This window comes from Salipiger marinus (assembly GCF_900100085.1).
Taxonomy (GTDB): Bacteria; Pseudomonadota; Alphaproteobacteria; order Rhodobacterales; family Rhodobacteraceae; genus Salipiger; species Salipiger marinus.
Map to the genome: position 1 here is coordinate 1 of NZ_FNEJ01000008.1, position 56,897 is coordinate 56,897.

Here is a 56,897-nt window from a genome sequence, read left to right on the forward strand (position 1 = left end):
GGCCCAGCGGGCGGCCATCAGCGCCATGAGCTGGTCGCCATCGGCCACGGCGCCGGTCTCGTCGATGAGGATCACCCGGTCGGCATCGCCGTCAAGGCAGATGCCCACATCCGCGCCATGGGCCAGCACCGCCTCGGCGGCGGCCTGCGGGCGGGTGGAGCCGCAATTGTCGTTGATGTTGAGCCCGTTGGGCGTGGTGCCCACCGGCACCACCTCGGCGCCCAGTTCCCACAGCACCTCGGGGGCGGCGCGATAGGCGGCGCCATTGGCGCAGTCGATCACCACCTTCATGCCGTCCAGCCGCATGCCTTGCGGAAAGCTGGATTTCACCCGTTCCTGATAGCGGAAGCGGCCGTCGTCGATGCGGCGGGCGCGGCCGATATTGCCAGCCTGCGCGGGCTGCACCCCGGCCTCGATCAGCGCCTCGATCTCGGTTTCGGCCTCGTCGGACAGCTTGAACCCGTCGGGGCCGAAGAACTTGATGCCGTTGTCATGGGCAGGATTGTGCGAGGCGGAGATCATGATCCCCACATCGGCCCGCATCGACGGGGTCAGCAGCCCCACCGCCGGGGTGGGCACCGGACCTAGCAGCAGCACGCTCATGCCGGTGGAGGTCAGGCCCGCCGTCAGCGCGGTTTCGAACATGTAGCCCGACAGGCGGGTGTCCTTGCCGATCACCACCCGGTGCGTGCCGCCGGATTCGCGGCGGAAATAGCGGCCCGCCGCGGCGCCGATGGCCAGCGCCATCTGGGCGGTCATGGGATGGGCATTGGCGGTGCCGCGCACCCCGTCTGTCCCGAAGAGCTTGCGAGTCACGGCTTTTCTCCTTCATGTTCGACAGCCTGCCACAGCGCGAGCGCCTGACGGGTCTCTGCAACGTCATGTACGCGGATCACCTGCGCCCCCTGCGCCACGGCGGCCAGCGCCAGCGCAAGGGACCCGGGCGCGCGGTCGGCGGGGCGGGGCGCGCCGCCGATGCGCCCCACGAAGCCCTTGCGCGACACCCCCACCAGCAGCCCGCAGCCCAGCCCGTGGAAGATCGACAGCCCCCGCAGCAGCGCGAGGTTCTGCGCCTCGGTCTTGGCAAAGCCGATGCCGGGATCGACCAGCACCTGACCGCGCGGCAGGCCGAGGTTTTCCAGCATGGCAAGCTGGGTCTCCAGAAACTCATAGACCTCCAGCAGCACGTCCTCGTAGCCGGTCAGCTCGCGCATGGTCTCGGGCGTGCCCCGGCTGTGCATGATGCAGACGGGCAGGCCCAGTTCCGCCACGCTGCGCGCCATGTCGGGATCGAAGCACAGGCCCGAGACATCGTTGATCAGCGCGGCGCCCGCGCGGGCGGCGGCGCGGGCCACAGCGGCCTTGCGGGTGTCGACCGAGACGGGCGCGCCGGGCAGCGCCTCCAGCACCGGCAGCAGGCGGGCCAGTTCTTCGGCCTGCGGCACTTCGGCGGCGCCGGGGCGGGTGCTTTCGGCGCCGATATCCAGCAGATCGGCGCCCGCGGCCAGAAGCGCGCGGCCCCGGGCCGCGGCCTCGGTGGCGGAGGCATCAAGCCCGCCATCGGAAAAGCTGTCGGGGGTGACGTTGAGGATGCCCATGATCCGCGGCACATCAAGGCTGAGCCCCGCCAGCGCCGGGCGCGGCGCGGTGAGCCGGGCCAGCACCTCGGGCGGCAGGTCGCGGGCGGGCACGCGCTGCGGCGGCTGGCCGGGCTGGTGCAGGGCGCAATGGGTGAACCAGCGCGGCCCTGCGGCCAGAGGCTGGGCGTCCTCGGGGCGGGGGGCGTCGCTGCGGACAAGCGGGCGGTAGCGTTTGGTCATGGCCGTGCTGTGCCGCAGCGCGCGCCGCTTGGCAAGCGGGGGCCGGGGGCGCCTAGCGCGCGGTGTTTCCGACTGTTACAGCGCGGGCGGGCACCGGCGCGTCGGCGGGCAGGGTTTCGCCGATCACCACCAGTTCGCGTGCCTCCATCAGGCCCGCGAACCATGCCGCCAGATCCAGCGGCGCCTCGGGATGGGCGCGGCTGCCCTGCGGCGTGTCGAGCACGATCTTGGACGGCGCCCAGAGGCTGATCTGGCCGTTGCGCATCGCCCAGTCCAGTTCGGTGCGGGTGGCCACCACCTTGGCGCGGGGATCGCGCGCCGCGAGCCGCCAGCCGTTCTGTTCGATGGCCAGCAGGTCGACGCGGCGCTGCGCCAGCGGGTGCCCGGCCTGCGGGCGCGGCCCGTCGGGCAGGTCGACGCAGAGCACCAGCGGCGCGCCATCGGCCTTGGCCTCGTCGATCCAGCGCGGGAGGGCGGCATCGTCGATCGCGGCATTGGACAGGTAGACCACGCGCGGATGCGGGCGGGCGCGGGCGGCATCCGCCGCCTCGCCCGCGCGGCGCGCTTCGGGGGCGGCGCGCACGATCTCCACCCCCAGCGCGCCGGGGCCCCGGTCCAGCTTTTCGATCCGCACGAAGGCGCGCATGGCCTGCGGTTCCAGCAGGATGCGTTCGGCGATGCGTTCGGCCAGCGTTTCCAGCAGGTTGACCCGTTCGGCGGCCAGTTCCAGCGCGATGGCCTCGGTCACCTTGTCATAGGACAGGATGCGGTCGACATCGTCTTCCAGCGGGCCGGTGCCAGACCGCACCTCCACCACGATGTTGAAGCGCACGCGCTGGGTGTGGCCACGTTCGGCCTGAAACGCGCCGATCTCGACCTCGACCACATGGTCGCGCAGCGAGATGCGGTCGCGGGGCGCCTCGTCCGCGGTGGCGATGGCGCGTTCCGCAGGATGGGCAAAGGCAAGGCGGATTTCATCGGCCATGGGCGGCTCCGGGGCTGGGCTTTGCGGCCTTCTAGCAGCCCGCAGAGGCCGGGGCGAGACCGCCCGCGGCACCTTTGCCCGCAAAAGCGGCGCCTAGTTGCTGCTGACGCGCACGGCGGCGCGGTAGAACAGATGCTCGCCGATTTCGGCGGTCCGGGTGAAGGCGCGCGACCAGCTCGGCCGGACGGCGGTGGTGTGGTAGAAGGTGGCGCCTTTGGTCAGGGCGCGCGGCGCGCCGGACAGCACCGCCTGCGCCACCTTGGAGACCCGGTCCCACGCGGCGGGTTCGTGGATCTGCTCAGGTTGGCCGTCGCAGGTATAGCTGAACTGGCATGCATGTTTGCGCCCTGTGCCCTGCTTGACCACGGCGCAGACGGTGGAGGGAAAGCGCGGGCTGTCGACGCGGTTCATGATGACCTCGGCCACCGCGAACTGGCCCTTCAGCGTCTCGCCGCGCGCTTCGAAATACAGCGCCTCTGCCAGACAGTGCAGCTGCGCGCCGCCGCTGGCGCGAGGCTGGCTGGCCAGCCAGCCGGCATCATAGGACAGGCCATGGGCGCCCGTGGCGGAGGCCTTGGTGACAAGGTGCTGCATCCGGTCGGAGCGGGCAGCGAGGCTGCGCTGTTCCAGCTCCAGCAGGCGGCCCATGCTGGCCTGAGGGCGTTCGGCAAAAGCCGGGGGGGTGGCGGCACAAAACACCGCCAAGGCTGCGGCAATAGCTCGTAGCATTCTCGGGTCTCTCGCATGTGGGGGTTGGCAGCCGTGAACTGCCAAAATCTCGGGCGCTTTTACAAAACTGTCGTCATCCCGTCCACCCGAAGGCAAACGGTGCATGGGCGCACAACAGGCCAAATACAGCCAGAATCGGCGGATTCACGCCGCTACTCAGCGTCAGGTTGTGCCGAGCTTGTCCCGGATTGCCAGCTGCGCCGCAGCCAGCCGGGCGACCGGCACCCGGAACGGCGAGCAGCTGACATAGTCGATTCCCGCCTCGCGGCAGAAGGCGATCGATTCGGGATCGCCGCCATGCTCGCCGCAGATGGACAGCATGATGCCGCCATTGCCGCGCCGCCCGCGTTCGACCCCGATGCGGATCAGCTCTCCGACACCATCGGCATCCAGCCGGTGGAACGGATCTTCGGGGAAGACGCCCTGCTGGACGTAATGCGACATGAACCGCCCGGCATCGTCGCGCGACAGGCCATAGGTCATCTGCGTCAGGTCATTGGTGCCGAAGGACATGAAATGCGCGTGCTGCGCGATCTCGTCGGCGCGCAGGCAGGCGCGGGGCGTTTCCACCATCACCCCCAGCGAATATTCGAATTCGCGCCCGCGCTCGTTGCGCACCGCTGCCGCCACGGCGTCGATGCGGGTGCGCACCAGTTCCACCTCGCGCATGGCCGAGACGAGCGGCAGCATGATCTCCGGCACCACGGGCGCGCCGTCCTTGGAGGCATCCAGCGTCGCCTCGAAGATGGCGCGGGCCTGCATGTCGTAAATCTCGGGGATGGCGATGCCCAGCCGGACGCCGCGCATGCCCAGCATGGGGTTGTATTCGCCCATGCTTTCCACCCGCCGCGTCACGTCGGAGACGGGCAGATCCAGCGCTTCGGCCAGATCGCGCAGCCCGGCGCGGTCGGTGGGCAGGAATTCATGCAGCGGCGGATCGAACAGCCGGATGCAGACCGGCATGCCTTCCATGATGCGGAACAGTTCGGTGAAATCGGCGCGCTGCATCGGCAGCAGCCGGGCCAGCGCGGTTTTCCGGTCTTCGGGGCTGTCGGCGAAGATCATCTCGCGCATGGGGGTGATGCGCTCCGCCTCGAAGAACATGTGTTCGGTGCGGCAGAGCCCGATGCCCTGCGCCGCAAAATTCCGGGCGGTGGCGGCATCGGCGGGGGTGTCGGCATTGGCGCGGATGCCGATGTCGCGCTCGGCATCGGCCCAGGACATCAGCGTCTGGAAGGCGTCGTCCAGCGCCGCCTCCACCATCTGCGGCGCACCTGCCAGCACCTGCCCAGAGGTGCCGTCGACGGTCAGGATGTCGCCCTCGCGAAAGCGCCGCCCGTCCTCGGACAGCAGCACCCGGTCCGACAGGCGAAAGCCCATGCGCGCCGCCCCCACCACGCAGGGCAGGCCCAGCCCGCGCCCGATCACCGCCGCGTGGCTGGTGACGCCGCCGCGTTCGGTCAGCACGGCGGCGGCGGCATGCATGCCGCGCACATCCTCGGGCGAGGTTTCGCGGCGCACCAGAATGCACGGCTCGCCCCGCGCCGCCGCCGCCTGCGCCTCGGAGGAGGAGAACACGATCCTGCCAGTGGCAGCCCCGGGGGAGGCGGCGACGCCGCGCCCGATCACGTCGCGCTGCGCGTCGGGCGCGATCTGGCGGTGCAGCAGTTCGGACAGGCCACGCGGTTCGACCCGCATCACCGCCTCCTGCCGCGAGATCACGCCATCCTCGGCCAATTGCACCGCGATGCGCAGCGCCGCGCGCGAGGTGCGTTTCACCCGCACCCCGTCCAGAATGTGCAGGCGCCCGTTTTCCAGCGTGAATTCGATCTGCATTTCGGCGCGCAGCCGCTGCCGCGTCAGCCGGGCATGGGCTTTCAGCTGCTCGAACGCCTCGGGCGCCAGTTCTTCCATCGAGGGGCCGCGCGGATCCCGCTCCAGATACAGCGACTGGCCGTGTTTCAGCGCCTCGCGCCCCTGACTCTGGCTCAGATAGCGCCCGGTGATCTGCGGCAGGCCGGTTTCGGAATCCACCAGCTGCAGCACGCCAGAGCCGCATTCGCCCTGACCCAGACCCAGCGCCATTTCCTGCACCACCAGCCCCAGCCCCGCATCGACCGGCGCGCCCTTGGCCTGACGCAGCAGCCGCGCGGTGGTGCCTTCCCACGCGCGGGCCATGGTGCGCAGCACCTCGGCCAGCTGCCGGGCGGGATCCTGCGGAAACGGCTCCTCGGCCTCTTCCTCATAGGCGCGCAGCGCGTCGGACAGGCCCTGCTGCCCGGTGGTGGCGATGTCGTCGAACACGTCCGGATCAAGCCGCGCCACATGGATCGCATAACCCATGACGAAGCGCATATAGAGCGCGGAGGCGGCATCGGCGCCGATCCGGTCGGAAAATTCGACAAAGGCCGCGTCATTCATGCCGATGTTCAGCACCGAACCCGGCCCGCCCCAGTCCGGATCCTCCGACGAGGGCCGGACGCAGAGCAGCGCGCCCGGGCGGAACTGGTGCAGGATCGCGGCCACGTCGGGCATCTGGCCCTTGGCGATGCGGTGCACCGTCTGAAAGCTGAGCGCGACAGTGCGCGGCACCGGCAGGTCAAGCCGCACCAGCCGCTGCAGGCATTTTGCCCGCCCGCCATGGGTCGGCGTCGAGATCGGCGCCGAGGGGGTGATGAGCGTCACATGCGGGTCATCCGCCAGCATGTCGGGTCGGTGCGTATCGGGCATGGGTGCCCCCTGTTCTTCCGCAGTGCAGCATAACCCGGAAAAGGGTCCGCGCAATATCACCTTTGCGCGGTCAAGGTGGCGTTAACGCTCACAAAGGCAAGGGGCCCTGCGGCCTCAGCCTTCCAGCCGGGTCAGATCGGCCACCTGCAGGCAGATCTTGCGGATCCGGGCCAGCAGGTTCAGCCGGTTGCGCCGCACGATCTGGTTGTCGGCATTGACCTGCACCGCCGTGAAAAACGCATCGATCGGCGCGCGCAGGCTGGCCATGGCGGACATGGCGGCGGCAAAATCCTCGGCGGCCATGGCAGGGGCGATCCGCGCCTCTGCGGCGTCGAGGGCGGCGAACAGCGCGCGCTCTTCCTCGGTCTCGGTGAACTTGAGATCGGCGCCGAAGCTGTATTCGACCCCGTCCTTCTCCTCGGCCTGAGTGAGGATGTTGTTGGCCCGCTTGAAGCCCTGCACGAGGTTGGTGCCATCCTCGGATCCCATGAACCCCTGCAGCGCCCGCGCCCGCGCCACCACCAGCGCCAGATCATCGCTGCCCGGCATGGCAAGGCAGGCGTCGATCACGTCATGGCGGATGCCCTCGTCCTTCAGATGGACCTTGAGCCGGTCGTGGAAGAAGGCGAGGAGGTCGGCCGCGCAAGTTTCTGGAACAGAAAGAGTTCCTAAGACATTTTCTTGGGCAGTCTTTTCCGTAATATCGCCTTCGCTCCAAGGCTCTTTTAACATGGACAGCTGAAAGTTTCCTTGAACGTAGCTTTGATCCCAGTTCAAACCACCCGAATTACCTTGGTCAGAATCGGTCTCAATATACTTCGCCCAAAAACGTTTTTGTTCGGCGAGGTTCCTATAGAGGACTATGATAGACGATTCCACTTTCGAGCTCAGCGGCAGCCGCAGCCCATTCGCCAGCACCAGCCGGATCACGCCAAGGGCGGCGCGGCGGAGGGCGTAGGGGTCTTTGGAGCCGGTAGGTTTTTCGTCGATGGCCCAGAAGCCGGTGAGCGTGTCGAGCTTGTCGGCCAGCGCCACGGCGACGGAAACCGGGGCGGTGGGCACGCTGTCGGAGGGGCCAAGCGGCGAGTAATGCTCCTGTGCGGCGGCGGCGACCTCGGTCGGCAGGCCTGCGGCCTCGGCATAGTATCGGCCCATCAGCCCCTGCAGTTCGGGGAATTCATAGACCATCTCGGAGGAGAGATCCGCCTTGGCGACCCGTGCCGCCGTCTCTGCCAGATCGGCATCGGCGCCGACCATGGGGGCGATCTCGCGCGCCAGCGCCGCGATGCGGTCGATCCGCGCCTTCTGGCTGCCAAGCTTGTTGTGGAAGGTCACGTTGTCCAGCCGGTCGGTCCATGCGGCCAGCCCCGGCCCGCGCGCCACGCGCAGGTCGTTGTCCCAGAAGAACCGCGCATCCGACAGCCGCGCCGCCAGCACCTTGCGGTTGCCGGCAAGGATGGTGGCGCCGTGATCGGCGGTTTCGATATTGGCCACGGTGACGAAGCGTTCGATCCGCCCGGTGGCGGGGTTTTTCACCGAAAAGAACTTCTGATGCTCTTTCATCGAAGTCTGCAGCACCTCGGGCGGCAGGTGCAGGAAATCGGCGCCAATCTCTCCCATCAGCACCACGGGCCATTCCACCAGCCCTGCCACCTCGGCCAGCAGGCCGCGATCCTCGACCACCTCCAGCCCGGAGGCGAAGGCGCGGTTGGTGGCGTCATGCCAGATCGCCTCGGCGCGTTCCTCGGGGTTCAGGATCACGAAGGCGCGTTTCAGCTTGGCCTCGTAATCCTCGAAGCTGCTGACAGTGAAGGGCGCGCCGCCCATGAAGCGGTGGCCTTCGGTGACATTGCCCGCCTCGATGCCGTCCACGGTCAGCGGCACCACCTCGGCGCCCGCTTCGGTGGTCAGCACGCAGAGGATGCGGTGCAGCGGACGGACCCAGCGCAGCGATCCCGCGCCCCAGCGCATGGATTTGGGCCAAGGGAAGCTGCGGATCACCCGCTCCAGCACCTCGGCCACGATCTCGGGCGCGGGGCGGCCGGGCTTTTCGATCAGCGCGAACAGCACGGCGCCCTTCTTGTCCTCGCGGATCTCGCATTGCTCGCGCGTGACACCGGCGCCGCGCAGGAAGCCCTCGATGGCCTTTTCCGGCGCGTCGGCCTTGGGTCCGCGGCGTTCCTCGCGCGTGGCGGGGGAGGCGGCCAGCAGCCCCTCGATGGCCAGCGTCAGGCGGCGCGGCGTGGAAAAGGCGGCGGCCCCGGCATAGGTCAGACCGGCCTCTACCAGACCGTCCGTCACCAGCGCCTTCAGATCCTCGGCGGCGCGCCGCTGCATGCGGGCGGGGATTTCCTCGGAGAAGAGTTCGATCAGCAGGTCGGGCATGGGGTCACCAGATCAGAGGTCGTTGGCCGGGATACCGCCGCAGAGGGCGGAGGTCCAGCGTTTGCAGGGTCAGTCGCGCGGGGGGCAGTCCTCGCCCAGCGGGGTGCCGTCATAGGCCTTGTCGCCGCAGTCGTTGACTTCTTCCCAGACATAGCCGCGGCCATCTTCGGTGATGGCCACCACGCGGTCGATGCCGAATTCGATGTTGCGCTGCCCGGTGAAGACGCGGGCGCGCCCGTCGGCGATCTGTTCGCCGATGCTGTCGCTGTCGAAACAGGTGAACCAGAACGGCGCGTTGCGGGGGGCGGCGCCCTCGTAACCCTCATAGCGCGCGTCAAGCTCGGAGAGCGTCAGGTCGGTGTCGAAACAGGCGCGGTAGCGGATCGGCGAGGAGGAGGCGTCGATGCCGTCAAACCCGGTGGTGGCGATGGGTTCGGGCGCGCCCCCGTCCAGCGGTGTCAGCGCCACCTGCGCCTCTTCGGCGGGGATGTCGACGTAATAGTAATAGACCTGCGCATACCAGACCACGGCGCCAAAGATCAGCGCCGCGCCAAGGATGCCAAGCCCGAGGATCTTGCCGGTCATGCGGGCATGTCCGCGGCATCGGCGGTCCAGCCGCCCGCTTCGGTGGTGACGAAGGCATCGGCGCAGCGTTTGGCCAGCGCCCGCACCCGCCCGATATAGGCCTGCCGTTCGGTGACGGAGATCACGCCGCGCGCGTCAAGCAGGTTGAACAGGTGGCTGGCCTTGATGCACTGGTCATAGGCGGGATGCGCCATGACGATGCGGCGCCCGGTCTTGGGATCGGTGGCGGGCGCGTCAAGGATGCGGGCGCATTCGGCCTCGGCATCCTCGAAATGCGCCAGCAGCATCGCGGTGTCGGCCTGATCGAAATTCCAGCGCGAATATTCCTGTTCGGTCTGGCGGAACACGTCGCCATAGCGCAGCGCGATGGGCGACTGCGGGTCGTTGAAGGGCATGTCCATGACGTGATCCACGCCCAGCACATACATGGCCAGCCGTTCCAGACCATAGGTCAGCTCGCCCGACACGGGCGTGCAGTCATGCCCGCCGACCTGCTGGAAATAGGTGAACTGCGACACTTCCATGCCGTCGCACCAGACCTCCCAGCCCAGCCCCCATGCGCCCAGCGTCGGGCTTTCCCAGTCATCCTCGACAAAGCGCACGTCATGCAGGGCAAGGTCGATGCCGATGGCCTCGAGCGAGCCCAGATAGAGCGCCTGCAGATCCGGCGGGCTCGGTTTGATCAGCACCTGAAACTGGTAGTAATGCTGCAGGCGGTTGGGGTTTTCGCCATAGCGCCCGTCGGTGGGGCGGCGTGAGGGCTGCACATAGGCGGCAGCCCATGCGCGCGATCCCAGCGCCCGCAGCGTGGTGGCGGGGTGAAAGGTGCCCGCGCCCACCTCCATGTCATAGGGCTGCAGCACGGCGCAGCCTTTGCCCGCCCAATAGGTCTGAAGTCGCAGGAGGATTTCCTGAAAACTGCGCGGCTTGGCGGTCTGGGTCATGTCCGGGGCTCCCGTCTTGCGGTCGGCTGTCTGCTTAAGCGGCTGCGCGTCAAGGGTCAATGCGCCCGTCTGACCCTTTTTTGAGGTGACGCCCCGGGTCGGTCTGGTAAACAGATCGGTGAACAAAACAAAGAAATTCGAGGCCTGAGGGGCAAGTCCTGGTATGTTACGATCCATTCTGAAGGCAGGTGTGCTGGCATTGGTGCTGGCGCAGGGGGCTGCCGCGCAGGAGCGCGCGCGCGTCTATATCCAGATCGAGGCGCAGCCGAGCCTGAGCGAAGCCGAAACCAGCCTGCGGGGCTATGCCTCGGCGCTGCCGGATGTGAACGGGTTTGTCCTTGGCGGCGGCTGGTATGGCATAGCACTTGGCCCCTATGAGCCGTCCGAGGCGGCGGATCTGCTGCGTGGCCTGCGCCAGCAGGGCCGGGTGCCGGGCGATTCCTACCTTGCCGGAGAGAGCGAATACGGGCGGCAGTTCTGGCCGGTGGGGGCGGGCCTCGGGTCGTCCTCCGGCACCTCTGGCACCGAGCCGCCGGTGGCGCAGAGCGTGACGCAGGTGCCGGTCACCTCCGCCCCGCTGGGCGAGACCGCGGCGCTGCCCGAGGCACCTCAGGCGGCAGAGGCGCCCGAGGCGGCAGAGGTGGATCCGCTGTTTGATCCCGAAACCCCCGCCGAGGCCCGCCGCAGCGAGGCGGGCCTGACCGGCGAAGACCGCCGGATGCTGCAGGTGGCGCTAGAATGGTCGGGGCATTACGCGGCGGCCATCGACGGTGCCTTCGGGCAGGGCACCCGCGGCGCCATGGCCGACTGGCAGCGCGCAAACGGGCTGGAGGTGACGGGCGTGCTGACAACGCGCCAGCGTGAGCGGCTGCTGGGCCAGTATAACGCCGTGCTGGAGGGCATGGACATGACGCCGGTGCGCGACGACCGCGCGGGCATCGCCATCGACCTGCCCATGGGCGCCGTGGCGCGCGACCGGGTCGAGTCGCCCTTCGTGATCTTTGGGTCAGGCGGCGTCGAGGGTGCGCAGGTGCTGCTGATCAGCGAGCCGGGCGACCGCGACACGCTGTGGGGCCTTTACGAGATCATGCAGACGCTGGAGATCGTGCCGCTGACCGGCGAGCGGTCGCGGCGCAATGACGGCTTCGTGCTGACCGGCGCCAACAGCCGCATCACCAGCCATACCGAGGTTGGCCTGCAGGACGGCCAGATCAAGGGCTGGACGCTGGTCTGGCCCGCAGGCGACGAGGAGCGCCGCGCCCGGATCCTTGGCCGGATGCAGGCAAGCTTCGAGCGGCTGTCCGGCGTGCTTGATCCGGCGCAGGTCAGCGATGACGGGCAGGCGCTGGATCTGGTCTCGGGCCTGCCGGTGCGGCGCCCGCGCGACGTGGCGGCGGGGTTCTTCGTGGACGGGCAGGGCGCGGTGCTGACCTCTGCCGCGGCGGTGTCGGGCTGCGGGCGCGTCACGCTGGATGGCGGCCATGTGGCGCGGGTGGTCCAGCAGGACGACGCACTGGGCGTGGCGCTGCTGCGCCCCGACGCGGCGCTGGCCCCGCGCGGCGTGGCGCGGCTGCGCGCCAGCCTGCCGCGGCTGCGCTCCGAAGTGGCGGTGGCGGGTTATCCTTTCGGCGGGGTGCTGAGCGCGCCCACGCTGACCTTCGGCGCGCTGGCGGAAACGCAGGGGCTTGGCGGCGAGGAGCGGCTGGCGCGGCTTGATCTGTCCGCCTCTGCCGGGGATGCGGGCGGGCCGGTGCTGGATGCGGGCGGCGCCGTGCTGGGCCTGCTGATGCCGCGCGGCGATGCGGCGCGGCAGCTGCCCGAAGAGGTGGCCTTTGCCACCGATGCCGAGGCGCTGCTGGCCTTCCTGCGCAGCGCCGGGATCCGGGGCAGCGAAAGCGCGGGCGAGGGCGTGATCGCCCCCGAAGACCTGACCGACGTGGCCCGCGCCATGACGGTGATGGTCGGCTGCTGGGACTGAGCCCGGGGGTTTTGCCCCCGGATCATAGTCTGAGGGGGCTTTGCCCCCTCGGGCCGCGGGCGGCCCTCACCCCCAGGATATTTTCGCCAAGAAGAAGCCGGAGATGTGATAGGCTCGCGCGCGTGCTGCCGCTTGCCCCAGACCCGCAATTGCGGCAGGGGAGAGCGCAGGTTCGGGCGCGAAGGAGCGACAGATGGATTATGGAAAGACCGGGGCGGGCAAGCCCGCCAAGAATGCGCCGCGCTTCAAGCCGGGGGCGGACAAGCCCGAGGGCAAGGATGCGCGCGGCGGCAAGGCCAGCAAGGAAGAGCTGCTGGCGCGGATGAAGGCGGCAGCCGAGGCCCGCAAATCCGAGTGAGGCGCAGGGCCTGCGGCCCATGAAAAAGGCGCGGGGGATTCCCGCGCCTTTGGTCTGTCCGCAGCAGGCGGATCAGTTCTTCGACTTGTCGACCATCTTGCCGGCAGAGATCCACGGCATCATGCCGCGCAGCTTTTCGCCGGTCGCTTCGATCTGATGCTCGTCGTTGATGCGGCGGGTCGCCTTGAACGACGGCTGGCCCACGGCGTTTTCCAGCATGAAGTCGCGCACGAACTTGCCCGACTGGATGTCGGTCAGAACGGCTTTCATCCGGGCCTTGGTTTCGTCATAGGGCAGGATGCGCGGGCCGGAGACGTATTCGCCGTATTCCGCGGTGTTCGAGATCGAGTAGTTCATGTTGGCGATGCCGCCTTCGTAGATCAGGTCCACGATCAGCTTCACTTCGTGCAGGCACTCGAAATAGGCCATTTCGGGCGCGTAGCCAGCTTCGACCAGCGTCTCGAAGCCCATGCGGATCAGCTCCACCAGACCGCCGCAGAGCACGGCCTGTTCGCCGAAGAGATCGGTTTCGCATTCTTCGCGGAAGTTGGTCTCGATGATGCCGGAGCGGCCGCCGCCGATGGCGGAGCAGTAGGACAGGCCGATTTCCAGCGCGCGGCCCGAGGCGTCGTTGTTCACGGCCACAAGGCAGGGCACGCCGCCGCCTTTGGTGTATTCGCCGCGCACGGTGTGGCCGGGGCCCTTGGGCGCCATCATGATGACGTCGACGCCGGGCTTCGGCTCGATCAGGCCGAAATGCACGTTCAGGCCATGGGCGAACGCGATGGCCGCGCCTTCGCGCAGGTTGTCATGCACGTATTTCTTGTAGGTCTCGGCCTGAAGTTCGTCGGGCATGGTGAACATGATCAGGTCGCACCAAGCGGCGGCTTCGGCGATGCCCATGACCTGCAGGCCTTCGGCTTCTGCCTTCTTGGCGGAGGCGGAGCCTTCGCGCAGCGCGACCACGAGGTTGCGGGCGCCCGAATCGCGCAGGTTCAGCGCATGGGCGTGGCCCTGGCTGCCATAGCCAAGGATCGCCACTTTCTTGTCCTTGATCAGGTTGATGTCGCAATCGCGGTCATAATAAACGCGCATGTGTCTCTCCTTCCGGTGTTGTGGCGGGCACCATAGCCAGCGCGGCGCGAGATCGATTGCGTTCTTCTTGCGGATTTCCCTGATTGCTGCGATTTCATTCGCCATTGTGATGAAAGACGGAAAAATCATGCTGGATGACACGGACCGGCGCATCCTGCGCCAGTATCAGGCGGCCCCGGATCTGCCCGGCGCGGATCTGGCCGACCGGGCCGGGGTCACGCCCTCGACCCTTGCCCGGCGGCTGGGGCTGATGCGCGAGGCGGGGGTGCTGCGCGGCACGCGCGGCGTGATCCACTGGCCCGCTCTGGGCTATGAGGTGGAGGTGTCGCTGCGGGTGACGCTGGACAAGACCGCGCCGCGCGCCTTCGATGACTTCATCGCGGCGGCGCGCGAGGTGCCGGAGGTGATCGAGATCCAGACCTTTCTGGGATCCATCGACGTGCGGCTGGCGGTGATCGCCCGCGATCTGGGCCATTACCAGACCGTCTACCGCTCCCGGCTGCTGACCCTGCCGCATATCGCCGATATCGAGGCGCTGATGCATGTGGCGCTGGTGAAATCCGACGAGACGGTGCCGCTGTGAGCGTGGCGCTGGACGAGACCGACCGCGCGCTGATCCGGGCATTGGCCGAGGATGCGGGGGCGAGCGCTGGCGCGCTGGGGCGCCGCTTTGGCCTGTCGCAGCCCGCCTGCTGGCGGCGGATCCAGCGGCTGCGCGCGGCGGGGGTGTTCCGGCGGGCGCGGCTTGATCTGGATCTGGAACGGCTGGGCTTCGGCGTGACGGTGTTTCTGGGCATCCGGCTCGCCACCAAGGGCCGCGTCAGCCTTGAGGATTTTGAACGCGCGGTCAGCGCCATCCCCGAGGTGCAGATCGTCGAGCATGTGCTGGGCGCCTTCGATTACCGGCTGCGGGTGGTGGCGCGCGACCTGCCGGATTTCGAACGGGTGCTGCGGCGCCGGATCATGACCCTGCCCGGGGTCGGCCATGTGGAGGCGAACGTGATGCTGAGCGAGGAACGCCGCCCCGGCCCGCTGGGCTGAGACAATCGGGCTGAGACAATCGGAGGCTTTGCACCCGCCCGCCGGAGCGGATACCCCTGTGCCATCAGGATCGGGGCTGGCAGGAACCGGCCCTCAGCACAAGGAGAACGCCATGGCGCTGCGCAAGGATGTCGACCCCGAGGGGCTGGACGAATTTTCCGTGGTCTTCACCGACCGCTCGCTGAACCACATGTCGGCAGCCTTTCAGGAGGTGATGCGCGACATCTCCGCCGGGCTGCGCGAGGTCTATGGCGCAGAGGCGGTGGCGCTGGTGCCGGGGGGTGGCAGCGTCGGCATGGAGGCGGTGGCCCGGCAGTTCTCGCGCGGCGCCAAGGTGCTGGTGGTGCGCAACGGCTGGTTCTCCTTCCGCTGGAGCCAGATTCTCGAGGCCGGGGATCTCGCTGCCGAGGTGACGGTGATGAAGGCGCGCCCCAGCGGCAACGGGCTGCAGGCGCCCTTCGCCCCCGCACCCATCGAGGAAGTGGTGGCGCGCATCCGCGCCGAGGCGCCGCAGGTGGTGTTCGCGCCGCATGTGGAAACCTCTGCCGGGGTGATCCTGCCCGATGACTATATCGCCGCACTGGCCGAGGCCGCGCACGAGGTCGGCGCGCTGATGGTGCTGGACTGCATCGCCTCGGGCTGCGTCTGGGTCGACATGGCGCAGACCGGGGTGGATGTGCTGATCTCCGCCCCGCAGAAAGGCTGGAGCGCCACGCCCTGCGCCGGGCTGGTGATGCTGTCGGACCGGGCGCTGGCGCGGCTGGAAACGACGCAGTCCGACAGCTTCGCGCTGGATCTGAAGAAATGGCGGCAGATCATGGCCGCCTACGAGATGGGCGGCCATGCCTATCACGCGACCCTGCCCACCGACGGGCTGCGGATGTTCCGCGACGCCATGGCGGAAACCCGCGCCTTCGGCTTTCCAGAGGCCAAGGAAGCGCAATGGGAATTGGGGCGCCGGGTGCGCGCGCTGCTGGCCGCGCGCGGCGTGACCTCGGTCGCTGCCGAAGGCTTCGGCGCGCCGGGGGTGGTGGTGAGCTACACCACCGACCCCGAAATCCAGTCCGGCCGCGCTTTTGTCTCCGGTGGTGCGCAGATCGCGGCAGGCGTGCCGCTGCAATGCGACGAGGGCCCGGAGTTCTGCACCTTCCGGCTCGGCCTCTTCGGGCTCGACAAGCTGCGCGACGTGGACGGCACGGTGGCGCGGCTGGAGCGGGTGCTGGCGGAGGTTCTGCCGTCCTGAGCCAAGGCCGGGGGCGCTGCCCCCGGACCCCCGGGATATTTACAGTCAGAAGAAGAACAGAAGAGGTATTTTCGCCTCTTCTGACTAAAAATATCCCCGCCGGAGGCAGGCCTGACGCTGCGGCCGGGAACGAAGGCGGGGGCTCTGTGCGCGGCTAGCTGCTGGCGCCCAGCCCCAGCTGCATGAGGGTGCGGCGCACGGGGGGAGCGCCGTAGAGCAGGTTCAGCGCCGCGGCGCGGGCGTCGCGCAGTGCGGGAGCCGAGAGCATGGAGGCGCGGTTCAGCGCGGTGATCCCGGCGAGGCGGGCGCGGATGTCCGGCAGGCGGGCGCGTGAATAGGCGTCGAGCATTTCGGGCGCGCCCAGCCGGTCTGGGCTGGTGCTGGCCAGATCATGCAGCACCCGCATGTCGGCCAGCGACATGTTCAGCCCCTGGGCCCCGATCGGCGGCACCACATGCGCGGCCTCGGCGACCAGCGCGAGGCGCTGTGCGGTCAGCCGCGTCGCCTCCTGCGCGATGATCGGCCAGATCGTGCGGCGCGAGGCCAGTGTAAGCGGGCCGAAAAGGTGACAGGAGCGCTGCGACATCTCCTGCTCGAACGCCTCGGGGGGCAGGGTCATCAGCGCTTCGGCCTTCGGGCCTTCTTCCATCCAGACCACGGCAGAGGAGGGGCGGCCCTCGTGATCGGGCAGCGGCACCAGCGTGAAGGGGCCGCCGCTGCGGTGGATCTCGGTGGAGACATTGTCATGCGGCAGCGGGTGGGTGACGGCGAAGGCCAGCGCCTTCTGGCCGAAGCGGGTGGTGCGGACGGGGATGCCCGCCGCCTGCCGCATCGGCGAGCCGCGCCCGTCCGCGGCGATGACCAGCCGGACCTCGACCCTCCTGCCATCGGACAGTCCGACCCGTGCCGAGGCATCGCGGGTGAAGAGGCTGGTGGTGGCGGTGCCCGGGCGGAAGGTCACGCCGGGCAGGTCGGCCAGATGCGCCGCGATCTCGCGGCGCAGCAGCCAGTTGGGCAGGTTCCAGCCGAAGGGCTGGTCCGAAATGTCGGCAGCGTTGAAATCGCGGCTGAGGCGGGGTTCGGGAAACTCGCCGCCCGCATCCACGATGCGCATCACCTGCAGCGGCGTGGCATGGGGGGCAAGCCGGTCCCAGAGCCCGGCCTGCGCCAGAAAGGCCTGCGCGGGCTGCAGGAAGGCGGTGCTGCGCAGATCCGACCCCTCGGACTCCCGCGTGGTGACGGGGGGGGCGGGATCGACGCAGAGCACGCGGAAGCCCGCAGCCCCGAAGGCTGCCGTGGCGATGAGCCCGGCAATGCCGCCGCCGGAGATGAGAATGTCGTGGTCCATGGCCTGCTCCCTTGGCATCTGCGCGGCGCCGCGCTGGCACTCCTGCCCCCTTATCTAGGGCGCGGCGGGCGGGTTGGACATGCGGCGTTCTTGCCCATCGGCCTTTGCGGCAGGTCTGGTCGCTGCCGGGCTCGCCGCTCTATCCCAGACGGCGCAGGAAATCCGGCAGGTCGTCGGTATGGTGGTGGATGTGATCGCCCGGCGCGCGGGCCGGGGCCACATGCACTGTGCGCATCCCCAGCGCATGCGGGGCGGCGAGGTTGCGGGGGTCATCCTCAAACATGGCGGCGGTGGCGGCATCGGTGCCGTCGCGGGCGAAGATCCGGGCAAAAGCCTCGGGCTGCGGCTTGGGCAGGAAGCCCGCATCCTCCACGCCATAGATCGCGTCGAAGGCGGCTTCGAGGCCGCGCGCCTCCAGCACCCGGGCGGCATAGGGGGCGCTGCCATTGGTATAGACGATCTTGCGTCCGGGCAGGGCGGTGATCAGCCGGGCCAGATGCGGATCCGGGGTCAGCGCGTCAAAGGAGATATCGTGCACCTCCACCAGATAGGCGTCGGGATCCACCTCGTGATGTGCCATCAGCCCGGCCAGCGTGGTGCCGTGATCCTGCCAGTAGCGCAGGCGCAGCGCGCTGGCCTCGGCTTCGGCATGGCCGGTGACCCGCATGACAAAATCGGTCATCCGCCGCTCGATCTGGTCGAAGAGCCGCACGGCGGGAGAATAGAGCGTGTTGTCCAGATCGAAGACCCAATGCCGGACATGAGAGAAATGCTGCTTTACCATGGGATCATCTTATGGCCTGACGCGCGGCGCGGCAATATGGATGGATTGATCCCGGGCGCCCCGGGCCGCTATCCTGCCGGGATATCTGAAGGAGACCGCAGCGCATGACCCATCCCCGGACGCCCGCCAAGGACGCCTACACGCTGATCCTCGAGGCGATCGACCAAGGGGTCTACCGTCCGGGCGACCGGCTGGTGGAAAGCGAGCTGGCCGACCGGTTCGGCGTGTCGCGCACCCCGATCCGCGAGGCGCTGCAGCGGCTGGAGACGCAGTCGCTGCTGGCGCGGGACGGGCGGTCGCTGATCGTGGCCTCGCTGGATCACAACCAGATGGCGGAGCTTTACGTGGTGCGCACCGAACTGGAGGGGCTGGCGGCGCGGCTGGCCGCGCGCCATGCCACCGACGAGGAAGTGCAGGTGCTGCGCGACATGGTGACGGAGGACCGTGCGCTGCTGGGGGATCCGGGCGCGCTGGCACGGGCCAACCGGCGGTTCCACCGGATGATCCATCTCGCCTCGCACAACCGCTATCTGGTGCAGCAGCTCGATCTGGTGCACCGGTCGATGGCGCTGATGGCCACCACCTCGCTGGCGGCGGAGGGGCGCGGCGAGGTGGCGCTGGCCGAGCATCAGGCAATTGTCGATGCGGTGGGGCGGCGCGATGGCGCCGCGGCGGACAAGGCGCTGCGCGAGCATATTTCGGTGGCCTTTGTCACCCGGCTGAAGCTGGACAGCCGCCAGCCGGGCTGAGCCCGGGTCAGGGCGCGGATTCGGGGAGGTCGGCGCCGTCATGGTCGGGGGCGGAATGGCCATGCATGGTCTTGTCCCAGTAGAAGGGCCGGTGCAGCAGTTCCCACAGCGCCTTGTAGGCGGCGAGCGTTCCCAGCGGATAGTAAAGGAACAGCGTCGGCACCACCGGCAGCAGCCCGCCATGCGGGCTGCGCGCCACGGCGGCGAGCGAGCAGAGCAGCGACACCGCCTCGGCGGTCAGAAACGTGGCGACCAGCGCCCGCATCTGGCCTGCGGAGAGGCTGGCCGCCAGCGGATGCGGCAGCCCCGCCAGTACCAGCCAGAACGACCACAGCACCGGCGCCAGCAGCGCCTGCAGCAGGCCGGGCACAAAGATCAGCTGGAAGCCCGCAAAGCCCCATGGCCCCAGATCGCGCCAGAGCTGGCGCGGGCGGCGCATGTGCACGGCCCATGTCATCATGTAGCCCTTGAGCCAGCGCGAGCGCTGCCGCACCCATGGCCAAGGGCGGTTGTTGGCCTCTTCGCGGGTGGGGGTGGCCAGCAGGTCGGTGACATAGCCGAACCGGGCCAGCCGCACGCCCAGATCGGCATCTTCGGTGACGTTATGGGCATCCCAGCCGCCGACATGGTCCAGCGCTTCGCGGCGGAAGAACACCGTGGTGCCGCCCAGCGGGACCGGAAAGCCGAGGCGGGCCAGACCGGGCAGCAGGATCCGGAACCATGTGGCGTATTCGATGGTGAAACACCGCGCCAGCCAGTTGGCGCGCGGGTTATAGAAATCGAGGATCCCCTGCACGCAGGCGACCTGAGGCGGGGCCCGTTCGAAATGATGCGCGACGCGGCGGATTTGGTCGGGGCTGGGTGAATCCTCGGCGTCATAGATGCCGATGATCTGGCCCCGGGCGAAGCGCAGCGCATAGTTCAGCGCGCGCGGCTTGGTGGTGACTGGGCCTTCGGGCACGGTCACGGTGCGGATCCATGGCGGCAGCGGCGTGCGGGCCAGCGTGCGCCGGGTCAGATCATCCCCCGCCTCCAGCACCAGCAGCACCTCGAGCAGGGCACGCGGATAGTCGAGGCGGCTGAGGCGGCGCACCAGCGTGTCGGCGATGTGTTCCTCGCGGAAAAGCGGCACCAGCAGCGACACCTCGGGCAGCGGTCCCGAAGCCGGGGCGGCGGGCGCGCTGCGGCGCCAGCCCGCGAGCAGCGCCGCGCCCTTGGTGATCTGGGCGAGCAAGAGCGACAGCAGCGCCAGCGCCAGCGCCGCGCCGAAAAAGGCAACGGGCCAGACCACCAGCAGCGCCAGGCAGGTCAGGGCCAGCCCGCCCGCCAGCGCAAGCTGCCGTGGCGTCGCGCCGGAAATGTCGCGGCAGCTGAGTTCGGCAGGCACCTGCGCTTCGGCGGCCCGCGCCATGGCGTCGCCATGACGCAGCGCGATTTCGGCGTGAATGTCGGATTCCAGCGCCAGCGCCATGGCGACGGGGCCGCAATCGGGGGCAAGCGCCTGCAGCACGGCGGCAAAACCCTGGGGCTGGGCGGTGGCGATCACCAGCGTCGCCCCCGCGCGCATCCATGGCAGGGCGGCAAGGCGCAGGCAGGTTTCGGGCGGCAGCAGATCCGCCAGCGCCGGATCGGGGGGGCAGCTGGCACGGTCCAGCGTCAGTACGCCGCAGTGCCGGGCCATCGCGTCGCGCAGATCTGCGGGGGATACAGTGTCTTCTGCCAGCAGGACGCGGGTGATGTCGGTGCCGCTGCGGCGGCTTTCGCCAAGCGCGCGCAGCGCTGCGGACGGCGCAAGGCGGCCCTGTTCCATCAGCAGCGCGGCCACGGGCCGTCCCCTGCCGGGGGATCCGGTCGGCGCGGCGGGGGCAGAGCGCGGCTGACGCACGAGGTGATCCTTTCCTTTGCGGAGAGGATCACCTCAGATTGGTAAAAAAAGCTTTAATCTGAGCAGGTTGTTAACCATTTTCCGCATGGCGGCGCGGAAATCCGGCACGCTCCCGCTCAGGCGCCCATGCTGTTCACGAACCGTTCGAAGAGATAGAAGCTGTCCTGCGGTCCGGGGCTGGCTTCGGGGTGGTGCTGCACGCTGAACACCGGGCGCTCGCTCATGCGAATCCCGCAGTTCGACCCGTCAAACAGGCTGACATGGGTTTCCAGCACGCCTTTGGGCAGGGTCTGGCTGTCCACCGCGAAGCCGTGGTTCATCGAGGTGATCTCGACCTTGCCGGTCTCCACATCCTTGACCGGGTGGTTCGCGCCGTGATGGCCGTGGTTCATCTTGATGGTCTTGCCGCCAAGCGCCAGCGCCAGCATCTGGTGGCCAAGGCAGATGCCGAACATCGGCAGGTCGGTGTCATCCAGCAGGCCGCGGATCATCGGCACGGCATAGGCGCCGGTGGCGGCGGGATCGCCGGGGCCGTTCGACAGGAAGATGCCGTCGGGGGAATGCGCCAGCACCTCCTCCTTGGTGGCGGAGGCGGGCAGCACGGTCACGTCGCAGCCCGCCGAGGCGAGGCAGCGCAGGATGTTGCGCTTGGCGCCATAGTCGATGGCGACCACTTTCTTGCGCGGCGCGGTCTGCCGGGCATAGCCTTCGGGCCAGGCCCACCGCATTTCGTCCCAGCGGTAGCTCTGCGCGCAGGTCACGTCCTTGGCCAGATCAAGACCGGTCAGGCCCGGAAAGGCGCGCGCGGCGGCGACCAGCGCCTCCACGTCGAAATTGCCCTCGGGGTCATGGGCCAGTGCCACATGCGGGGCGCCCTGCTGCCGGATGGCGCGGGTCAGCCGCCGGGTGTCGATGCCGCCGATGGCGATGCGGCCCCGCGCCGCCAGCCATTCGGACAGCTGCTGCACGGCCCGCCAGTTGGAGGACTGCGTGGGCATCCATTTCACCACCATGCCCGCCGCCACCGGATCGCCGGTTTCGTCATCCTCGGGGGTGACGCCGGTATTGCCGATATGCGGGAAGGTGAAGGTCACGATCTGGCCCGCATAAGACGGGTCCGTCATGATTTCCTGATAGCCGGACATGGCGGTGTTGAAACACAGCTCGGCCTGGGCCTGGCCGGTGGCGCCGAACCCCTGGCCGTAAAACAGCGTGCCATCGGCGAGGGCGAGGCAGGCGGTGGGCTTCTGCGGGGTGGCGAGCGACATGGCGCGACTCCTCTGCTTTTGGGGGCTGTTGGCAAATCGGGCCATACCTAAGGGCAGGGCGGAGCCGGGTCAAGGGCTCATTTGTGACGCGAAGTCAAGCAAAATCAAAGACTTGGTTCCATATCGCGCAGAGTTGCGCGCCCTTGAGCCTTTCGGTAGGCTCAGGTCTTGAACAGCTTCCGGGGACTCCTTTCGATGGAATTGCGCGAACGCATCATGGCCGCGACCAAGCAGGCCATGCGAGACAAGGCGGCAGATCGGCTGTCGACATTGCGGCTGATCTCTGCCGCGTTCAAGGATCGGGACATTGCCGCCCGCGCCGAAGGACAGGAAGGCGGGGTCGAAGACAGCGAATTGCTGGCGATCCTTGCCAAGATGGTCAAGCAGCGCCGCGAAAGCGCGCGCACCTATGAAGAAGGCGGGCGGCTGGATCTGGCCGAACGCGAACTGGCCGAGATCGTGGTGATCGAGGAATTCCTGCCCAAGCCGCTGAGCGAGGAGGAGGTGACCAAGGCCGTGGATGCCGCCGTTGCCGAACTGGGCGCGAATTCCATCCGCGACATGGGCCGGGTGATGGGCGTGCTGAAGGCGCGCTATCAGGGCCGCATGGATTTTGGCGCGGTGGGGCCGCTGGTCAAGGACCGTCTGGCGGGCTGAGGCGCCTAGGGCGCGGGGAAGTCCCGCGCCACCGCCGCGCGTTCGGCGGCATCGCGCAGCGCGAAGCGGCGCACGAACCGGGTCTTGAACCCTACCCTGCCGCGGCGGGCGCCAAAATTCTCGCCGTGGTTCAGCACATACAGCACCGCAGGCCGGGGCAGCGCCACCGGCGCGAGCCCCGCCAGCCGCGCCAGATACGGAAACATCCGGTGTTCATGCGCGGTCATCGCCCTGAGGAAAGGCGCGCTTTGCGGCAGATCCGGGTCATGGCGCAGCGCCATGCAGGATCCGCACAGTTTCCAGAACGGTTTGCGCAGCGGCTGGCGCAGCGATGGCGGGCCGGCCAGCGCCACCTCGCCGCTGGCATGGTCCATGACATAGCCCTGCGCCACCAGATAGCCGCGCGCCTGCTGGTCCAGCATTTCCGCCACGGTGCCGTCGCGCAGCAGGTCATCGGCATCAAAGCTCATGACATAGGCGGGCCTGCGGGTGAGCGCGGGCAGATGGTCGCAGAGCGCCGCGAGCTTGCGCCATTTGTCATTGCCCGGCGTGGGATCGGTAAAGGGCAGCCATGTGATGCGCGGATCATCGGGCAGGGGCGGGCGCTCCTGACAGCAGATCACCGCCTGCCAGTCGCCGCGCTGGCGCTGGAAACTTTCCAGCGTGCGGGCAAGCCGTGCGGTCACCGCGTGCCAGTCGCCGACGTGATGCGGCCCCACCAGCGGGATCAGAAAGATCACCTGCTCTGCCGGGGCGGCGGAGGGCGGAGCCTGCCGCCGCGACAGCGCCGCCGCCTCTGACGGGGCGGGATCAAGGGTCAGGGCCAGCGCCGGGCTGACCGCTGCGGCGAGCCGCAGCACGCGCCGTTTCCATTTCGGGGTGGCCTGTGCCTGCGCCATCTTCGCTCCGTCTCGGGGTCAGGGCCGGGCGATCTGCCGCACCCTGTCGGAAAGTTCGGCATAAAGCGCCTTGCGTTCGTCTTCGCTGAGAAACGCACCGATCTCAACCTCGCGCCCGCTGCCTTTCAGCGTGACATAATAGGGCACGGGGCCGCCTTTTTCATGCAGGCTGACGCTGACCCAGTAGGGATTGCCCTCCCAGTCCTGCGCCGGGCCGCGCGGGTTGTGGCGGGTCAGCCGCAGGTGATCGGGGCTGAGTTCCAGCACTTCGAGGATCTGGCGGTCGCGTTCATTGCGGCGCAGCGCATACCAGATCGCCCAGAGGGCCGCGAGCATGAAGGGCAGCAGCCCCCAGAGCAGCACGGTGCCCAGCACGGCATAGATCGGAAACAGCGCCAGAAAGAAGAAGATGCCGATGAAGGTGACAAAGCCCTTGGCGGACAGCGACTGATGCGGCCAGAGCCGCAGCTCTGCCGCCGGTGCCGTCCGATCCGTGGTGGTCCAAGCATATGGCATGGCCGGAATGTATCATTGGCGCCGGGCGTGTCTAACGCAAAGATGCCGCAGGGGGCCAAACGAAACCGGCCCCGGAGATGCTCTCCGGGGCCGGTCCAGCAGGTCAGGTCAGCGCGTCAGTGCGCGTGGCCCTTGTCCCAGTCCTCGCGCTTCGGCAGCTGCTCGAACGTGTGTTCGGGCGGGGGCGAAGGCAGGGTCCATTCCAGCGTGTCCGCGTATTCGTTCCACGGGTTCGGTGCGGTGCAGGCCACGCCCTTGCGCAGCGAGTGCCACATCACCCAGAAGAAGAACAGGAAGGAGGCGAAGCTGATGATCGCACCCCAGCTCGACACGTGGTTCCAGAGCGCGAAGGCTTCGGGATAGTCGATATAGCGGCGCGGCATGCCCTGACGGCCAAGGAAGTGCTGCGGGAAGAACGTCAGGTTCGTACCGATGAACATGGCGTAGAAATGCAGCTTGCCAGCCCATTCGGGGTACATCTTGCCGGTCATCTTGGGGAAGTAGAAATAGACCCCCGCGAAGATGGCAAACACCGCACCAAGGCTCATCACGTAGTGGAAATGCGCCACCACGTAATAGGTGTCGTGATAGGCACGGTCGACGCCCGCCTGGCTGAGCACCACGCCGGTCACGCCGCCCATGGTGAACAGGATCAGGAAGCCGATCGCCCAGAGCATCGGTGTCTTGAACTCGATGGAGCCGCCCCACATCGTGGCGATCCAGCTGAACACCTTGACCCCGGTCGGCACCGCGATGACCATCGTGGCCAGCATGAAGTAGCTCTGCTGGGTCAGCGACATGCCCACGGTGTACATGTGGTGCGCCCACACGACGAACCCGAGCGCGCCGATCGCGATGATCGCCCAGACCATCGGCAGGTAGCCGAAGACCGGCTTGCGCGAGAAGGTGGCAATGACGTGGGAGATGATGCCGAAGCCCGGCAGGATCACGATATACACTTCCGGGTGGCCGAAGAACCACAGGATGTGCTGGTAGAGCACGGGGTCGCCGCCGCCTGCGGGATCAAAGAAGGTGGTCCCGAAGTTCCGGTCGGTCAGCAGCATGGTGATGGCGCCAGCCAGCACCGGCAGGGCCAGCAGGATCAGCCACGCGGTCACGAAGACCGACCATGCAAACAGCGGCACCTTGAACAGGGTCATGCCGGGGGCGCGCATGTTCAGGAAGGTGGTGATGATGTTGATGGCCCCAAGGATCGACGAGGCGCCCGAGACGTGCACCGCAAAGATCGCGAGATCGGTGGAGAAACCGCCTTCGGTGGTCGAGAGCGGCGGATAGAGCACCCAGCCGATCCCCGAGCCAAGCTGGCCATTGCCGCCGGGGCTGAAGACCGAGACCACGGCCAGCAGCGAGCCTGCGACGAACAGCCAGTAGCTGAGGTTGTTCAGCCGCGGGAACGCCATGTCCGGCGCGCCGATCTGCAGCGGCATGAAATAGTTGCCAAAGCCGCCGAACAGCGCCGGGATCACCACGAAGAACATCATCAGGATCCCGTGTCCGGTGATCATGACGTTCCAGAGATGGCCGTTGGGGGTGCAGTTTTCGGTGGCGGTCGGGAAAAGCCGCGCCCCTTCCATGCACATGAACTGCACGCCGGGCTCCATGAGCTCCAGTCGCATGTAGACGGTGAAGGCCACGGAGATCAGGCCCACGATCGCCGAGGTGATCAGGTAAAGAATCCCGATATCCTTGTGATTCGTGGACATGAACCAGCGGGTGAAGAACCCGCGGTCGTCCTCGTGCTCGTGGCCGTGAATGGCGGCGTCTGCCATTGTGTGCCTCCTGTTGGTCTCGTCCAAAGCGTCGCAAGGGGGCACGCAAACTGACCGCGGCGCCCTCGGTTCCGATTTTCCTTTTAGAATGTGACCGTCGCAGCGGCAACGGACTCAATTGATCCAGATCAAACTTTATTGTCGCACCCGGCGCAGGGCTTGCGGGCTGCGGCGGGCCTGCGCGAAGGGCGGGTTTTCCTGACCTGCGCGCGGCGGGCAGGGCGCGTATGGTCGTCCCATGTCCCACCCCGGAGAGTTCGCCATGCGCCGCCTCAGCCTGCCTTACGTGTCCCGCCTGACCCGGCTCTTCCGGTCGCTCGAGACGCCGTTCGCCCGGCGGCAGCGCCGTCTGGCGGGACGGGTGGCGGCGCTGCGCGCGCTGGATGATGCGGCGCTGGCCGGGCTGGGGCTGCGGCGCGACCAGATCATCGCGCATGTGTTTCTGGGTCAGGCCACGCTGCGCTGATCCCCTCATCCTGCCGCGGGACTGTCCCCCTTGCGGCGGGTGCTCTGGCCGGAGCGGCCTGTTCTCCCCAAACCCCGACCGCCGCTCCGGTCAGACCTTTATTCCGCGGCGGCGGTCCGGCAGGCGGGGCGGGCTTCTGCGGCAAAGACCTGATCGAAGCCGCGCCGGAGCGCCACGTCCAGATCGGCCATGCCCACGGGCAGGCCCAGATCGACAAGGCTCGTCACGCCGAAATCCCGGATGCCGCAGGGCACGATGCCGCTGAAATGCTCCAGATCCGGCTCCACATTGATCGAGATGCCGTGAAAGCTGACCCATTTGCGCAGCCGGATGCCGATGGCCGCGATCTTGTCCTCGGCCAGCCCGCCATCGGTGCGGCGGGGCCGGTCGGGGCGTTCGACCCAGACCCCCACGCGCCCGTCGCGGATATGGCCCGCCACGTTGAACTCCGCCAGCGCCGCGATCACCCAGGCTTCCAGCTGGCGCACGAAGCAGCGCACGTCGCGCCCGCGCGCGCCCACGTCGAGCATGACATAGACCACCCGCTGGCCGGGCCCGTGATAGGTGTATTGCCCGCCGCGCTTGCTGGGAAAGACCGGAAAGCGGTCGGGGCTGTGCAGATCCTCGGGCCGGGCGGAGGTGCCTGCGGTATAAAGCGGCGGATGCTCCACCAGCCAGACCGCCTCGGGGGCCTGCCCTGCGGCAATCGCCTCGGCCCGCGCCTCCATGAAGGCCACCGCCTCGGGATACCCCGTGAGCCCCTCGCTTGTGATCCACTCCACCATGGCCCGCCGCCTTCTGCCTGATCCACGCCAAGATCAATGCCGTCTGCAGCCCCCGCCTGCAAGTCCGCGCGGCCCGGCCCGGACGGGGGCGGAAAATTTCCGGGCCCCGGCGCTTTTGCTCTTCACAAGCCCGGCGGGCTTTTGTAGGTAGCGCGTCACCAGCCCAGACAGTGCGGTCGTGGCGGAATGGTAGACGCGCAGCGTTGAGGTCGCTGTGGGGTAACACCCGTGGAAGTTCGAGTCTTCTCGACCGCACCAATTTCCCGAAAATCGAGGCGCCAGCCTTGGCCCTGCCATGATCATGGTGGGGGCTTTTGCGTCTGTGGGGGCTGCTATTTCCGGAAGATCAGGAGGCGGGGCCGGTCAGTTTCTGGCGGGCGGTGCCGGGGGCGTCGTGGGTGTTGCCGGGCAGGGGCGCGTTCTGGTCCACGAAGCGCCGGATCAGATGCGCGAAAAAGGCCAGCTCGTCACGGCTTTCGGCCAGACGGTCCAGCCGGGTCGCGACCAGATCGCACACCTCCGGATCCTGCAGCGCGCGCTGGTCGATCTGCGCCAGTTCCAGCGTCGGGGTCAGAAAGCTCAGCAGCGCTTCGGCGGCGGCCTTGTCGAGCCCCTGCCGCGTCATGTCTTCGGTGCGGTGCTGCGGCTGCAGAAAGGACTGCAGCGCCCCGAAGGCCCGCTTGAACCGCAGCGTGACCCTCTGCACCCCCATCACCGGCAGATGCGACAGCACCCTGACCCCGCCAAGGATCAGATGCGGCAGCTGCAGCACGGCGGCATTGGCCGCATGCACCTGCTGGTCGAAGCCTTCGGGCAGGTAGGGCGCGATGGAGTCCTGAAATTCGGGGGTGAAGGCGCGGTCCAGCGGCAGCGGCTGGGCAAAGCTCAGCCTGTGGCGCACCTCGGAGAAATTCAGCGACACCCGCTCCGCCATCCAGACACGCGCCACCTCGTCCCGGCTGAGCGAGATTTCCAGAAGAAAGCCTTCAGAGGGGGTCGTGATGCGCTGGACCTGCAAGATGTGCCTTTCCGGGCAGGGGGACCTTTTGGTCCGAGACTGGGGCAAACAAGTTAATGATTGATTAACCCCACGATGACTCCGCCGATCTTCACCGTATGGTTACACATCTTCCGGGCGCTGCGCCAAGTCCGGAATCGCTGTCAGCAGGCCGAATCTCTGGCTGCTGTCCGGGCTGCCATAGAGGCTGAGGCGAAAGCGCCTGCCGCTTGCGCTCAGTTCCGCCACCAGCGGCGTCCCGCAGGGGGCTTCGGTCAGCAGCCAGCGGCAGTGCGCACGGTCCTGCGGATCGATTCTGGCCAGAATCTCCTCCAGCTGGGGGGCGGTTTCCACGTCCAGCCCCAGATGCGCGCAGGCGAGCGGGCTGAAATAGCTGAGCCCGCTGGTGAAGGTATAGGACCAGAAGCCCGACCCTTCCAGAGCCAGCAGGCTGTTGAGCTGCCGCAGCAGGATGTCCTCGCTGCGGTGCCGGGTGCAGTCGCGGACCACACCCACCAGACCGACACCGCGCCCGGCCTCGTCGCGGATGATGGCGCCTGCGCTTTCCACCACGATGATCCGCCCGTCGATACGCCGCAGCCGGGCGAAGAAATGGAACTTGTTGTCGCGGTCATCGGCGATTGCGGCCTGCGCCAGCTGCCGCACCATCAGCCGGTCATCCTCGTGGAACATGGCGACGGCGGTCTCCACCGGCACCGGCGCGCCGGAGGGCTGCATGCCATGGATGACAAAGGTTTCCTCCGACCAGTCCACGGTGCCTTTGCCGATCTCCACCTGCCAGATGCCGATGGGGCCGAAGCTGCGGATCGCCTGACTGAGCATCCGGTCATAGCGCATCTCCGCCACGCTCAGCACCACGGTCAGCCCCACCGGCGGGTCGTCCGCCGCGACCAGCGGCGTGACGGTCACGGTGTAAAGCTGGTCGCGGTCTTCGTATTGATGCTGCTGCGGCGTGCCCTCGCGCAGCGCCTGCGTGCAGATCGCGGCCAGCGCGGGCAGGCCGGGCGGCATGTGGCACTGGGTGAGATGGCCGAAACCCGCGCTGTCGCGGCGCAGCCGGAAGGTGCGGATCGCCCGCTCCGAAGCGTGGCGGATCATCAGATCCGGCCCCAGCATCATGGTCTCGGTCGGCAGTTCCCGCACCAGCCCGTCAAGTTCGGCGGTCATGCGCTGCAGCTCGGCGGATTTCAGGATCAGTTCCTCGTTGACAGTGATCAGCTCTTCGTTGGTGGACTGCAGTTCCTCGTTCGAGGTTTCCAGCTCCTGATTGGCGGATTGCAGGTCTTCGTTGGCGACCTGCAGCGCCTCGATCAGCGTCTGCAGGGTCTCGCCGGTGCTGCGCAGCTGGCCGCTGGTGCTGGCCAGCCGGTCGCGGGTGCGGGCGAGTTCGGTTTCCAGATGCTCCAGATAGGCGGCGCGGTCCAGCGGCGCCGCTTCGGCGCGGGGGCGGGTACCGGTTTCCACGCCGAACAGGATAAGCGGCGGCCCGGCCTCGCGGGCGACGGGATAGGCGCGCAGCCGGACCCGGTCGAAATCGCGCCCCTCCAGATCCTTCCAGAGCCCGGTCTGGCGCTGCCCGCCATGCAGCGCCAGATGCAGCAGCGCGGTGGCCGCCCCCGCCAGCGGGCCACGCAGCGCCGCCAGCGTCATGCCGCCGTGGAACGGATCGGTCAGCGCCACGAAGGGGGCAAGATCGCCGTAGATCTTGAGGATGCGCCCGTCCGCGCCACACAGGAAGCCCTGCGGGACCACGGCGCGCGCCAGCGCGTCAAAGCCGGGATCGGCCTGCGCGGGGCCGGGCAGGGCGGCGCGCGGCGCGACGGCCCCGGTGCGCTTGGCAAAGATGCGGTGCCGGGGGGGCAGGGGGGCGAACTGCGAGTCCAGCGGGCCGGTGGTTTCGGCGCTGCCCAGAAACAGCAGGCCGCGCGGGGCCAGCGCGTAATGCAGCCGGGACAGCACCTGTTCCTGCAGCCCGGTGTCGAAATAGATCAGCACGTTGCGCAGGCTGACCAGATCCAGCGACAGAAAGGCCGGATCCTGCACGACATTGTGGTGGCTGAAGGTCACGACGTTGCGCAGCCGCGATCCGACGGTGATCCGCTCTCCGGCCATGTCGAAATAGCGGCGATAGGCGGGGGGGATCTGCGCCAGCGCCGAGGCGGGATAGCTGGCCTGCCGCGCCAGATCCAGCGCGCGGTCGTCGATGTCGGTGGCAAAGACCTGCAGCCTTGCGCGGTCCAGCTGGTGCAGGCCGCCCAGCGCCTCGGCGGCAAGGATGGCCAGCGACCATGCTTCCTCGCCGGTGGCGCAGCCGGGCACCCAAAGCCGCAGCGGCGCGCCGGGCCGCGTGGCCTGCGCCACGCGCGCGTCCAGCTGTTCGGCCAGCGCGGCAAAGGCCTCGGGATCGCGGAAAAACCGCGTGACCGAAATCAGCAGATCCCGGAACAGCGCGTCCAGTTCCGCCGCGTCCTCCCGGCAGAGCGCCACATAAGCGCCAAGGTCCGCGACATCGCGGGCCACCATGCGCCGCTGCAGGCGCCGCGTCAGCGTGCTGTCCTTGTAGCCGCGGAAATCTGCCCCCTGCCGGGCCTGCAGCAGCGCGAACAGTTCAGCGCCGGAGCCGCCTTCGGCGCGGTCCAGATCCAGCGGTATCGCGGCCTGCGGACGGCACAGCAGCGTGGCCAGATGCGCGCCGATCCGCTGCGGGGTCAGCACCAGATCCACGCCGCCGCTGCGGATCGCCGAGTGCGGCATTGCCTCGTAGCGCGCGGTGGCCGGATCCTGCGCCAGCGTCAGCCCGCCCGCCTCGCGGATCGAGAGCAGGCCATAAGTGCCGTCGCTGCCGGTGCCTGACAGCACGATGCCGATGCAGTCCTCGCCGCGCCCGGCGGCCAGCGACTGGAACAGCCGGTCGGCAGAGGGTTTGGGCGCGGTGCCCTGCGCCTGTGGCGCCACCGGCCGAATCCGGCCCTGATCCAGCACCACGTCCCAGCCGGGCGGCGGCAGGTACAGGCAGCCCGGCTGCGGCTCGGTCGGGCCGGACAGTTCGCGGACGGCAAGCGGCATGTCGTGCCCCAGCAGGTCGGGCAGCAGGCTCTGGTGATCGGGGGCCATGTGCTGGGCCAGCACGAAGCTGCCGCCGCAGCCCGCGGGCAGGGCGCGCAGCAGGGTCATGCAGGCCTCGAGCCCGCCCGCCGAGGCGGCGATCCCCACCAGAACCGGCCCCTGTCCGCTGTCGGTCATTGCGCCTGCATCCCCTGTCACGCCACGGCGCACCCTATCGCAGCCCCGGCCTGCGGCGAAGAGCTTTCGCACCCGGCGCCGCCTGCCGGATAGGCGGCACGGGACCATGGAAACCGGCGGGCAGGCGGCGAGGCTTTACATCACACGGGCAAGAGGGTCTTTTGCTTCCGAGGCATCACAGGCGGACCCTTTTCATGGCGATCACGGCAAGCATCCACCATCTGACCCATTACAAATACGACCGTCCCGTGACGCTGGGGCCTCAGATCATCCGGCTGCGTCCCGCACCACATTCGCGCACCCGCGTCATCTCGCATTCGCTGAAGGTGTCGCCGGGGGGGCATTTCGTCAATCACCAGCAGGATCCTTACGGCAACTGGCTGTCGCGCTTCGTCTTTCCGGAGCCGGTGCGCGAATTCCGCATCGAGGTCGATCTGGTCGCGGACATGACCGTCTACAACCCGTTCGATTTTTTCGTGGATGACAGCGCGCAAATCTGGCCGTTCGAATATCCGGCGGATTTTTCCGAAGATCTGACCATCTACCGCAAGCCGGAAGAGGCCGGTCCCCGGCTCAGGGCCTATGTCGCCTCCATCGCCCGCAAGAAGACCAACACCGTCGATTTCCTTGTGGCGCTGAACGCGCAGCTGGCGCGCGACATCGGCTATATCGTGCGGCTGGAGCCTGGGGTGCAGACCCCGGACGAGACGCTGCATCTGGAGCGCGGATCCTGCCGCGACACGTCCTGGCTGCTGGTGCAGATCCTGCGCCATCTGGGCTTTGCCGCGCGGTTCTGCTCGGGCTACCTGATCCAGCTCCGGCCCGATCTGGTGGCGCTGGACGGGCCTGCGGGCACGGATCACGATTTCACCGACCTGCACGCATGGTGCGAGGTGTTCCTGCCCGGCGCGGGCTGGATCGGGCTTGATCCCACCTCTGGGCTGCTGACAGGGGAGTCGCATATCCCGCTGGCGGCCACCCCGCATTACCGCAACGCCGCACCGATCTCTGGCGGCTATTCCTCGGCGGGCACGCCCGAGGTCGAGTTCGACTTCGACATGACCGTGACCCGCGTCGCCGAACATCCGCGCATCACCAAACCCTTCTCCGACGAGGCATGGCAGGCGCTGGACGCGCTGGGCCAGCAGGTGGATGCGGTGATCGAAGAGCAGGACATGCGCCTGACCATGGGCGGCGAGCCCACATTCGTGTCCATCGACGATTTCCAGTCCGGCGAATGGAACACCGATGCCGTAGGTCCGCAGAAACGCGCGCTGGCCGATCAGCTGATCCGGCGGCTGCGCGACCGCTTCGCCCCGGGCGGGTTCCTGCATTACGGGCAGGGCAAATGGTATCCGGGCGAAACCCTGCCGCGCTGGACCTTCTCGCTTTACTGGCGGCGCGATGGCGAGCCGGTGTGGCGCAACCCCGATCTGGTGGCGCGCGAAACCGCGACCGGCGCCACCGCCGAAGAGGCCGGGCAGTTCCTGAGCCGCTTCGCGCAGAACCTTGGCCTGTCGGAAACCTATGTGCAGCCCGCCTATGAGGATCCGATGGAATGGATCCTGCGCGAGGCCGACCTGCCGGTGAACGTGACGCCCGAGGATTCGCGGCTGAAGGATCCCGAAACCCGGGCCCGCATCGCCCGGGTGTTCACCCGCGGGCTGGACCGGGCGGCGGGCTATGTGCTGCCGGTGCAGCGCATGTGGCAGGCCCGCGCCGCAGCGCCGCGCTGGCAGACCGAACTCTGGCGCACGCGGCGCGGCCATCTGTTCCTTGTGCCCGGGGACAGCCCGGTGGGCTTCCGCCTGCCGCTGGGCGCGCTGCCGCATGTAGAGGCAGAGGCCTATCCCTATATCTACCCCGCCGATCCGGGCATGCCGCGCGGCGCGCTGCCGGATTTCCACGCGCTGCAGCAGGAGCGGCGCGAGAAGCTGATGGCTGAACTGGAACGCATCGCCGCCGAAGGCGCGCGGCAGGCCGCCGAAGAGGCGGCGCTGGTGCCGGAGACGACGCCGGGACAGGCGCAGCCGGTCAGCGCCCCGAAGGCGCAGGAGCCGGGCGCGCGGCTCATGGAACAGGGCGTGGATCCGGCGGGGGGGGCGGTGCGCACCGCCATCGCCATCGAGCCGCGTGACGGCCGGCTTTGCCTCTTCATGCCGCCTGTGGAGACGCTGGAAGATTACCTCGACCTGCTCGCCACCGCCGAGACCACGGCGGAAGATCTGGGCCTGCCCATCCATGTCGAAGGGTACACGCCGCCGCAGGATCCGCGCCTGAACGTGATCCGCGTCGCCCCCGATCCCGGCGTGATCGAGGTCAACATCCACCCGGCCCACAGCTGGGACGACTGCAAGGCCATCACCGAGGCCGTCTATGCCGAGGCGCGCCAGTGCCGTCTGGGGGCGGACAAGTTCATGATCGACGGGCGCCATACCGGCACCGGCGGCGGCAACCATGTGGTGGTGGGCGGGCTCACCCCCAACGATTCCCCGTTCCTGCGGCGGCCCGACCTGATGCGGTCGCTGATCCTGCACTGGATCCGGCATCCCTCGCTCAGCTACCTGTTCTCGGGGCTGTTCATCGGGCCGACCAGTCAGGCGCCGCGCATCGACGAGGCGCGGCATGACAGCCTTTACGAGCTTGAGATCGCGCTGTCGCATTTCCCCGCGCCGGGGCAGGGCGAGCCGCCGCTGCCATGGCTCACCGACCGTCTGCTGCGCAACATCCTGATCGACGTGACCGGCAACACCCACCGGGCCGAGATCTGCATCGACAAGCTTTATTCCCCCGACGGGCCCACCGGACGGCTGGGGCTGGTGGAATTCCGCGGCTTCGAGATGCCGCCCGACGCGCGCATGAGCCTTGCCCAGCAGGTGCTGATCCGCGCGCTGCTGGCGCGGTTCTGGAAGGCGCCGGTGCAGGGCAAGCCCACCCGCTGGGGCACCACGCTGCACGACCGTTTCATGCTGCCGCATTTTGTCTGGGAAGATTTCCTCGACGTGCTGCGCGACCTTGACGATCACGGCTTCCGCTTCCGCCCGGACTGGTACGAGGCGCAGAAGGAATTCCGCTTCCCCTTCGCGGGCGAAGTCGAGTATGAGGGCGTCCACCTTGAACTGCGTCAGGCGCTGGAGCCGTGGCACGTTCTGGGCGAACGCGGCGCCATCGGCGGCACCGTGCGCTATACCGACAGCTCCGTGGAACGCATGCAGGTGCAACTGACCGCCACCGACCCCTCGCGCTACACCGTGGCCTGCAATGGCCGCCCGGTGCCCTTGGCGCAGACCCGCACCTCGGGCGTGCGGGTGGGCGGCGTGCGCTTCAAGGCATGGCAGCCCGCCGAGGCGCTGCACCCGACGCTGGCGGTCAACGCGCCGCTGGTCTTCGACATCTTCGACACATGGACGGGCCGCGCGCTGGGCGGCTGCACCTATCACGTCGCCCATCCCGGCGGGCGCAATTACGAAACCTTCCCCGTCAATTCCAACGAGGCCGAGGCCCGCCGTCTGGCCCGGTTCGAAAAGATGGGGCACACGCCCGGCAGCTACTGGCCCGCGCCCGAGGCGCCGCATCCGGATTTCCCGATGACGCTGGATCTGCGCCGGGCCAGCTGGATCTGACCCAGTGCAGGACGGCGCGAAGGTCAGTGCACCGGACGCGGTGCAGCGGTTTCTGCAGGGCTACCGCCCGCCTCCGGGCGTGGCGGACGAGCTTTTGCAGCGCGATGGCCGTCTGCGCCCGGTCTGGGCGCCGCTGATCCGCCATCTGGCCGCGCAGGGGCCCGAAACCCGGGCCCGCGCCTTTGCCCGGGGCGACCAGTATCTGCACGATACCGGGGTCTATTTCCGCCAGTATACCGGCGACGGCTCGACCGAACGCAACTGGCCGCTCAGCCATGTGCCGGTGGTGATCGCGGCGCAGGAATGGGCGCAGCTTGCCGAAGGCATCACCCAGCGCGCGGAACTGCTGGAACGGGTGATGGCCGATCTTTACGGCCCCGGCGCGCTGGTGCGCGACGGCCATCTGCCCGCCGATCTGGTGGCGCGCAATCCCGAATGGCTGCGCCCGCTGGTGGGGGTCAAGCCGCGCTCGGGGCATTATCTGCACTTTCTCGCCTTCGAGGTGGGCCGGTCCCCGAACGGCTCGTGGCTGGTGCTGGGCGACCGCACGCAGGCGCCCTCGGGGGCGGGCTTCGCGCTGGAAAACCGCATGGCCACCTCGCGCGTGTTTCATGACGTCTATCCCGGCGCCAATGTCGAACGGCTGGCCGGGTTCTTCCGGGGCTTCCGCGACGCGCTGAACGGGCTGCGGCAGGGCAGCGAAAGCCGGGTGGGCATCCTGACCCCCGGCCAGCACACCGACACCTATTACGAACACGCCTATATCGCCCGCTATCTGGGCTTCATGCTGCTGGAATGCGAGGATCTGATCGTGCGCGACGGCGCGCTGGCGGTGCGCACCGTGGGCGGGGCAGAGCCGGTGTCGGTGCTGTGGCGCCGCCTCGATTCCCGTTTCGCCGATCCGCTGGAACTGGACGAGACCTCGGCGCTTGGCACGCCGGGCATGGTCTCGGCGCTGCGGGCAGGGGCGCTGACCATGGTCAACTGCCTCGGCTCCGGCGTGCTGGAGGCGCGGGCCCTGCAGGCCTTCCTGCCGCGCATCTGCCGCGCGCTGACCGGCGCGCCGCTGAAGCTGCCCAATATCGCCACATGGTGGTGCGGCCAGCCGCGCGAACGCGCCTATGTGCGCGACAATCTGGAACGCATGATGATCGGCCCGGCGCAGTCCACCAAGCTGCCCTTCGACATGGATGCGACCACGGCGCTTGGCGGGCGCTTCCGTGGCGCGGCCCAGCCCTCGGTGCTCGACTGGCTGGAACGCGAGGGCGACACGCTGGTCGGGCAGGAGGCGGTGACGCTGTCCACCACCCCCGCCATGGTCGAGGGCCAGCTGCGCCCGCGCCCCATGGTGATCCGGGTCTTTGCCGCGCGCACCGCCGAGGGCTGGACCGTGATGCCCGGCGGCTATGCCCGCATCGGCCAGAGCGGCGATCCCACCGCCCTTGCCATGCAGGCGGGCGGGGCGGTGGCCGATGTCTGGGTCACCTCCGACCAGCCGGTGCAGGCCGAAACGCTGGCCGCGGCCCCGGCGGGCCCGTTCCTGCGCCGCCAGCCGGGCCAGCTTCCGGCGCGGGCGGCGGACAATCTCTACTGGCTGGGCCGCTATGTGGAACGGGCGGAAAACGGCGTGCGCCAGCTGCGCGCCTACCACCTGCGGCTGGAGGAATACGGCCCCCGCGCCGTGCCGCTGGTCACGCATCTGGCGCGGTTTCTGGCGGGCTTCGGGCTGGATCCGGCCCCCCATCCGCTGCCGCGCGGGCTTCTGGCGCATTTCGACGCCTCGCGCGGCTGCGCCGCCAAGGTGCGGGACCGGTTCTCCACCGATGGCTGGAACGCGCTGTCGGATCTGGCCGCCACCGCCCATGACCTGCAGGGCCGCGCCCAGCCCGGCGACGATGCCGCCCGCGCCATGAGCGTGCTTCTGCGCAAGATCGCGGGGTTTTCCGGGCTGGTGCATGACAACATGTTCCGCTTTCTGGGCTGGCGGTTCCTGACCATCGGCCGCGCGGTGGAACGCGCCGACCAGATGGCCGCGACCCTTGCCGCCTTCACCGCCCGGGACACGCCGCGCGGCGGCTTCGATGTGGCGGTGGAGGTGGGCGACAGCGTGATGACCCATCGCCGCCGCTATTCGGTGGAATCGGGCCGCGACACGGTGATCGACCTGCTGGCGCTTGACCCTGACAACCCGCGCAGCCTGCGCTTCCAGCTCGATCTGCTGCTGGAGGAGGAGGCGCGCCTGCAGCCGCCGCCCGACCGCGGCCCCTTGGGCGAGGCGGGGCGGCGCATCCTTCTGGCACGCACCGGGCTTGCGGTCGCCACCCCCGACCAGATCACTGGCGCGCGGCTTGCCGCCCTGCGCCGCGATCTCGCCGCCATCTCCGACGCGCTTACCGCGCAGTATCTGAGCTGAGCCATGCCGCAGGATTACGACATCACGCTGAAGATCAGCTATCTTTACGACAGCCCCGCCGCCGCCAGCCGCACCCTGCTGCGGATGCTGCCCCGCACCGAACCGGGCCAGCAGCTGCTGGCGGGGGTGGTCACCGCCGATCCGGCCCCGGGCTGGCGCCGCGACGACACGGATTTTTTCGGCAATGCCACGACAGAGATCGCCCACGAGGCGCGGCTGACCCGCATCGTCTTCCGCTTCGACGGGCGGGTGCGGCGCGCGCTCGACAGCGGCGCGCTGGATCTGTCCTGCGGCCTGCCGGCGCTGGCGCAGCAGGTGGCGGCACTGCGCGACATCGGCGCGGCGAGCCCGCATCACTTCCTCGGCGCCTCGCCACGCATCCCCGCCGATCCCGCCATCGCCGCCTTTGCCCGCGCCTGCGTCGGCCCCGACATGTCGGCGCAGGCCGCGGTGCAGGCGGTGTCGCGGGCGCTGCACGGGCATTTCACCTTCGATCCCACCGCCACCGACGTGGCGACCCCGCCCGCGCAGGCCTTCCGCGCCCGGCGCGGCGTCTGTCAGGACATGGCGCAGGTGATGATCTGCGCGCTGCGGGCGCTGGGGATCCCCGCAGGCTATGTGTCCGGCTTCCTGCGCACCCTGCCGCCCAAGGGCCGCCCGCGTCTGGAAGGCGCCGATGCCATGCACGCCTGGGTACGGGCGTGGTGCGGGGCGGATGCGGGCTGGATCGGCATCGATCCCACCAATGACATGGCCGCAGGGGGCGACCACATCACCGTGGCCTTCGGGCGCGACTATGCCGATGTGGCGCCGATCCGGGGCGCGCTGCGCTCGGCGGGGCGGCACCGCACCACCCATCAGGTCGACGTGATCCCGGTCTGACCGCCAGATCGCGGCTTTCCTCCGCCGCCAAGGCACGGCATGACGGGCCGGGGCAGGCAGAGGCAAAGGATCACGGCATGGAAAGTTCGGCAGCATTCTGGATCGCGGCGGGGCTGGCCACGTGGTTTGTCGGCGCCTCCAAGGGCGGCCTGCCGATGATCGCCATGCTGGGCGTGCCAATCCTGTCGGTCTTCACCACCCCCGCCGCCGCCGCAGGGCTGCTGCTGCCCATGTATATCCTCGCCGACCTCTATGCCGTCTGGCTGTTCCGGGGCCAGTATTCCGCGCGCAACCTCGCCATCCTCATCCCGGCCTCGGCGCTTGGCATCGGTGCTGCCTTCTTCTTCGTCTCGCGCGTGCCGCCCGAGGCGGGCAAGCTCTTGGTGGCGCTGATCGGGCTTGGCTATCTTGCCGACGCGCTGCGCAAGCGGCTGGCGCGCGATTTCCGCCCGCGCGCCGCCGATGTGCCGCGTGGCCTGTTCTGGGGTGCGCTGGCGGGCTTCACCAGCTACATCTCCCATGCGGGCGGGCCGCCGTTTCAGGCCTATACCCTGCCGCAGAAACTGCCCAAGATGACCTTCGCGGGCACCTCCACCATCCTCTTCGCCTGCGTGAACTGGATGAAGCTGCCGCCCTATATCCTCGCGGGGCAGGTCAGCTGGGACAGCCTCGCGCAGATCGTCTGGCTGGCGCCGCTCGCGCTCTTCGGCGCATGGTCGGGCTACCGCATCACCCGCATCCTGCCGGAGCGGCTGTTCTTCGCCTTCGTCAACCTCGCCCTGCTGCTGCTCTCGCTCAAGCTGCTGCAGGAGGTCGCCGTGGCCTGGCTCTAGGCTTCCAGCGGCCCCAAATAACCCGGGGGAGCCCCCGCAGGGGGCGGGGGCAGCGCCCCCTCTGCTGCCCCTCCGCCCATGGGCAAAGGGGCCGCTCTTGCACCGCCGCAGGGGGCGGTATACCAGATGCGCAGCCATGGCAGGGGAGGGCAGCACCATGACCACGCAACCCGACTGGATCGCCGTCGACTGGGGCACCTCGCAGCTGCGGCTGTGGCAGATGGCCGGGGATGGCACCGTGCTTGACCGCGCCGAAAGCCCCGAAGGCATGGGCCGTCTCACGCCGTCGCAGTTCGAACCGGTGCTGCTGCGCCTCTTGGGCGATCTGCCCCGGCGCGACACGCCGCTTCCCGTCATCATCTGCGGCATGGCGGGCGCGCGGCAGGGCTGGGCCGAGGCGCCCTATGTCCGCACCCCCTGCGCGCCACCCGGGCTTGCGCAGGCGCTGCGCGTGCCCGGCACCGATCCCCGGCTTGCCGTCCACATCCTGCCCGGCGTGGCGCAGGACAGCCCCGCCGACGTGATGCGCGGCGAGGAAACGCAGGTGGCGGGCTTCCTCGCGCTCAACCCGCGCTTTGACGGGGTGATCTGCCTGCCCGGCACCCACAGCAAATGGGTCCATGTCAGCGCCGGAGAGATCGTGTCCTTCCGCAGCTACATGACCGGCGAGATCTTCGCGCTGCTCTCGGGGCAGTCGGTGCTGCGCCACGGTCTGGCCGAGGGCTGGGACGAGGCGGCCTTTGCCGCCGGGGTCGATCAGGCCATGGCGCGGCCCTCGGGCTTTGCGGGCGATCTCTTCACCCTGCGCGCCGAAGGGCTGCTGCACGGGCTCGACGGCGCCGCCGCGCGCGCGCGCCTCTCGGGCCTGCTCATCGGCATGGAACTTGCCGCCGCCAAACCCTACTGGCTGGGCCAGAACGTCGCCCTGCTGGGCGCGTCAGGCCTTGTCGCCCATTACCGCACGGCGCTGGAGGCGCAGGGCCTGCCGGTCCTGATCGCCGATGCCGACCGCATGACGCTTGAAGGGCTGAAATCCGCCCGCACCCCCAAGGAGGCCTGACCATGACCCGCGAGCTGATCGCCATTCTGCGCGGCCTGACCCCCGCCGAAGCTCCCGCCGTGACCGAGACGCTGATCGAGGCCGGGCTGACCCGGATCGAGGTGCCGCTCAATTCTCCCGATCCCTATGACAGCATCGCCGCCATGGTCGCGGCCTATGGCAGCGCGGCAGAGATCGGCGCGGGCACCGTGCTTGCCCCGGAACAGGTGCTGCGCCTGCGCGACATCGGCGCGCGCATGGTGGTGTCGCCCGACACCAACCAGCGCGTCATCATGGCCACCAAGGCGGCGGGCATGGACAGCTATCCCGGCGTGCTGACCCCGACCGAGGCTTTCACCGCGCTGCGCGCCGGGGCGGACGGGCTGAAATTCTTCCCCGCCTCGCTGCTGGGCCCCGCCAATCTGGCGGCGATGAAGGCGGTGCTGCCGCAGGGCACCCGCACCTACGCCGTGGGCGGGGTCGAGGCGGACAACATGGCCGACTGGATCGCGGCGGGTGTCACCGGCTTCGGCATCGGCAGCTGGCTTTACAAGCCGGGCCGGTCGCTGGAGGATCTGGCGGCGCGGGCGCGCGACGTGGTCGCAGCCTATGACGCGGCGGTGGCCGCACGCGACAGCGCCCGCTAGGACCGCCGGAAAGGGCGCCGCCATGACCGATCCCGCCGATCCCTCCGGTCCACGCCCCGGCGAAACCGCCGTGGCGCTGCCCCCCGCCGGGGATGCGCAGCTGCGCTTCATCGGCCGGATCGAGACGCCCTTCGCCACCCGCGCCGACTGCCCGCGTCAGGGCGATCCTGACCATGGGCCGGACTGCCTGATCCGTCTCGATCCGGTCTGGCTGCCCGCGCTCGCCGGGCTGGAGGAGGTGGAGCGCCTGCAGGTCTTTTACTGGCTGCACGAGGCGCGGCGCGACCTGCTGACCCAGCGCCCGCGCCATGCCAGCGCGGCGCGCGGCACCTTCGCGCTGCGCTCGCCGGTGCGGCCCAACCCGATCGGCCTGTCCACCGTGCGGCTGCTGCACCGTGACGGTCCGGTGCTGGTGGTGCGCGGGCTCGACTGCCTGTCGGGCACGCCGCTGATCGACCTCAAGCCGCTGCACTGCCCCCATGCTGCCGGGCGCGCGACTGCCGGGGAGGCGTGATCGCAAAGCGCCCTCATTTCGGGCATTTCCGCAAAATCTGCCTGAAACATGCGCAGACGCCCTCCGCTCACGCGGCACAGGGGCCCGCAGCCTTGCCTCTGCCGCAGGGCAGGGCCTATCCGCGGCCCGCAGCCGGAGGACGCCGCCATTCCCTATGACCCGCCCCTGATGACCTCTCCGCCTTCCGCCGCACAGCGTGCGCGGGGCAGGGGGCGGCTGTCGGCGCGGGCGCGGGCTGGGCGCAGCGTCATCGGCGATCTGCACATGTCGGGCAGCACCAAGCTGCTGTTCCCCCGGGCCGAGGCCGCGCTGCAGGCGGTCTTGCTCAACACCTCGGGCGGGGTGACGGGGGGCGACCAGTTCGCGCTGGAGGCCGAGGCGCTGCCGGAGGCGCATCTGGTGCTGACCACGCAGGCCGCCGAACGCATCTACCGCGCGCTGCCGGGGCAGCCCGGGGTGGTCGACACCCGCCTGCGTCTTGGCGCGGGCGCGCGGCTGGACTGGCTGCCGCAGGAGACGATCTTTTTCGACGGCGCGGCGCTGGACCGCGCGCTGTCGGTCGACATGGCCGGGGATGCCCGCCTCCTGCTCTGCGAGCCGCTGATCTTTGGCCGTCACGCCATGGGCGAACGGGTGCGCGACCTGCGCTATACCGACCGCATCGACATCCGCCGCGACGGGCGCCTGATCTGGGCCGACCGGCTGGCGCTCGGCGGCGATGCCGCCGCGCGCCTTGCCCATCCCGCCGTGGCAGACGGCGCCGAAGCCATGGCCACAATCGTGCTGGCCGCCCCCGGTGCCGCCACACAGGTGGAGGCCTTGCGCGGAATCCTGCCCGAACGCGCCGGAGTGTCCGCCCTGACGCCCGAGCTTGTGGTGATCCGCATGCTGGCCATTGACGGGTTCGAGCTGCGCCGCCACCTTTGCCCCATCCTGCGCCGTCTGAGCGGCGCAGACCTTCCACGACCCTGGATGATCTGACACATGCAACTGACCCCCCGCGAAAAGGACAAGCTTCTTGTCGCCATGGCCGCCGAAGTGGCCCGCAAACGCCTCGCCCGTGGGGTGAAGCTGAACTATCCCGAAGCGGTGGCGCTGATCACCGATGCGGTGGTCGAAGGCGCGCGCGATGGCCGCTCCGTCGCCGAGATGATGGAGGCGGGCGCGCAGGTGATCCGCGCCGACCAGTGCATGGAGGGCGTGCCCGAGATGATCCATGACGTGCAGGTCGAAGCGACCTTTCCCGACGGCACGAAGCTGGTGACCGTGCACAACCCGATCCGCTGAAGGAGCCCTGCCGATGATTTCCGCCCCCCTGACGCCCGCCCCCGTGGAGAACCGGACATGATCCCCGGAGAGGTGTTTCCCGCCGCGGGCGAGCTGCGGCTGAACGAGGGCCGCGAGCCCGTGACGCTGATGGTGGCCAATACCGGCGACCGCCCGGTGCAGGTCGGCTCGCATTATCACTTTGCGGAAACCAATCCTGCGCTAGATTTTGACCGTGACGCCGCGCGCGGGCTTCGGCTCGACATCGCGGCGGGCACCGCCGTGCGGTTCGAACCGGGCCAGCGCCGCGAGGTTCAGCTGATTCCCCTTGTGGGGGCGCGGCGCGTCTATGGCTTCAACCAGCAGATCATGGGCCCGCTCTAGGGCGTGGCCCGCACAGGAGAATGCGTCCAATGCCGTCTTTTTGTCCCAAGGCTCCGGTCCGGTGCCAGCCCGCCGCGCGGTCCGCGTCATGACCCCCCTGTCGCCATTCCGCCTGTGGCAGATGGGCATGGAAAACGCGATGATGCTCTGGGACGTGCAGACCGTCATGGCGCTGCGGCTCAGCGGGCTGGCAGGGCTGCACACCCTGCCCGCGGGCGAGGCGTCGCGCATGATGTCCGAAAAGCCCCCCGCCTTTGCGCAGGCGTTTTTCGCCTGGCAGAAGGCGCTGATGTCCGGCGGGGACTGGAACACGTCCAACAGCGCCTTCACCCGCCCGCTCGCGCGCAAGGCGCGGGCGAACCGCAAGCGTCTTACCGGCAGCAGGAGGAAATGACATGTTCCCGGCCCTGACCATGAGTGCCGCCTTCATCCGCATGGGCGGAGAGGCATACCGCCAGCAGATGCGCCTTGCGCAGGTCGTGATGGAGATGGGGCTGCGCCAGCAGCGCCTGTTCATGAGCCTGCCCGCCTCGGCGCTATCCGCCGTGCCTGCGGCGTCGATGGGCATCTGCGGCCCGGTGGCCCTGACCCCGCGCGCCAAGCCGACCGTGGCTGCCGCCGCCGAAGCCGTGGCGAAGCCCGCAGCGCCCAAGCCCGCCGCAGAGACACCCAAGGCGGAGACACCCAAGCCCGCGCCCAAGCCTGAGCCCGTCAAGGCGGCGCCCGCGCCCGCCAAGCCCGCAGCGGCGCCTGCGCCGAGCACACCCAAGGCAGAGGCGGCGGCCCCCGCCAAGGCCGAGGCCAAGCCGGCCCCCGCCAAGGCGGAGGCCAAACCTGCGCCTGCGAAGACAGAGGCGGCTCCGGCGCCGAGCGCGGCCAAGACAGACGCCGCCCCTGCCAAGCCGGTCCGCGCCCGCAGCCCACGCGCGGCTGGGGCCGCGCCGAAACCGCGCAGCCCGCGCCCCAAGGCACAGCCCGCCCCCAAGGGCGACGGCGGGTCCGGCTCCTGATGGCGTTCTCCTCCCGACCCCTCACGGCGGCGCTGGCAGGGCTTGTCCTGCTGGCGCTGGCCCCGCAGGCCCGTGCCGCCTGTTCCGATGCCACCACCACCGTCGAGATGGGCACCTGCGCGCGTGTCGCTCTTGACGGTGCGGATGCCGAACTGAACCGCGTTTATGCCGTGCTGCAGAGCCGGGTCAGCCCCGAACGCATGACAGGCATCCGCGACGCGCAGCGGCTGTGGATCCCGTTCCGCGATGCCGCCTGCGACGCCGAAGGCGCGATGTATGAAGGTGGCTCGATGCAGGGCATCGCCACGGTCACCTGCCTGACCAAACTCACCCAGCGGCGCACCGAAGATCTGCGCGCGCTGCTGCCGAACTGACCAGACCTTATTTCAGGGGACCGACCGACCATGCCCGCCACGATTTCCCGCCGCGATTACGCCGCCATGTATGGCCCCACCACCGGCGACCGGGTGCGGCTGGCCGATACCGACCTCATCATCGAGGTGGAGCGTGACCTGACCGCCGCGCGCGCGGGGCAGGGCATGGGCGCGCCCGGCCCGGTCTATGGCGAGGAGGTGAAGTTCGGCGGCGGCAAGGTGATCCGCGACGGCATGGGCCAGTCGCAGGCCACCCGCGCCGAAGGGGCGGTGGACACGGTCATCACCAATGCGCTGATCGTGGACTGGACCGGCATCTACAAGGCCGATGTCGGGCTGCGCGACGGGCGCATCCACAAGATCGGCAAGGCGGGCAACCCCGACACCCAGCCCGGCGTCGACATCGTGGTCGGCCCCGGCACCGAGGTGATCGCGGGCGAGGGCCGCATCCTGACGGCGGGCGGCATGGACAGCCATATCCATTACATCTGCCCGCAGCAGATCGAGGATGCGCTGCATTCCGGGCTGACCACCATGCTTGGCGGCGGCACCGGCCCCGCCCATGGCACGCTCGCCACCACCTGCACGCCGGGGCCGTGGCATCTGGGCCGGATGCTGCAGGCCGCCGACGCCTTTCCGATGAACCTCGCCTTTGCGGGCAAGGGCAATGCGGCGCTGCCCGGCGCGCTGATCGAACAGATCAAGGGCGGCGCCTGTTCGCTGAAGCTGCACGAGGACTGGGGCACCACCCCCGGCACCATCGACAACTGCCTGTCGGTGGCCGATGACTGGGACGTGCAGGTGATGATCCACACCGACACGCTGAACGAAAGCGGCTTTGTGGAAAACACCGTCGCCGCGATGAAGGGGCGCACCATCCACGCCTTCCACACCGAAGGCGCGGGCGGCGGCCATGCTCCCGACATCATCCGCATCTGCGGCGAGGAGTTCGTGCTGCCCTCCTCGACCAACCCGACGCGGCCCTACACGGTCAACACGCTGGAAGAGCATCTGGACATGCTCATGGTCTGTCACCATCTGGACAAGTCCATCCCCGAAGACGTGGCCTTTGCCGAAAGCCGCATCCGCCGCGAGACCATCGCCGCCGAGGACATCCTGCATGACATGGGGGCGTTTTCCATCATCGCCTCCGACAGTCAGGCCATGGGCCGGGTGGGCGAGGTCATCATCCGCACATGGCAGACCGCCGACAAGATGAAGAAACAGCGCGGCGCGCTGGCGGACGAGACCGGCGACAACGACAATTTCCGCGTCCGCCGCTACATCGCCAAATACACCATCAACCCGGCCATCGCCCATGGCGTCAGCCAGCATATCGGCAGCATCGAAGAGGGCAAGCGCGCCGATCTGGTGCTGTGGTCGCCCGCCTTTTTCGGGGTGAAGCCGGAAATGGTGATGATGGGCGGCACCATCGTCTGCGCGCAGATGGGTGATCCCAATGCCTCCATCCCCACGCCGCAGCCGGTCTATTCCCGGCCGATGTGGGGCGCCTATGGCCGGTCGGTGGAACATTCCGCCGTCACCTTCGTGTCGGAGGCGGCGCAGGCCGACGGGCTGCGCGACAAGCTGGGGCTGGCCAAGCAGACCCTCGCGGTCAAGAACACCCGCGGCATCGGCAAGCGCGACCTGAAGCTTAACGACGCGCTGCCCCGGATCGAGGTGAACCCCGAAACCTATGAGGTGCGGGCGGATGGCGAGCTTCTGACCTGCGAACCGGCCCGCGTGCTGCCCATGGCGCAGCGCTATTTCCTGTTCTGACCGGGCGGCGGGGCCGGGCCCGGGGCGCGCCTGCGCCGCGTGCCGTCTGGCCCCGCTTCCAACCGCGGGCACAAAGCCGTTGATTTTGCAAGCGTTGCGCCGGTGGAAAGATCGTTATGCAGATGCAGCATTTGTGGATCACGGCAGCATGGCTTACCTAGGTGTCAAGGGAGGGGACCTGATAACACAAAGGAAGGTTTCCCATGGCATTTCTGACCGCCAGTGCAAGCGACCACACCACCTCCGGCTCGGCTTTTGGCCGTTTCTTCTCGGCCATCGGCAATGCGCTGGTCGCAATCGGCGAAGCAAATCCGCGCCTGCGCCGTGTCGAAGCGCTGCAGCGCCTGTCGGACGAACAGCTGGCCGCACGCGGGCTGAAGCGCGAAGACATCGTGCGTCACGTGTTCCGCGACGTGTTCTACCTCTAAGCCATCGGTCCGGCGCTTTCGCGCGCTGCGCCTCAGGCGTTTTCAAGGCCACGGTCCGGTTGACCCCGGAGCGTGGCCTTGCCATGTCCGGCCCGATGTCCCACCCTGCCGTCATCGCACCGGAGTTCTTATGACCCAGCTTCCCACCTGCCATGCCATCGCCCGCAAGGGCCATGCCGCAGACGCCACGCTGACCGTGACGCTGTCTTACGAAGACCGTTTCCTGCGCCGCAAGGTGCTGACCGCCGATAGCGGCGAGGCGTTTCTGGTGGATCTGGCCCATACCGAAAGTCTGGATCAGGACGATGCCTTCCTGCTGGGCGATGGCCGCGCCGTGCGGGTGCTGGCGGCGGCAGAGCCGCTGCTGGCCGTGTCGGGCGCCGATCTGCCGCGGCTGGCATGGCATGTGGGCAACCGTCATACGCCCTGCCAGATCGAAGCGGCGCGGCTGCTGATCCAGCGCGACCACGTCATCCGCGACATGCTGGCCCGGATCGGCGCCGAGGTGACCGAGGTGACCGAGCCCTTCACGCCCGAGGGCGGCGCCTATGGCCATGGCCGCACCCATGGTCATGACCATTCCCACAGCCACGGGCCCGCGCCGGTGCAGGCCCATGCCCATGCCCATGCGCACAGCCATTCCCATGGACAGGACCACGGGCACAGCCACGGTCACGACCATCCGCATGACCACTGACGCGCTGCTGGTGCTGCATCAGCTGTTTTCACCGGCCTTTCCGGTGGGCAGCTTCGCCTATTCGCACGGGCTGGAAACGCTGGTGCAGGAAGGGCAGGTGACCAGCGCCGCACAGCTGCAGGACTGGCTGGAGGTGGTGCTGGAACAGGGCGCGGGCTGGTCCGATGCCCTGCTGCTGGTCGCCGCCGCACGGGGGGAGGATGTGGCGGATCTGGCCATCGCACTCGCCCCCTCCGCCGAACGGCGGCTGGAAACGGGCAAGCAGGGCGAAGCCTTTGCCAAGGCCGTCTCCGCGCTCTGGCAGATCGAACTGGCACCCGCGCCCTATCCGGTTGTGGTGGGGCAGGTGGTGGCAGCGCTGGACCTGCCGCTGGAGGATACGCTGCGGCTTTACCTGCACGCTCTTGCCGCCAATCTGGCGGCGGCGGGCATGCGTCTGGTGCCGCTGGGCCAGACAGAGGGGCAGGCGGTGATCCGGGCGCTGGCGCCGCTCTGTTCGGATCTGGCGCGGCGCGCGCTGGCGGCGGATCTGACCCGGATCGGCACGTTTTCTCCGCTGGCCGATATTGCCAGCCAGCGCCACGAGGCGCTCTATTCCCGCATCTTCAGATCATGACGGAGGCAGCATGACATCCCCGAACGGACCCCTGCGCGTGGGGCTTGGCGGCCCGGTGGGCGCGGGCAAGACCACCCTGACCGCAGCCCTTGCCCGTGCCCTGCGCGACCGGCTGTCCATGGCGGTCATCACCAATGACATCTACACCCGCGAGGATGCCGAGGCGCTGATGCGCCAGCAGGTTCTGCCGCTGGACCGCATCCGGGGCGTGGAAACCGGCGGCTGCCCGCATACCGCGATCCGCGAAGATGCCTCGATCAACCTTGCCGCGATTGCCGAGCTTAACGCGCAGTTTCCCGATCTGGACCTGATCCTGATCGAATCCGGAGGCGACAACCTTTCCGCCACCTTCAGCCCGGAACTGGCGGATGTGACGATCTATGTGATCGACGTGGCCGCGGGCGAGGAAATCCCCCGCAAGGGCGGTCCCGCCATCACCAAATCCGACATTCTGGTCATCAACAAGACCGACCTTGCGCCCTATGTCGGCGCCTCGCTGGAGGTGATGGAGCGTGACGCCACGCGGATGCGCGCGGGCAAGCCTTTCGTGTTCACCGCCCTGCGCCACGGGCAGGGGCTCGACCAGATCATTGACCTGCTGGCCCGCATCGGCGGGCTGCCCCTGTCGGAGGAAGCCGCATGAGCCGTTTTGTCATTCTTGGAGTGGGTGCCATTGGCGGCACCGTGGCCACGCTGCTGTCCAATGCCGGAAAGGAGGTTCTGGGCATCGCGCGCGGGCGCCAGCTGGAAATCCTGCGCGAGGGCGGGCTGACCCTGCGCACGCCCATGGGCAGCCAGCACGCCCACTTCCCGGTGGCCGCCAGCCCGCAGGAGGCGGGGCTGCGCCCGGATGACGTGATCCTGCTTTGCGTCAAGACCCAGCACACCGAAGCGGCGCTGCTGCAGCTGCGCGAGGCGGGGATGACCGACCAGCCGCTGTTCTGCCTGCAGAACGGCGTTGCCAATGAACGGCTGGCGCTGCGCTATTTCCCCAATGTGCATGGCGTCACGCTGATCCTGCCCGCCGATTTCGTCTCGGCGGGCGAGGTGGTGGCCTATGGCGCGCCCTGCACCGGCCTGCTGGACATCGGCCGCTTCCCGGGCGGCACCGATGAGGCCGATGTGGCGCTGGCCGAGGCGCTGACGCAGGCGGGCCTGCCGTCAGAGGTGCGCGGCGACGTGATGGCCAGCAAGTATCGCAAGCTGCTGGTGAACCTTGGCAATATCGTGGGCGCCGCCCTTGGATCGGACGAGGGCACCGAGGAGATTCTGGCCAAGCTCAAGGCCGAGGGCGAGGCGGTGATGGCGGCGGCGGGGATCGCCGTTGATCCGGCGGACCGCGACGCAAAGCGCCGCGTCGGCAAGATGAAGATCTCCGAAGTGCCCGGCGTCACCCGCGTGGGCAGTTCCACCGCGCAGAGCCTTGCGCGCGGGGCGGGGTCGGTGGAAACCGATTACCTCAATGGCGAGATTGCGCTGCTGGGGCGGCTTCACGGCGTGCCGACCCCGGCCAATGCTTGGTTCACCGACCTTGCCGCGCGGCTGGTGCGCGAAGGTGCGGCCCCCGGCGCGGTGTCGAAGGCAGACATCGCCAAGGCGCTGGGTCTCTGACCCCGCGCCGCGCCCCCTCCCCATTGGGGAGGGGGCCGTCGGTCAGTAATCCCGCTCGAAGAACACGCCCACGCCGGTATCGCCGTCCGAGGTGACGCTGCCACGGGCTTTCACGCTGGGGCTGATCTGGATGTTCAGGTTGACCGAACTGTCGCCGCCTGAATCCACCTCCACATCCGTATAGACATTGTCAGAGATGTATTTCCCCAGCCGCAGGCCGGCATTGCCGTCCTCGTCGGTGGTCACGTCCAGATCGTCCAGCCCGAAGCCCATGCGCAGGTTGTCGACGATGCCCGACCCCCCGCGCCCGGCCAGCGTATTGACCGCAGAGGCAAGCCGCAGCGCCTGAAAGGCCGAGATGTTCTGCACGTCCTGCCCGAACAGCAGCAGCGCCAGCACCTCTTCCTCGGGGCGGGGCGGATCGGAGGAGAAGTCCACCTCGGGCGAGGTCGCCTCGCCGGTGATGGTGACGGTGATGGTGGTGCCCTCCCGTTCCGAGGTGGCGGCCACGTCCAGCGTCGGCACGAAATCCCCGGTCAGGCTCAGCCCCGCACGGTCAAGCGTCAGCCGCTGGCCAAGGATGTCGAGCCGCCCGCGGATCAGGTCGAACCGCCCCTCCGGCACGATATTCGCCGAGGTGCCCGACAGCCGCAGCTGCCCGCCCAGTTCGGCATCCAGCCCGCGCCCGCGGATGAAGATGCGCGAGGGCGCGCGGATCGTGATGTCGAGCGGCAGCACATAGGCCGGACCGCTGCGCGCCCGCGCCTGTTCCAGCAGCCCGGCCCGGGCGCGGGTTTCGCGCGCCGCAGCGGGTTCCTGAATATGGGTCAGCACGAAGCTGCGGCTACCCGGCCCAAGCCCGGTTTCGGGGATGCGGATTTCGGCCTGTTCGATGTCGACCACCCCCGCCACGCGCGGCCCGGTCAGCAGCGGGCCGGTGACGGTCAGCCGACCGCCGGCCTGCGCCTGATAGAGCCTGCGGTCCTGCAGCACGAGGCTGTCCAGCGCCACCGCCAGATCTGCGGTATAGGGCGCGGTCATGCCGATGGTGCCGCTGGCGCTGACCCGGCCGCCGCTGGACAGCGCGCCGCCCGCGTCAAGCCGCACCTGCCCGCCGCCCAGATTGGCGGTGACATCGACGCCGGTCAGGCTGAGCGCGGGACCGGGCAGCACCACGCTGCCGCCGTTGACCGTGACCGTGCCTGACAGCGAGGATAGGGCCAGCGGCCCGTTCAGCCGCAGATCAAGCCGCGCCAGACCGTCGATCAGGTTCGGTTCCAGCAGGCGGTTGGCGAGGGCCAGCGGCACCTGCCCGGTGATGCCCAGATCGGCGCTGCCAAAGCTCTGCGCCACGCTGCCGCTGACGCGGGCCTGCGTGCCGCCGGGGGCGGTCAGGTCGCCCGACACCTGCCATGGGCCGCTGCCTTGCGAGGACAGCTGCCCCTGCGCCGTGGTGCGGCCCGGAAGTTGCGGCACGAACAGTCCCAGATCGCGCAGCGCCACGTCATAGGTGATGGCGGTGCCCGCCGCCCCCAGACTGCCGCTGGCGCTGGCGGTGAGTTCGGGGGTCTGCACCTCCAGCTGGCGGATGCTCAGCATGCCTTGCGCGTCGCGGGTCACATCCACCACGGCCCGACCACTGCCGCCGATCAGCCGGTCGACGGCGGCGATGCCTGCGGCAAGGTCGCGGGTGGTCAGGTTGCCCTGCGCCGAAAGACTGCCATCGGGGATGTTGTAGCTGGCCTGCCCGTCAAAGCTGACGCCGCCCGCCAGCGGCTGGCCGGTCAGCGGGCGATAGGCGGCAAGCCGGTCCACGCCTGCCGCACCGTCAAAAGCGACGCGGCCCAGACTGCCATCGGACAGCTTTTCCACCGTCACCAGCCCCTGCGCATTCGCCGCCCCCGGGCCTTCACCGTCGAAATCCAGCCGGTACTGGGTTTCCGCCTCTGCCAGCGTGCCCGACAGCCGGGCAGGGGCATCAAGCCCCACATCGGCCACGGTCGCGCTGAACTCCAGCGTGCTGCCCGGCGCGCCAAAGCTGCCCGTCGCGGTCGCTTCCAGCCCTTGGGTGCTGATTTCGGCCCGGCGCAGGGTCAGCAGCCCCTCGGCATTGCGGTCCAGATCGACCAGCGCAAGGCCGGTGCCGCCGATGATGCGGTCCACCGCCTCGATGCCAACGGCCAGATCTTCGGTATCAAGCCGCCCCTCGGCCAGCAGCGCGCCACCGTCGAGCGTATAGCGCGCCTGCCCGTCAAAACGTGCGGCGCCCGCGATGTCGCGGCCCGCCAGCGGCGCAAAGGCCGCCAGCCGCTCCGCCGAGGCGGTGCCGTCAAAGCCCAGTTCGGTGATGCTGCCCGCCTCGGTCTTGCCTGCGGTCAGAAGGCCCGCCGCCTCGGACCCGCCGGGGCCGGTGGCGGTGAAATCGATCGCATAGCGCGCGGCGGTTTCCTCCAGCGTGCCGCGCAGGGTGGCGGGGCCGCTGAGCCCCTCCTGCACCTGCGCCAGATCGGCCAGCGTGATGTCGAAGCGCCCGGTGCTGGCATCGGTCTGCAGCGTGGCCTCGGCGGTCAGCTGCACCGACTGCCCGTCAATGACCAGCTCGCGCAGCACGGTGCCGGTTTCGTCCCGCGCCACGGCGGCGCGCAGGGTGATGGCGCCGCGCATCAGCCCGTCAAGCTGCGGGATGCCCACGGCCAGATCCTGCGCGGTGCCGTCGGCGGTCAGATCAAACCCGCCCGCCAAGGGCTGCAGGTCGCCCGACAGCGCCACGTCCACGGCGCCCGCCAGATCGCGCCCGGCAAGGCCGGAAAATCGCGAGATATTGGCTGCATCAAGCTGCAGGTCGGGGGTGACGGTCAGCGTGTCGCCCTCGATCCCCGATACGGTGACATCGCCGCGCAGCGCCAGCCCGGCGCCGGTCAGATCGAGATCGCGCAGATACAGCGGCTCTCCCGCCTGCCAGTCGATGGCAAGGCTGCCCGCCAGCGCATCGCCCGCAGCACCGGCAAGGTTCTCGTCGGCAAAATCGAGCCCGCTGACATCCAGATCCAGATCCAGCGTCACGCCGCCGGGGCTGCTGGTGCCCTCGGTGCGCATGATGCTGCCGCGCCCGGTCAGCGCCGCGCGCTCCAGCGTCAGGTCAGGGCGGTCCAGCCCTTCGGCGATCACGTCGAGCACCAGCGCGTCGCCTTGGGCGGCGTCAAAGTCCAGCGTCAGCGTGGCGCGGTCCAGCCGCGTGTCACCCGCCTCGGTCACCAGCTGCACCGGGCTGCCATCCTGCGCCGCGATCTGCCCGTCCAGCTGCAGCAGTTCCGGCCAGCCATCGGCGGCGATGCGCGCCTGACCCGATAGCCGGACCTGCGCGGTGTCCAGTTCCAGCACGTCGAGCGACAGCCGCCCGTCAGCCCCGCGCAGCCCCTGCACCTGCAGGCTTTGCGTCGCCCCCAGCAGCTCGGTCTGTCCGGGCGGCAGCAGCGGGCGCAGGTCGCCGGTCAGATCGGCGGCAAAGCGGTGGCCGTTCTCCTCGCTGCCCTGCAGGGTGATCGTGCCGCCAAAGCGGTCCTCGCCGTCGGTGGCCAGCTGCAGATCGGCGGCAAAATCGTCGATGACGCCTTCGCCCTGCAGCGTCAGCGCCAGTGCGGGGGCTCCCGGCAGACCGGCCAGACGGCTGATCAGCCCGCCTTCGCCTTCCTCCAGCGCCACATCCAGCGACAGCTGGCGGCTGCCATTGGCGTAGCTCCCTGCCAGCCTCAGCGATCCCGGCGTGCCGTCCAGCCGTTCCACCGCCAGATCCACCGTGCCTTCGCCGCCCGCAAGCTGCGCGGACCCCTCAAGGCTCAGCGCCACCGCCTCGCCAAGGATCGGCGCGCCCAGTTCGGCGCGTTCGATGGCCAGCCTGCCGATATTCACCGACACCGGCAGGTCAGGCAGCGAAAAGCCCCGCGCCTCGGGCGAGGGCGGGGTGGCTTCGCCCTGCGGCAGCCGATCGATCACCAGCCGCTCGGCGGAAAGCTCGTTGACCTCCAGCCGTCCGCGCAGCAGGGCGCTGCGCTGCCAGTCGAGCACGGCATTTTCCAGCGTCAGCCAGACCCCGGTCTGGTCCGCGATGGTCAGCCGTTCCAGCGAGGCCTGCGAACTCAGCGCGCCCTGAAAGCCGGTGATGCTGACCTGAAACCCTTCGCCGGACAGCGAATCCTCGATCAGCCGTTCCAGAAAACCGCCGCCCTCCTCGTCCTGAGCAGTGGCGGGCGGCGCCGTCAGCAGAAGCAGCGGCAGGAGAAGCAGAAGCAGGAAACGTTTCAAAAGGACTGTCCTATACCAAGGTAGATCTGCACGCCTTTGCCGGTATCGCCCCCCACCGGGGAGGCCACATCAAGGCGCAGCGGGCCAAGCCCGGTCTTGTAGCGCACCCCGACCCCCGCGCCGGAATGCCAGTTGCCCTCGTCATCGGGCATGCTGTCCTCGCCGACATAGCCCGCATCGGCGAACGCCACGAGGCCAAGGCTTTCGCCGATGTCCTGACGGATTTCGCCCGACAGGCCGACAAAGCTGCGCCCGCCCACATCGACGCCGTCGCGCAGGTTCACGTCCAGCGACTGATAGGGCTGGCCGCGCACCGATCCGGCCCCCCCGGAGAAGAACAGGAAATCCGGCGGGGTGTCTTCGATCTCGGGGCCGATGACCGAGCCAATCTGCAGCCGCCCGGCCAGCACCGTGCGCTCGCGTTCCCCCAGCGCGTAATAGCCGCGCAGATCGGCATAAAGCCGGGCGCCGTTGCCATCGCCATCGGTGTCCAGAAACGGCGTCGCCTCGGCGTTCACATACCAGCCATTGCGCGGATCAAGGTCACTGTCGCGGGTGTTCCATGTCAGCGACAGCGGCAGCGTCACCAGAGAGAAGCTGCGCTTGCCCAGATCATCCTCGGTTTCGGCGTAAAGATAGCCCAGCCCGATTTCCGCGCTCAGCGTGTCGCTGATCCGGCGGCTGAGCCCCGCGCCCAGTTCGACGCTGTCGGAATCATAGGCGGGCTCCTGCTCCATCGCGATCTCGCCGCGGAAGAAGGCGTCCGTCTCGGGTCCGATGGCGCCGGGCACGTCCAGCCGCGCGCCCAGCCGGGCGTCGATCCCGTTGGTATTGTTGGAAATGTCGGACACTTCGGCATCGACGCGGAACCGTTCGGCCCCGCCCAGCAGGTTGCGGTGCAGCCAGAAGGTGCTGAGCGTCACGCCTTCAAGCGAGCTTAGTTCGGCGCCAAAGCCGAAGCGGCGGGGCTTGGCGTCGGTGACCTCCAGCTCCATGTCCAGCGTGCCGTCGGGGTTCGGCACCTCCGCCTCGCGCAGGGTCACGGTGGCAAAGGCGCCGGTGCGGGTCAGCCGGTCGACGCTGCGGTCGACATCCTCGGGGTCGAACATCTCGCCCTCGGGCAGGCCCGCGATGCGGCGCTGCGCGGCAGAGCGCACATAGCTGTCGCCATCGGTGTTCAGCCGTCCGAAGCGCAGGCGCGGGCCGGTATCGATGCCCAGATCCACATCCACCCGCCTTTCGGGATGCACCGCCACGACATTTTCGCGCACCAGATCGGCCTTGGCAAAGCCCAGATTGCGCCAGCCGTCGATGCCCGCCTGCGCGGCGTCGGTGATGGTGGTGGATTTGGCGCGTTCGCCACTGCGGAAATCGGCGGGCAGGTCGGTGCGGGGCGCCAGCGGCTGCAGCCGCGCCGTGCCGAACTGATAGCGCGGGCCGGAATTGATCGTCACATCCACCCGGTCGACCGTGGCGGGGGTGGAGAGCAGCGGAATCTCCGACGCCTCGCGCCCGTCCAGCCGGATCGACACCACCGGCGCGTAATAGCCGTTGGCATAAAGCGTCTCGATCACGATGCCATAATCCGACAGCGCGGCGGCAAGGATATCCTGCCCCGAGGTGCGGTCGTCTTCCTTGGCGGCGGTGAGCGCCGAAAAACTCTTGATCTGACCGCGCAGATCCTCGGCCAGACCGGGAGTGGAGAAATTGAGAGCCTCAAAAGCCACGGCGGGGGCACCCGCAAGGCCGAGGGCAACAGCAAGGGCAAGGGATCTGTGCCTGACGGGCAATGGTCTGTCCTTTCGCAGGTGCATGACGCGACCTTAGACCAGAGGTGACGCGCAAGAAAGCTCTGACAAGGCACGTGGTCCCGACTGTGGGCGGAAGGTCGCGGCTGACCTGCCGCGCTGCGGGCAGAAGCGTGGGCGACGGGGCTATGGCGGCGGGCGTCGTGCGGGGCCGCGCGCCGGGGCTGGCGGGGCCTGCGGCGGATCAAGGCTCTGTAATGGATACATAAATTCCGCAGGTCTCCGGGCGGAGGGCGGCGCAAGATAAGAAATTTCTTCTCTGTCACAAAAGTTTTGGATTGGACGCGGGCGGCGGCGGGGGTGTCCGATGGCGCGGCAGGCGGGGCCGCTCCGGGCCCCGCGCCCCGAAGCCGGAGACCGCCACCATGCGTTCCACGCCGCAGCCCGCCTCAGCCCGGAACCGGTCCCTGTCCGGGCAGGCCGCGAAAGAGCTGCGGCAGCGGCTGCAGGTGCCGGTCCAGAAGCGCCAGCGCCGCCGCCTCGTCATGCGTCTGCAGCGCCGCGACCAGACCGCGATGTTCGGCCTCGATCCGGGCGGTCTTGCCCAGCCCGCTCTGCAGCGACAGCATCGACATGCGCATGAGGTTGGCCTGCAGGTTGTCGAAAACCTGCACCAGCACGGTATTGCCCGCCGCCGCCACGATGGCCTGATGAAACCGCCGGTTCAGATCGACGCAGGCCAGCAGGTTGTCCGCCGACACCGCCTCGTGCTGGTCGCAGAGATCCGACAGCAGGGCGGGAACCGGGCGCGCCTCGCGGCAGATGCGGCGCACGGCATGGCTTTCGACCATCAGCCGCACCTCGTGCAGGTCGCGCAGTTCGGTGCCGGTCAGCGGCTTGACCATGGCGCCACGGCGCGGATGCAGGTCCAGAAACCCCTCCGCCGCCAGCCGGTTCAGCGCCTCGCGCACCGGGGTGCGCGACACGCCGGTGACTTCGCAGGCCAGCGCCTCTTCGATGAAGCTGCCGGGCGGGAAGGTGCCCTGCAGCAGTCCGGCGCGAATCCCGTCATAGGCGCGGTCGCGGGCGGTGGGGCTTTCCCTGATCTCGACAGGGCGGGTCATTGCGCATCTCCTTGGCGGTCTGGGGCCGACACTTCGGGATCTGGCACGAAATGGTCGACAAAGGTGATGTGGTCTTATTGTATACACGAAGTAGACTCCAGAGGGAGGAAGGTCGCATGATGGATGGCGCACAAGATCTGACGGGCGCGGCCCGCTGGCGGGTCGGGGTCGATTCGGGGGGCACTTTCACAGATGTCTGCCTCTTCGATCAGCAGAGCGGGCGCATCGCGGTGTGGAAAGTCTCCTCGACCCCGGATGATCCGTCGCGCGGCATCGCGCAGGGTGTCGAGGAAGGCATGCGCGAGG

50 protein-coding genes and 1 tRNA gene (1 of these 51 running past the window's edge) are annotated in these 56,897 nt (G+C 68.9%); 29 read left to right on the forward strand and 22 right to left on the reverse strand.

The window, feature by feature from the left end:
• From BLR51_RS10370 to BLR51_RS10405, 8 genes are all read right to left on the reverse strand, one after another.
• A partial coding sequence (locus BLR51_RS10370) for a phosphohexomutase domain-containing protein (protein WP_511229354.1) occupies positions 1–816 on the reverse strand: 816 nt, incomplete at its 3' end.
• Complete coding sequence (folP, locus tag BLR51_RS10375) at positions 813–1,820, reverse strand: dihydropteroate synthase (RefSeq protein WP_089846608.1); 1,008 nt, start codon at positions 1,818–1,820, stop codon at positions 813–815. The genes folP and BLR51_RS10370, both read right to left, overlap by 4 nt.
• A 52-nt stretch (positions 1,821–1,872) precedes the next feature.
• Complete coding sequence (locus BLR51_RS10380; RefSeq protein ID WP_089846610.1) at positions 1,873–2,805, reverse strand: dihydroneopterin aldolase; 933 nt, start codon at positions 2,803–2,805, stop codon at positions 1,873–1,875.
• A 93-nt stretch (positions 2,806–2,898) separates the two neighbouring features.
• The gene (locus tag BLR51_RS10385; protein ID WP_165616798.1) at positions 2,899–3,534 is read right to left on the reverse strand and encodes a cell wall hydrolase; all 636 of its coding nucleotides are present in this window, start codon (positions 3,532–3,534) and stop codon (positions 2,899–2,901) included.
• Between the two features lie 162 nt (positions 3,535–3,696).
• Entirely contained in the window at positions 3,697–6,264 is a 2,568-nt protein-coding gene (locus tag BLR51_RS10390; protein WP_089846614.1) for a putative PEP-binding protein, read from the reverse strand.
• 114 nt (positions 6,265–6,378) lie between these two features.
• Positions 6,379–8,649, reverse strand: coding sequence for a glycine--tRNA ligase subunit beta (gene glyS / locus BLR51_RS10395; RefSeq protein ID WP_089846616.1), 2,271 nt, complete (start codon positions 8,647–8,649; stop codon positions 6,379–6,381).
• Between the two features lie 69 nt (positions 8,650–8,718).
• On the reverse strand, positions 8,719–9,234 hold the full coding sequence (locus BLR51_RS10400; protein ID WP_089846618.1) for a DUF6446 family protein: 516 nt from the start codon (positions 9,232–9,234) through the stop codon (positions 8,719–8,721).
• Positions 9,231–10,178, reverse strand: coding sequence for a glycine--tRNA ligase subunit alpha (locus tag BLR51_RS10405; RefSeq protein ID WP_089846620.1), 948 nt, complete (start codon positions 10,176–10,178; stop codon positions 9,231–9,233). The genes BLR51_RS10400 and BLR51_RS10405 overlap by 4 nt, the downstream gene beginning before the upstream one ends.
• 163 nt (positions 10,179–10,341) lie before the next feature.
• Here BLR51_RS10405 and BLR51_RS10410 point away from each other — a divergent pair, with 163 nt between their 5' ends.
• Entirely contained in the window at positions 10,342–12,156 is a 1,815-nt protein-coding gene (locus BLR51_RS10410) for a serine protease (RefSeq protein ID WP_089846622.1), read from the forward strand.
• 193 nt (positions 12,157–12,349) lie between these two features.
• The gene (locus BLR51_RS27720; RefSeq protein ID WP_165616799.1) at positions 12,350–12,514 is read left to right on the forward strand and encodes a hypothetical protein; all 165 of its coding nucleotides are present in this window, start codon (positions 12,350–12,352) and stop codon (positions 12,512–12,514) included.
• Positions 12,515–12,586: 72 nt separating this feature from the next.
• On the opposite strand, the gene ilvC is transcribed toward BLR51_RS27720, so the two are convergent.
• Positions 12,587–13,609 (reverse strand): ketol-acid reductoisomerase, encoded by a 1,023-nt coding sequence (gene ilvC, locus BLR51_RS10415; RefSeq protein ID WP_089846625.1) that lies wholly within the window; start codon positions 13,607–13,609, stop codon positions 12,587–12,589.
• 127 nt (positions 13,610–13,736) lie between these two features.
• Between ilvC and BLR51_RS10420 the strand changes: the two genes are divergently transcribed.
• The 3 genes from BLR51_RS10420 to BLR51_RS10430 all read left to right on the forward strand — a co-directional run bounded on the left by BLR51_RS10420 (position 13,737) and on the right by BLR51_RS10430 (position 15,893).
• Entirely contained in the window at positions 13,737–14,192 is a 456-nt protein-coding gene (locus tag BLR51_RS10420; protein ID WP_089846627.1) for an Lrp/AsnC family transcriptional regulator, read from the forward strand.
• Positions 14,189–14,650: an Lrp/AsnC family transcriptional regulator gene (locus tag BLR51_RS10425; protein WP_165616800.1), complete on the forward strand. Its 462-nt coding sequence runs from the start codon at positions 14,189–14,191 to the stop codon at positions 14,648–14,650. The genes BLR51_RS10420 and BLR51_RS10425 overlap by 4 nt, the downstream gene beginning before the upstream one ends.
• 112 nt (positions 14,651–14,762) lie before the next feature.
• Positions 14,763–15,893, forward strand: a complete 1,131-nt coding sequence (locus BLR51_RS10430) for an aminotransferase class V-fold PLP-dependent enzyme (protein ID WP_089846629.1) — start codon at positions 14,763–14,765, stop codon at positions 15,891–15,893.
• Positions 15,894–16,047: 154 nt separating this feature from the next.
• Here the strand turns inward: BLR51_RS10430 and BLR51_RS10435 are convergent, their stop codons facing one another.
• Entirely contained in the window at positions 16,048–17,241 is a 1,194-nt protein-coding gene (locus BLR51_RS10435) for a UbiH/UbiF family hydroxylase (protein WP_089846630.1), read from the reverse strand.
• A 139-nt stretch (positions 17,242–17,380) separates the two neighbouring features.
• A complete protein-coding gene (locus BLR51_RS10440; protein WP_089846632.1) occupies positions 17,381–18,025 on the reverse strand; it encodes a pyrimidine 5'-nucleotidase in 645 nt (214 codons plus the stop codon).
• Positions 18,026–18,129: 104 nt separating this feature from the next.
• Between BLR51_RS10440 and BLR51_RS10445 the strand changes: the two genes are divergently transcribed.
• Positions 18,130–18,774: a GntR family transcriptional regulator gene (locus BLR51_RS10445; protein ID WP_089846635.1), complete on the forward strand. Its 645-nt coding sequence runs from the start codon at positions 18,130–18,132 to the stop codon at positions 18,772–18,774.
• Between the two features lie 7 nt (positions 18,775–18,781).
• On the opposite strand, the gene BLR51_RS10450 is transcribed toward BLR51_RS10445, so the two are convergent.
• Positions 18,782–20,599 carry a glycosyltransferase family 2 protein gene (locus tag BLR51_RS10450; protein ID WP_242656708.1) on the reverse strand — a complete coding sequence of 606 codons (1,818 nt, stop codon included), beginning with the start codon at positions 20,597–20,599 and terminating at the stop codon, positions 18,782–18,784.
• Positions 20,600–20,775: 176 nt separating this feature from the next.
• Positions 20,776–21,927, reverse strand: a complete 1,152-nt coding sequence (gene carA / locus BLR51_RS10455; RefSeq protein WP_089846637.1) for a glutamine-hydrolyzing carbamoyl-phosphate synthase small subunit — start codon at positions 21,925–21,927, stop codon at positions 20,776–20,778.
• Between the two features lie 195 nt (positions 21,928–22,122).
• On the opposite strand from carA, the gene BLR51_RS10460 reads away from it, so the two are divergent.
• A complete protein-coding gene (locus BLR51_RS10460; protein ID WP_089846639.1) occupies positions 22,123–22,584 on the forward strand; it encodes a GatB/YqeY domain-containing protein in 462 nt (153 codons plus the stop codon).
• Positions 22,585–22,589: 5 nt separating this feature from the next.
• On the opposite strand, the gene BLR51_RS10465 is transcribed toward BLR51_RS10460, so the two are convergent.
• The 3 genes from BLR51_RS10465 to ctaD form a co-directional block, all read right to left on the reverse strand.
• The gene (locus BLR51_RS10465) at positions 22,590–23,483 is read right to left on the reverse strand and encodes a hypothetical protein (protein WP_089846642.1); all 894 of its coding nucleotides are present in this window, start codon (positions 23,481–23,483) and stop codon (positions 22,590–22,592) included.
• A gap of 18 nt (positions 23,484–23,501) precedes the next feature.
• On the reverse strand, positions 23,502–23,999 hold the full coding sequence (locus BLR51_RS10470) for a DUF2244 domain-containing protein (RefSeq protein ID WP_089846644.1): 498 nt from the start codon (positions 23,997–23,999) through the stop codon (positions 23,502–23,504).
• Positions 24,000–24,115: 116 nt separating this feature from the next.
• Positions 24,116–25,789, reverse strand: coding sequence for a cytochrome c oxidase subunit I (ctaD, locus tag BLR51_RS10475; protein ID WP_089846646.1), 1,674 nt, complete (start codon positions 25,787–25,789; stop codon positions 24,116–24,118).
• 262 nt (positions 25,790–26,051) lie between these two features.
• Between ctaD and BLR51_RS10480 the strand changes: the two genes are divergently transcribed.
• Positions 26,052–26,255: a hypothetical protein gene (locus tag BLR51_RS10480; RefSeq protein WP_089846648.1), complete on the forward strand. Its 204-nt coding sequence runs from the start codon at positions 26,052–26,054 to the stop codon at positions 26,253–26,255.
• 98 nt (positions 26,256–26,353) lie between these two features.
• Here BLR51_RS10480 and lipB read toward each other — a convergent pair whose 3' ends face one another.
• Positions 26,354–27,040 carry a lipoyl(octanoyl) transferase LipB gene (gene lipB / locus BLR51_RS10485; RefSeq protein ID WP_089846650.1) on the reverse strand — a complete coding sequence of 229 codons (687 nt, stop codon included), beginning with the start codon at positions 27,038–27,040 and terminating at the stop codon, positions 26,354–26,356.
• Positions 27,041–27,212: 172 nt separating this feature from the next.
• Between lipB and BLR51_RS10490 the strand changes: the two genes are divergently transcribed.
• Positions 27,213–27,298 (forward strand) — tRNA-Leu (locus tag BLR51_RS10490).
• A gap of 88 nt (positions 27,299–27,386) precedes the next feature.
• On the opposite strand, the gene BLR51_RS10495 is transcribed toward BLR51_RS10490, so the two are convergent.
• Together BLR51_RS10495 and BLR51_RS10500 are read right to left on the reverse strand one after the other, a co-directional pair.
• Complete coding sequence (locus BLR51_RS10495; RefSeq protein ID WP_089846652.1) at positions 27,387–28,058, reverse strand: hypothetical protein; 672 nt, start codon at positions 28,056–28,058, stop codon at positions 27,387–27,389.
• A 102-nt stretch (positions 28,059–28,160) separates the two neighbouring features.
• A complete protein-coding gene (locus BLR51_RS10500) occupies positions 28,161–31,301 on the reverse strand; it encodes a chemotaxis protein CheB (protein ID WP_165616801.1) in 3,141 nt (1,046 codons plus the stop codon).
• 194 nt (positions 31,302–31,495) lie between these two features.
• On the opposite strand from BLR51_RS10500, the gene BLR51_RS10505 reads away from it, so the two are divergent.
• The 19 genes from BLR51_RS10505 to BLR51_RS10595 all read left to right on the forward strand — a co-directional run bounded on the left by BLR51_RS10505 (position 31,496) and on the right by BLR51_RS10595 (position 49,417).
• Complete coding sequence (locus BLR51_RS10505; protein WP_089846655.1) at positions 31,496–34,924, forward strand: transglutaminase family protein; 3,429 nt, start codon at positions 31,496–31,498, stop codon at positions 34,922–34,924.
• 4 nt (positions 34,925–34,928) lie between these two features.
• Complete coding sequence (locus tag BLR51_RS10510) at positions 34,929–37,337, forward strand: circularly permuted type 2 ATP-grasp protein (RefSeq protein WP_089846657.1); 2,409 nt, start codon at positions 34,929–34,931, stop codon at positions 37,335–37,337.
• Positions 37,338–37,340: 3 nt separating this feature from the next.
• Complete coding sequence (locus BLR51_RS10515; protein WP_089846659.1) at positions 37,341–38,219, forward strand: transglutaminase family protein; 879 nt, start codon at positions 37,341–37,343, stop codon at positions 38,217–38,219.
• Between the two features lie 77 nt (positions 38,220–38,296).
• Complete coding sequence (locus BLR51_RS10520; RefSeq protein WP_089846661.1) at positions 38,297–39,052, forward strand: sulfite exporter TauE/SafE family protein; 756 nt, start codon at positions 38,297–38,299, stop codon at positions 39,050–39,052.
• A 157-nt stretch (positions 39,053–39,209) separates the two neighbouring features.
• Positions 39,210–40,112 (forward strand): 2-dehydro-3-deoxygalactonokinase, encoded by a 903-nt coding sequence (locus BLR51_RS10525; protein WP_089847036.1) that lies wholly within the window; start codon positions 39,210–39,212, stop codon positions 40,110–40,112.
• 2 nt (positions 40,113–40,114) lie between these two features.
• Positions 40,115–40,738 carry a 2-dehydro-3-deoxy-6-phosphogalactonate aldolase gene (locus tag BLR51_RS10530; protein WP_089846663.1) on the forward strand — a complete coding sequence of 208 codons (624 nt, stop codon included), beginning with the start codon at positions 40,115–40,117 and terminating at the stop codon, positions 40,736–40,738.
• A 22-nt stretch (positions 40,739–40,760) separates the two neighbouring features.
• A complete protein-coding gene (gene tsaA, locus BLR51_RS10535) occupies positions 40,761–41,252 on the forward strand; it encodes a tRNA (N6-threonylcarbamoyladenosine(37)-N6)-methyltransferase TrmO (RefSeq protein ID WP_089846665.1) in 492 nt (163 codons plus the stop codon).
• A 168-nt stretch (positions 41,253–41,420) separates the two neighbouring features.
• Positions 41,421–42,233 (forward strand): urease accessory protein UreD, encoded by an 813-nt coding sequence (locus BLR51_RS10540; protein WP_165616802.1) that lies wholly within the window; start codon positions 41,421–41,423, stop codon positions 42,231–42,233.
• A gap of 3 nt (positions 42,234–42,236) precedes the next feature.
• Positions 42,237–42,539 carry an urease subunit gamma gene (locus BLR51_RS10545; RefSeq protein ID WP_089846667.1) on the forward strand — a complete coding sequence of 101 codons (303 nt, stop codon included), beginning with the start codon at positions 42,237–42,239 and terminating at the stop codon, positions 42,537–42,539.
• Between the two features lie 57 nt (positions 42,540–42,596).
• Entirely contained in the window at positions 42,597–42,902 is a 306-nt protein-coding gene (locus BLR51_RS10550) for an urease subunit beta (RefSeq protein ID WP_089846669.1), read from the forward strand.
• A gap of 88 nt (positions 42,903–42,990) precedes the next feature.
• On the forward strand, positions 42,991–43,296 hold the full coding sequence (locus BLR51_RS10555; protein WP_131821809.1) for an antifreeze protein: 306 nt from the start codon (positions 42,991–42,993) through the stop codon (positions 43,294–43,296).
• A gap of 1 nt (position 43,297) precedes the next feature.
• Entirely contained in the window at positions 43,298–43,912 is a 615-nt protein-coding gene (locus tag BLR51_RS10560; RefSeq protein WP_089846673.1) for a hypothetical protein, read from the forward strand.
• Complete coding sequence (locus BLR51_RS10565; protein WP_089846675.1) at positions 43,912–44,286, forward strand: lysozyme inhibitor LprI family protein; 375 nt, start codon at positions 43,912–43,914, stop codon at positions 44,284–44,286. Before BLR51_RS10560 ends, BLR51_RS10565 begins: the two co-directional genes overlap by 1 nt.
• Before the next feature lie 30 nt (positions 44,287–44,316).
• Positions 44,317–46,065 (forward strand): urease subunit alpha, encoded by a 1,749-nt coding sequence (gene ureC, locus BLR51_RS10570; protein WP_089846677.1) that lies wholly within the window; start codon positions 44,317–44,319, stop codon positions 46,063–46,065.
• Between the two features lie 203 nt (positions 46,066–46,268).
• Entirely contained in the window at positions 46,269–46,493 is a 225-nt protein-coding gene (locus tag BLR51_RS10575; RefSeq protein ID WP_089846679.1) for a DUF1127 domain-containing protein, read from the forward strand.
• A gap of 130 nt (positions 46,494–46,623) precedes the next feature.
• On the forward strand, positions 46,624–47,190 hold the full coding sequence (locus tag BLR51_RS10580) for an urease accessory protein UreE (RefSeq protein WP_089846681.1): 567 nt from the start codon (positions 46,624–46,626) through the stop codon (positions 47,188–47,190).
• The gene (locus tag BLR51_RS10585) at positions 47,180–47,806 is read left to right on the forward strand and encodes an urease accessory protein UreF (protein WP_089846683.1); all 627 of its coding nucleotides are present in this window, start codon (positions 47,180–47,182) and stop codon (positions 47,804–47,806) included. Before BLR51_RS10580 ends, BLR51_RS10585 begins: the two co-directional genes overlap by 11 nt.
• 10 nt (positions 47,807–47,816) lie before the next feature.
• Entirely contained in the window at positions 47,817–48,449 is a 633-nt protein-coding gene (gene ureG, locus BLR51_RS10590) for an urease accessory protein UreG (RefSeq protein WP_089846685.1), read from the forward strand.
• Positions 48,446–49,417, forward strand: coding sequence for a ketopantoate reductase family protein (locus BLR51_RS10595; protein ID WP_089846687.1), 972 nt, complete (start codon positions 48,446–48,448; stop codon positions 49,415–49,417). Before ureG ends, BLR51_RS10595 begins: the two co-directional genes overlap by 4 nt.
• A 42-nt stretch (positions 49,418–49,459) precedes the next feature.
• Here the strand turns inward: BLR51_RS10595 and BLR51_RS10600 are convergent, their stop codons facing one another.
• The 3 genes from BLR51_RS10600 to BLR51_RS10610 all read right to left on the reverse strand — a co-directional run bounded on the left by BLR51_RS10600 (position 49,460) and on the right by BLR51_RS10610 (position 56,591).
• Positions 49,460–53,719, reverse strand: a complete 4,260-nt coding sequence (locus BLR51_RS10600; protein WP_089846689.1) for a translocation/assembly module TamB domain-containing protein — start codon at positions 53,717–53,719, stop codon at positions 49,460–49,462.
• Positions 53,716–55,446, reverse strand: a complete 1,731-nt coding sequence (locus BLR51_RS10605) for an autotransporter assembly complex protein TamA (protein ID WP_242656709.1) — start codon at positions 55,444–55,446, stop codon at positions 53,716–53,718. Before BLR51_RS10605 ends, BLR51_RS10600 begins: the two co-directional genes overlap by 4 nt.
• Positions 55,447–55,916: 470 nt before the next feature.
• Complete coding sequence (locus BLR51_RS10610) at positions 55,917–56,591, reverse strand: GntR family transcriptional regulator (RefSeq protein ID WP_089846694.1); 675 nt, start codon at positions 56,589–56,591, stop codon at positions 55,917–55,919.
• Positions 56,592–56,707: 116 nt separating this feature from the next.
• On the opposite strand from BLR51_RS10610, the gene BLR51_RS10615 reads away from it, so the two are divergent.
• Positions 56,708–56,897: the 5' portion of a hydantoinase/oxoprolinase family protein gene (locus BLR51_RS10615; protein ID WP_089846695.1), read on the forward strand. Its footprint extends 1,910 nt past the window's final position; only the first 190 of its 2,100 coding nucleotides appear in the window; its start codon is at positions 56,708–56,710; its stop codon lies beyond the right edge, outside the window.

Excerpts from the sequence above, each read along its gene's own strand:
- folP (WP_089846608.1), bottom strand. The coding sequence starts at position 1,820 with ATGACCAAACGCTACCGCCCGCTTGTCCGCAGCGACGCCCCCCGCCCC.
- BLR51_RS10380 (WP_089846610.1), bottom strand. The coding sequence starts at position 2,805 with ATGGCCGATGAAATCCGCCTTGCCTTTGCCCATCCTGCGGAACGCGCC.
- BLR51_RS10385 (WP_165616798.1), bottom strand. The coding sequence starts at position 3,534 with ATGCTACGAGCTATTGCCGCAGCCTTGGCGGTGTTTTGTGCCGCCACC.
- BLR51_RS10390 (WP_089846614.1), bottom strand. The coding sequence starts at position 6,264 with ATGCCCGATACGCACCGACCCGACATGCTGGCGGATGACCCGCATGTG.
- glyS (WP_089846616.1), bottom strand. The coding sequence starts at position 8,649 with ATGCCCGACCTGCTGATCGAACTCTTCTCCGAGGAAATCCCCGCCCGC.
- BLR51_RS10400 (WP_089846618.1), bottom strand. The coding sequence starts at position 9,234 with ATGACCGGCAAGATCCTCGGGCTTGGCATCCTTGGCGCGGCGCTGATC.
- BLR51_RS10405 (WP_089846620.1), bottom strand. The coding sequence starts at position 10,178 with ATGACCCAGACCGCCAAGCCGCGCAGTTTTCAGGAAATCCTCCTGCGA.
- BLR51_RS10410 (WP_089846622.1), top strand. The coding sequence starts at position 10,342 with ATGTTACGATCCATTCTGAAGGCAGGTGTGCTGGCATTGGTGCTGGCG.
- BLR51_RS27720 (WP_165616799.1), top strand. The coding sequence starts at position 12,350 with ATGGATTATGGAAAGACCGGGGCGGGCAAGCCCGCCAAGAATGCGCCG.
- ilvC (WP_089846625.1), bottom strand. The coding sequence starts at position 13,609 with ATGCGCGTTTATTATGACCGCGATTGCGACATCAACCTGATCAAGGAC.
- BLR51_RS10420 (WP_089846627.1), top strand. The coding sequence starts at position 13,737 with ATGCTGGATGACACGGACCGGCGCATCCTGCGCCAGTATCAGGCGGCC.
- BLR51_RS10430 (WP_089846629.1), top strand. The coding sequence starts at position 14,763 with ATGGCGCTGCGCAAGGATGTCGACCCCGAGGGGCTGGACGAATTTTCC.
- BLR51_RS10435 (WP_089846630.1), bottom strand. The coding sequence starts at position 17,241 with ATGGACCACGACATTCTCATCTCCGGCGGCGGCATTGCCGGGCTCATC.
- BLR51_RS10440 (WP_089846632.1), bottom strand. The coding sequence starts at position 18,025 with ATGGTAAAGCAGCATTTCTCTCATGTCCGGCATTGGGTCTTCGATCTG.
- BLR51_RS10445 (WP_089846635.1), top strand. The coding sequence starts at position 18,130 with ATGACCCATCCCCGGACGCCCGCCAAGGACGCCTACACGCTGATCCTC.
- carA (WP_089846637.1), bottom strand. The coding sequence starts at position 21,927 with ATGTCGCTCGCCACCCCGCAGAAGCCCACCGCCTGCCTCGCCCTCGCC.
- BLR51_RS10460 (WP_089846639.1), top strand. The coding sequence starts at position 22,123 with ATGGAATTGCGCGAACGCATCATGGCCGCGACCAAGCAGGCCATGCGA.
- BLR51_RS10465 (WP_089846642.1), bottom strand. The coding sequence starts at position 23,483 with ATGGCGCAGGCACAGGCCACCCCGAAATGGAAACGGCGCGTGCTGCGG.
- BLR51_RS10470 (WP_089846644.1), bottom strand. The coding sequence starts at position 23,999 with ATGCCATATGCTTGGACCACCACGGATCGGACGGCACCGGCGGCAGAG.
- ctaD (WP_089846646.1), bottom strand. The coding sequence starts at position 25,789 with ATGGCAGACGCCGCCATTCACGGCCACGAGCACGAGGACGACCGCGGG.
- BLR51_RS10480 (WP_089846648.1), top strand. The coding sequence starts at position 26,052 with ATGCGCCGCCTCAGCCTGCCTTACGTGTCCCGCCTGACCCGGCTCTTC.
- lipB (WP_089846650.1), bottom strand. The coding sequence starts at position 27,040 with ATGGTGGAGTGGATCACAAGCGAGGGGCTCACGGGGTATCCCGAGGCG.
- BLR51_RS10500 (WP_165616801.1), bottom strand. The coding sequence starts at position 31,301 with ATGACCGACAGCGGACAGGGGCCGGTTCTGGTGGGGATCGCCGCCTCG.
- BLR51_RS10505 (WP_089846655.1), top strand. The coding sequence starts at position 31,496 with ATGGCGATCACGGCAAGCATCCACCATCTGACCCATTACAAATACGAC.
- BLR51_RS10515 (WP_089846659.1), top strand. The coding sequence starts at position 37,341 with ATGCCGCAGGATTACGACATCACGCTGAAGATCAGCTATCTTTACGAC.
- BLR51_RS10520 (WP_089846661.1), top strand. The coding sequence starts at position 38,297 with ATGGAAAGTTCGGCAGCATTCTGGATCGCGGCGGGGCTGGCCACGTGG.
- BLR51_RS10525 (WP_089847036.1), top strand. The coding sequence starts at position 39,210 with ATGACCACGCAACCCGACTGGATCGCCGTCGACTGGGGCACCTCGCAG.
- BLR51_RS10530 (WP_089846663.1), top strand. The coding sequence starts at position 40,115 with ATGACCCGCGAGCTGATCGCCATTCTGCGCGGCCTGACCCCCGCCGAA.
- tsaA (WP_089846665.1), top strand. The coding sequence starts at position 40,761 with ATGACCGATCCCGCCGATCCCTCCGGTCCACGCCCCGGCGAAACCGCC.
- BLR51_RS10540 (WP_165616802.1), top strand. The coding sequence starts at position 41,421 with ATGACCTCTCCGCCTTCCGCCGCACAGCGTGCGCGGGGCAGGGGGCGG.
- BLR51_RS10545 (WP_089846667.1), top strand. The coding sequence starts at position 42,237 with ATGCAACTGACCCCCCGCGAAAAGGACAAGCTTCTTGTCGCCATGGCC.
- BLR51_RS10550 (WP_089846669.1), top strand. The coding sequence starts at position 42,597 with ATGATCCCCGGAGAGGTGTTTCCCGCCGCGGGCGAGCTGCGGCTGAAC.
- BLR51_RS10555 (WP_131821809.1), top strand. The coding sequence starts at position 42,991 with ATGACCCCCCTGTCGCCATTCCGCCTGTGGCAGATGGGCATGGAAAAC.
- BLR51_RS10560 (WP_089846673.1), top strand. The coding sequence starts at position 43,298 with ATGTTCCCGGCCCTGACCATGAGTGCCGCCTTCATCCGCATGGGCGGA.
- BLR51_RS10565 (WP_089846675.1), top strand. The coding sequence starts at position 43,912 with ATGGCGTTCTCCTCCCGACCCCTCACGGCGGCGCTGGCAGGGCTTGTC.
- ureC (WP_089846677.1), top strand. The coding sequence starts at position 44,317 with ATGCCCGCCACGATTTCCCGCCGCGATTACGCCGCCATGTATGGCCCC.
- BLR51_RS10575 (WP_089846679.1), top strand. The coding sequence starts at position 46,269 with ATGGCATTTCTGACCGCCAGTGCAAGCGACCACACCACCTCCGGCTCG.
- BLR51_RS10580 (WP_089846681.1), top strand. The coding sequence starts at position 46,624 with ATGACCCAGCTTCCCACCTGCCATGCCATCGCCCGCAAGGGCCATGCC.
- BLR51_RS10585 (WP_089846683.1), top strand. The coding sequence starts at position 47,180 with ATGACCACTGACGCGCTGCTGGTGCTGCATCAGCTGTTTTCACCGGCC.
- ureG (WP_089846685.1), top strand. The coding sequence starts at position 47,817 with ATGACATCCCCGAACGGACCCCTGCGCGTGGGGCTTGGCGGCCCGGTG.
- BLR51_RS10595 (WP_089846687.1), top strand. The coding sequence starts at position 48,446 with ATGAGCCGTTTTGTCATTCTTGGAGTGGGTGCCATTGGCGGCACCGTG.
- BLR51_RS10610 (WP_089846694.1), bottom strand. The coding sequence starts at position 56,591 with ATGACCCGCCCTGTCGAGATCAGGGAAAGCCCCACCGCCCGCGACCGC.